The sequence below is a fragment of the Phycisphaerae bacterium genome (genome assembly GCA_018003015.1).
Classification (GTDB): domain Bacteria; phylum Planctomycetota; class Phycisphaerae; order UBA1845; family PWPN01; genus JAGNEZ01.
Map to the genome: position 1 here is coordinate 1 of JAGNEZ010000022.1, position 57,671 is coordinate 57,671.

Sequence of the window (57,671 nt, forward strand, 5' to 3'; positions counted from 1 at the left end):
AGCCCGCAATGCGGCAGCCCGATGCTCGCACCGCAAGCGAACACTGCGTCGTTTACACAGGATTGGCATATACTTGGCCGAAATAAAGCCTTGCCGATGGCCGAATCCTTAGCGTTGTAGTACTAGCTAGATCGAACTCGGACATATGACCATCCTGTCTTGCCGGGATGCCCTTGAAGCCGGGTCCCAGGTCTAATATCGGTGCGGAATCGGCCGGGCTTAGGGCGGAGCCACGAGAATTGGCTTGGGGAGGCGGTTATAGGGACGAACGGCGAGTGGTGGCGAGGGGATGGAAGACGCGCAGGTTGGCGGGGGCGGTTGCGGCTATCGGACCTGGCCTCGCCTTGACACCGTACCCTGCGAACTTAGAATCCACCGGCATGATCACCAGCCGTTCAGCATGGGCGTTATGTCTGGGGCTGTTGTCCTGTGCGGGTCTGACGGCTTGCCGATCGACCGGTCCGGACCACATGCCTCGCGAACCGGAGCGAGTCCAGATGCTCGCGCTGATGCTGCCCTCGGAGATCAGGATTCAGCCCTTCACGCGGATCAAGAGCTTCAACGAGGATGAGATTCCGGATGGCATTCTGGCGGTTGTCCGCCCGATTGACCAGTTCAAGGACCCGGTCAAGGCCGTCGGGCTGTTCTACTTCGAGTTGTGGAGCTACCGCGACGGCTCCAACGACCGGAAGGGTGAGCGACTGGAGTTCTGGGAGAAGACGCTGGGCAGTGCCGAGGACGTCAGGCAGTACTGGACGCGAGCCCAGATGTATGAGTTCCAGCTCGCCTGGACGCAAGGTGCGGGTGTGATCAAGCCGGATCAGAAGTACCTGTTCACGATCACTTATCGCACGCCGTGGGACACGACCATGCAGGACGAGCATATTCTCCAGTTCCACCAGGGTGGGGATGCCGCTGTGGAGCGGGTAGTCAAGCCTGGGAAGGAAGCCAAGTAGCCGTCCACAGCCCGGGCCTTGCGTGTCAAGGAGAGAAGATTATGAAGCCCGCCAGCCTTGGTGCTCTGTTTATTTCCGCGGTGAGCCTGTTGCTGCTGGGATGCGCCGAGAAGCTGACCTATCCGCGATGGGAGACGATCCATGACGGGATGAGCCCGGAGGCGGTCGAAGCGACGCTTGGGGTGCCTTGGCACAAGACGGATAAGATGTGGCTCTACTCCGATGACGAGAGGGGCATCTACGCTCACATCTACTTTGACGGCGACAAGGTCATCAGCAAGAAGTGGACGAGCCCTGAGGAAGGCATCAAGGGTAAGAGCCCGAACGTGAACAAGCCCGGCGAGGCCGAGGAAGTCAAGGTTCAGGAGTTGGATATTCAGAAGTAGCCCGGGGGTCTGCCCCGACCGACTGCAATGTTAAGATCCCATCGTCTCTTGACCGTTGACATTGACGGCACCCTGGTTGACTCGCACGGTGAGATTCCGGACCGGAATCGAGCCGCGCTTCACGCCGCTCATGAGGCTGGACTGCGGGTGTGCCTGTGTACCGGTCGTTCGCTGGCCGAGACCCGATCGGTGCTTGACCGGCTGGACCTAGACCTGGATGCAGCCGTCCTGGTGTTTGGGGCGATCGTCTGGGATCTCCGCGAGCATCGGACGCTGTTGCGGTCGCATCTGCCGACGGACACGTCGGCGCGGCTGGTCCGGTTTTTCACCCGGCGGCGTGATCCCATTCTCATGCTGTTTGACGTATCGGAGGGTGGGGTGGACTACCGGCTGGTTCGCGGGGAGGGCAATGTTGAGGCCTATGAGGGCTGGATCCGCCGGAGCCCGGCGGTGACCGAGCGAATCGAGGCCTGGACGCCGGAGATCGGGCAGCCCATTCGCATTGGGGTGATCCAGGAGCCGTCCTGCATTGAGGAGACCATGCAGGCTCTCGGCCGGGAGTTTTCTGCCGAGGAGGTCAAGTACAACGCGATCTACGCTCCGAACTACGGTTTGCACGTGGTGGAGTGTTTCGCGCCGCAGGTCAGCAAATGGCACGGTATCGGCCACCTGCTGCGTTTGTGGGGGATTGCGCCGGCGGAAGTGGTGGCGGTGGGTGACGACATCAACGACGTGGAGATGATCGCCGGGGCCGGGCTAGGTGTAGCCATGGGCAACGCGATCGATGCGGTGCGTGCGGTGGCCAAGTGGCAGGTCCCCACCAACGACGAGTGCGGTATGGCCGTTCTGGTTGATGCGCTCCTCAGCGGCAAGGTGCCCGGCGAGAAGACATGACCAGATTGATATAGATCCTTTAGCCTCTTTAGCACTCCTAACAACGAGAGTGTTTCACCGGTGGCCGAGCCCGCCCCGAGGAAGCGAGCAGGGGATGGCCGCCGGGCACCACTCCCACGATGCGGACCGCCGAGCCGATCGGCGGGAGCGCGGATGCCATGTGGGGCTTTGCCCTTCGCGTCCCCCCGGGAAGCGTTTCTTCTCGACCAGCCTATCGACGATGGGCTTGGCGCACAGGCCGGGCACGGCCGCATTGCCGAAGTGCTCGATTCGTCGAACCAGATCTGCGGGCAGGCACGAGAGCAGGTGGGTCCGCTCCTGCTCGAACATCTCGGGCCAGCGGGGATCGTGCGGGATGATGGCCACATCTTCCTTGGCCGCGCGGGCGATCTTCTCTTCGAGTGTCTCCATCTGTTTCTCTGAAGCCCCCATCGACTGCCGGGCATTGACACCCCTCTATCACTCTCATGGCACCTTTCGCGTCTCGCGGTGCCTACGGTGATTCGGCTCGCAGCTCTGGGGCCGCTGCCGAGCCGGCGGAGCGGTGGCGTTGCCGCCGGACCGTGAGCCGGGTAGATTGGTGGCGGCCGGTCCGGGTTCCAGCTGATGACGGAGGTTGCATGTCCAAGAGCATTCGGTACGCATCGATTCTGATCCCAGCGTTGGCCGCGACCGTTGGGCTCGCGAGGCCGGCGGGGGCCGTGGAGGACCGGATCACTGTGGCGTTACAGGCCTTCGATCTCCGGCACGTACGGCTGCTCGACGGGCCGGTCAAGGCGAGCCTGGAGGCGAACCGCAAGTACCTCCGGGAGCTTGATTCCGACCGGCTGTTGTATGTTTTCCGGGTGAACGCCAAGCTAGACGCACCTGGCAAGCCGCTGGGCGGCTGGGAGAAGCCGGACTGCGAGCTCCGCGGGCATTTCGTTGGCCACTATCTGACCGCCTGCGCCCTCATGTATGCGGCGGCCGGGGATGAGGTGCTCAAAGCCAAGGCCGGCGCCATGGTTGCGGAGCTGGCCAAGTGTCAGCAGGCGCTGGGCGGGGAATACCTGTCGGCCTTTCCGGAGGGCTTTTGGGACCGGCTTGAATTGCCGGATCAGAAGCACCCGTGGGCGCCGTACTACACCATCCACAAGATCATGGCCGGCCTCTATGACATGCACGCGCTTTGCGGCAACGAGCAGGCTCTCGAGGTCCTCAAGGGGATGGCCGCCTACTTCAGAAAGCGTATTGACAAGCTGAGCGACGTGCAGTTCGACCGCATTCTGACCGTTGAGTTTGGGGGCATGTCGGAGGTTCTGCACGACCTCTACTCGGTGACCGGCGATGAGCAGCACCTGGCCCTGGCTCATCGCTTTGATCAGGCCTCGTTTCTCGGCCCGCTGGCCCTGGAGCACGACAACCTCAGCCGGATCCACGCCAACACCCAGATTCCCAAGATTTGCGCGGCCGCCCGGCGGCACGAGCTGACCGGCGACGGCCGTTACCGCACGATCGTCGAGTACTTCTGGGATCGGATTGTGAACACCCGCTCCTACGCCACGGGCGGCAGCACCGAAGGTGAGTTTTGGCCTGAGCCGAACAAGCTAGCGAAGCCGCTCACTCAGTCCAACATCGAGACCTGCACGACGTACAACATGCTCAAGGTCAGCCGCTACCTGATCGGCTGGACCGGGGAGGCCAAGTACGCCGACTACTACCAGAAGGCCTGGCTCAACGGCATTCTGGGCACGCAGGACCCGGCGGACGGCATGCTCATCTACTTCACGCCTCTTGCCACCGGTGGTCGAAAAGTATGGGGTACGCCCGACGACTCCTTCTGGTGCTGCTATGGCACGGGCATCGAGTCGTTCGCCAAGCTGGCCGACAGCATCTACTTCCACGACGAGGACGGTCTGTACGTCCATCTGTTTGTGCCATCCGAAGTGAACTGGGAGGAAACGGGGGTGCGGGTGCGGCAGGAGACTCTCTTCCCGGAGAAGCCCGAGACGACGCTGCTTGTTCAGGTGCAATCGCCGATCACCGGCAAGCTTCATGTGCTGGTGCCCTTCTGGGCGACGCAGGGTGTTGAGGTCAAGATCAACGGCCAGCGGGTCGAGGTCGAGGCCAAGCCGGTGACCTACCTGACTCTCGACCAGACCTGGAACGACGGCGACAAGGTCGAGATTCGCATGCCGATGTCGCTGACCGCCTGTCCCATGCCGGACGATCCGGAACTGGTCGGGTTGCTTTACGGGCCGCTGGTGCTGGCTGGCCTGACCGAGGACCCGGACGCGTACTTTCTGGGCGATGCCAAGCACCCGGCCGCCTGGATCGAGCCGATCGAGCCGCGGGCGGGCACGTCGTTGACTTTCCGCACCACTGGCCAGCCGGAGGACATCACCTTCATTCCGCTGAACCAGGTGATCAAGCAGGCGTATGGCGTGTACTTCCCGACGGTCACCAAGGGCAGCCCGCGGCACAGGGTGCTGACGGCCAAGGCCGAGGCCCGGCGGAAGCGAGAGCGGGGCATGGTGGACCGGGTGTATCCCGATGACGACGTCACGGAGCCGACCCACAACCTCAAGGTGGGCAACTCCAAGGCCGGGCCGCACCAGGGCCGTCGTTTCCGCCATGCGGAAGGAGGCGAAGGCTGGTCTTGGGATCTCAAGGTCCTGCCGGATGCCCCGATGGTGCTGGTGTGCGTCTACTGGGGCGACGATGTTGGACCGCGGACCTTCGACATTCTCGTGGGCGACAGGGTCATTGCCACGCAATCGCTGAACAAGGACAAGCCCGGCGAGTTTTTCGACGCGGAATATGCCGTCCCTGAGGATCTGACCAGGGGCAAGGAGGAGATCACGGTGCGCTTCCGCCCGCACGAGAAGAACATCGCTGGTGGTGTGTTTGAATGCATGACGAGGAAGCGGTAAGTGGAGGGGTGCGGGTGAGAAAGCAAAGGACAGCCAAGCCTGTGATCGACTGATGGAGCATGCTCACCTGGCTTTGGACCATCCTGACGGTAGGCTGTGAAGCGGCGGCGGTCGTGGCGATCCTGTCGATTCTTCGCCGGCCGCGTGAGCCGCGTGCGATGCTGGCCTGGATTCTCGCCCTGCTGCTCCTTCCGGGTCTCGGGCTGGTGCTTTTCCTCGCGCTTGGTGAACCCCGGCGTGACTGGCACCGTCTGCGTCGGCGCCGCAGTCGCCGGCGTATCCGAGCCGTGTCGACCGACCCGACGAATCCTCCACAGGCCAAGTACTTCTTCACCCCCGCGGAGGCTCCGGAGGGACTACAACCGCTGGTCAAGCTGACCGACCGATTGGCCGCCTCGTTCCCGATCGGCGGCAACGTGGTGACGCTCTTTCACGATGCGGACGAGACCTATGACCAGCTCGAGGCTGCGATCCGGGGTGCCCGCTCTCACGTTCATCTGGAGTATTACATTTTCCAACCCGACCAGACGGGCCGGCGGTTTGCGGCGTTGCTCATTGAGAAGGCCCGCGAGGGGGTGCACTGCCGGCTGCTGCTTGATTTTGTCGGCTGCTGGCGGCTGTCGGGGCGGTTCATCCGGCCGCTCAAGGACGCCGGCGTCCAGGTTGCCTTCTGCCTGCCGGTGGTTCCCTGGCGAAGCCGATGGCGGGCCAACTTCCGCAATCACCGCAAGATCGTGGTCATCGACGGTCAGATTGGTTTCACTGGCAGCCAGAACATTGGTGACGAGTATCGCGGGCGCAAGCGCCGCAAGTATGGGCCCTGGCGTGACACGCACCTTCGCATTGTGGGCCCGGGGGTTCGCGATCTTCAGGAGGTTTTCGCCCGCGACTGGCACTACACGACCAAGAAGAGCCTCCTTGACGATCGTCACTTTCCTCGGAACGAGGCGGCCGGATCCCACGTTGTCCAGGTTGTCCCTTCCGGGCCGGACCAGCGTGAGGATGTCATGCACCAGCTGCTGTTTGCCGCGGTCAGTGCCGCCCGCGAGTCGATTTCCATCATCACCCCCTACTTCGTTCCTGACCGGGCGATGATTCTCGCCCTGCGGTCGGCGGCCTTCCGCGGCGTCCAGGTTCGGCTGCTGGTTCCGGCCTGCTCGGACCACCGTATCGTCCTATGGGCGGGGAGGAGTTTCTACAACGACCTGATTGGCTCCGGCGTACAGATCTACGAGCATGATCACACCATGCTTCACTCGAAGGTCATGGTGATTGACCGAAGCTGGGCGATGGTGGGATCGGCGAATGTCGATGAGCGCAGTTTTCGCGTGAACTTTGAGTTGACCACGATCCTGTACAGTACCGATCTGGCCGATGACTTGTACCGTGATTTCGAGACGCTTCGCGCCCAATCGCGGCACATCAAGCGCAGGAGCGTGTCGAGCCGTTCAACGGGTGAGAGTCTTCTCCTCGGTCTTGCCCGTCTCGCTTCTCCGCTGCTCTGAGCCGGTGGAGGGCAGTGGCCAGGACAGGCCGTACAGGAGCTGCACCGCCTTGCTCAATTCGCCGGGATTGCCCGCAGTCTGTTCGGCGTCTCGCCTCCCCCGCACCCGGTTTTGGCTGTCATCATGTCCCGGTCTATATCCGGAGGTTGACGGCGAGCCCACGGCCCTCACGACGGCCGCCAGTCTGGCCAGATCCGCGACGGACAGTGTCTCGCGAGGCGGTTCGTTGTCCGCCGATTGCGGATCGGTCAAGGCCTGCATGACCTTGCTGAGCAGAAGCATCTGCCCGCCGTCGGTGATCTGGCGACGATACTCGGCGGGCAGGCAGCCCAGCATGGCGGCCGTCAGCTGTGATGCCACCACTGGTCGCAGGCAGCGTTCGAGTTGGCGGGCGTATCGTTTCAAGGCGGCCGCGGACACGCCGTACCGTTCGGTCAGCTTCAGTCGTCTGGCCATAGCCTCCTCGGTCGCACAGCCTTTTGGCCGTGACAGAATCAGCCGATCCAGCCGGCAGCGGACCCTGATCGGCACTTTCCGATGCACGGCCGATCGGGCGAGGGCTGGTGTCACGGAGATCGTCTTCATGGTCGGCTGAGCCTCCACTTTACAGAACACGTCCGATGTCCCGGTGTGGGTGGAGATGCGATTGGCCAGTGGTCTCACGACGGCGAGGGGCGACTGGGCGTCCTTTCAGGCCGTTGCCGCCGGGACTATAGCTCCCTGATTCTGTTGGAACGGCGCGCATGGCCGGCCGATTCTCCTGGGTTTCTGGGGTCTTCTCCGGGCATTTCTCGCGTTGCGTTTTCTCCCCGCGGCCAAGATACTGTGCAGAGCCAAAGGGATGGAGTCCGGAGATGCCGTCTGCCGCGACAGGAGAGACTCTGATGAAGCGCATGGTGACGTTGTGGATTGTGAGCGTTGTGCTGGCCGCGGCCTGGGCGGCGTTGAGCAGTGCTGGCATGGCCGAGCCGCCGGCCAGCGCGAAGGCGTTCGACTTTGAAGAGGCGTCTCGTGATGTGCCCAAGCCGCGGGAGCTGTACCCGTTGGTCAAGCAGGACATGGTCGCGATGGACCTGCAGATCCTCTCGGACGAGGTTATGCCCAGCGACAGTGATCCGTCGAGGAGGCTCCGCAAGATCACGGGCCGCTTCAACAGCATCGAGATGGAGGACAAGAAGTGGAGTCACCCATTCACGCTCTTCACGCCCGCGGACAACACGGTGAATGAGGCGCCCGAGCGCAAGGGGAGGGTTGTGATCGTCACGTCGCCGGGTTGGGTCTCGTATCCCGGGCACGTCGAAATGTACGGCGAGCCGATCGTCACTCGAACCGGCTATCCGACCATGGTTGTCTTGAGTCCGGGCGTTTACGCCGACGGTCGCGACATCGAGGCGGACATCGCCGTGCTATCACGGATGCGGCAGAAGACGGGCAAGAACTACTACAACATGAACTGCCAGCTGGGATTGGTTTACATCCAGGCGATGAACGTTCTCGAGAAGGTGCTGAATCTCGACACGGTGAAGGCGGTCATTGGCGGTCACTCCAAGCGGGGGCGCAGTGCGACGGTCACTGCGGCCATGGACGGGCGGGTCGCCGGGGTGGTGATCATGGGCAACGAGGGCGTCTACCGCACCGACCGGCTCGAGCCGCACCTGAGTTTCCATCACGCCTTTTTCCAGGAACAGGTCAACGTACCGGTGCTTTACATCGGGGCGACGAACGAAGGCGGCTACAAGATGTTCAACGTCAACATCATGCAGGAGCGGCTGCAGCGGCCGATGACCATCGAGCTGATTCCGAACTACCATCACTACAACTTCGAGGAGAAGCAGTACATTGACTTCATGATGTGGGTCAGCCATGTGTTCGACGGCCGGGCGATCACCCGGATCACCGAGTACGAGCATGAGCGTCGCAGCGGGGTCAATGTCTACCGGGCCAAGATCGAGAGTCAGGCGAAGATTCGGCTGGTGCGTGTCTGGTATGTCTATGCGACGAACGCCACATGGAGAGACCTGATGTGGTATGACTGGCTGATGGAGAACCGGGGCGAGTACTATGAAGCCCGGGTGCCCGGGGCCATGCCCGATGCCTTCATGATCGAGGTAGCAGACACGGCACAGGGCATTCCGGGCTACGTGACGAGCCTGCCGCGGAAGCTGACGGATGCGCCGGTCGTCGAGCGCGATCCGAACAAAGCCGGGTGGATGGGTCCGCCGGACAGGCAAGAGGGGAACGGGAGATGATGAGGGGCGATACGGAGCGGCGTGGCGGCACGCGCGGCTCGTCGACCGCGAGGTCAGCCTTGTCGTATCTGCCGCGTAGACAGCAGCAGCCCGTCTCGGTTGTCGCGGCGACGGCAGCGCGATAGGCTGAGCACGGTCTTGTAGGCATCCCTCCACGGTCATGAGAAGGAGGCAAAGCAATGCACAATCCCTTGCCGCGTTTTGACGCCGAGGCGTCGGCCGTCAGTCGTCGCCGTTTTCTTGCCACCGCGTCGTACGGAGCCCTGGCCGCGCTGGGCGTTGAGCGGATTGGTCTCGGGCCGGCGGGGACGGCGATTGCCGCACTGACCTCGGCGCCGGCTTCCGCAGCGGCGTCCTCGTCCCGGGGGCGGTTCAAGTACATCGGCTGGCAGGTAGGCGTCACCTATCAGGCGAAGGCACCCGGCGGGCTGACCCGCGACGAGATGATGCGTCTGGTGGACGACATGGTCCGTTATCGCATGAACCTGCTGAGCCTGCAGATGATCAGTTACACCTACTTCGACCCCCATCACGACGGCTACTGCTGGCCGGTGAAGAACCCCAAGCTGAGGCACCTATGGGATTCCACCGCGATCAACAGCCGGCCGGAAACGGAGTATGTTCGCGAGGTGATCGAGGCGGCGGCCCAGCGGGGCATTGAGGTGCAGATGATCATGAACTGGGGCATCTGGAATCCCGACAAGCTCCGCCGGGGCTATCCGGACGCCGCCCACTACGAGAAGCGTCCCCAAGCCGGCCAGCCGCCGTCCAAACCGAGCTGGACTTTCTGCCCGGACGCGCCGGGCTCGTGGCAGGCGGGTCTTGACGAGATCGCCGACCTGCTGGGCTACTACTCCCATCCCAACTTGACCAGCTACGTCTTCGAACACTTGGCGTCCTGTGACTGCTTCTGCCCCCACACGCAGAGGCAGTATCAGGCCGACACGGGTAAGCTCCTGTTGGAGGCAACGGAGGACGATCGCTATGCCTGGGCCAAGCGGCACATTGGCGGGCTGTTGAAGAAGTACGTGGAGCACATTCGCCATATCCGGCCCAAGATGGGCGTGTGGCTGCACACCTCGTGTGCGAAGGACTGGGGGCACGATCCGAAGATGCTGCCGGGCTGCGGCTTTGACTACCTGCTGCCGCACACGTTTCATTTTCCCATTGCCAAGGAGAGGTTCTATGAGAAACTGCGTTCCCTGGAGCCGAACCGCTGCGTGCTGCACTTCTCCGCCCGGGACGTTCGCCCCACCAACTATCGACTATGGATTCAGACACCGGAGAGCATTGCCGAGCGGACCGGCTGGGTGCTTGATTATCCGGGGAAGAACATTGCGGGGGTGCTTTTCTACAATCCGAACGCGATGTCGCCGCGGAACATCCAAGCGGTCTATGAACAGACCAAGCGGTTCGACGGGTGAGTTGCAGGTCGTCCTGATGGTCTTGGCCGTGGCGTGGCTGGTACCGGCCGGCCCGGGCATGGCCGCTACGGCAACACAACCGGCCTCGGCTCCGTTCAACTTTGAGGAAGCCAGCCGCAACGTGCCCAAGCCGCGGGAGCTCTATCCGCTGGTCATGCGGGACATGGTTGCGATGGACCTGAGCATTGTCTCCGACGAAATCGTCGCGAGCGACACCGAACCCAAGAAGAGACTGCGCAAGATCACCGGCCGTTTCCACAGCCTCGAACTGGAGAACCAGAAGTGGTTTCACTCATTCGTCATTTTCACGCCAGCCGATGACTCACTTTCTGAAGGGAATCAGCGGCGTGCCAAGGCGGTCATTGTTGCGGGGCCCTGCGCGGTTGCCCACCCGGCGCACGTCAGTCTGTACGGCGAACCGATCGCCGCGCGGACCGGTTATCCGACCATGATCATGGCGGGGCTGGGTGTCTACGCCGAGGGCGGTGAAAGGGAAGTAGACATTGCGGTGCTGGAGAGGATGCGGAAGAAGACGGGCAAGGACTACTACAACATGAACTGCCAGCTGGCCCTGGTCTACATGCGGGCGATGGACGTGCTCGAGAAGACGCTGGGGTTTGACGCGGTGAAGACCGTCATCGGCGGCCACTCCAAGTGGGGACGCAGCGCCACGGTCGCGGCGGCCATGGATTCGCGGGTTGCCGGGGTGGTGATCATGGGCAACGAGAGTGTCTACCGCACCGATCAGATTCAGTGGCACCTGAGCTTTCATCACGCCTTCTTCCAGGAGCAGGTTGACGTACCGGTGCTTTACATCGGGGCGACGAACGAAGGCGGCTACAAGATGTTCAACGTCAACCTCATGCAAGAGCGGCTGAAGCGGCCGATGACCATCGAGCTGATCCCCAACTACCATCACTCGAACTTCGACGAGAAGCAGTACCTTGACTTCATGATGTGGGTTAGCCACGTGTTCGACGGCCGGCCGATCACGCGGATCACTGAGCCCCGGCACGAGCGCCGCGATCGAGTCAATGTTTATCAGGCGAAGATCGAGAGCGAGGCGAAGATCCGGCTGGTCCGTGCCTGGTACGTTTACGCGACCAACGCGACCTGGAGTGACCTGATGTGGTACGATTGGCTCATGGAGAAGCGCGGCGACCACTACGAAGCCAGGGTCCCGGGGGCCATGCCTGACGCTTTCCTGATCGAGGTAGCCGACACGGCCCGAGGCATTCCGGGCTACGTCACCAGTCTTCCGCAGAAGCTAACGGACGCTCCGGTCATTGAACGGGACCCGAACAAAGCCGGGTGGATGGGTCCGCCGGACAGGCAGAAGGAGAGCCGGTGATGGTGGCCCCAGCGGGTCACAGATTCAGGGAGGCGCACTTGGCGAGTTCGACGGGGTTGCTGTGCAGGGGGCTCTCGGTATGGCCCTCGAATGCGGCATCGATGGCGGCGATGATGGCCTCGGCGCTGAGCAGTTCGGGGAGGACAACGTAGTCGGCTCCCAGCTCGTAAAGTCTGGTTGCCTGCTCGATGGAAGTCGCGGTCACGATAATCTTGGCCTGGGGGTTGACTCGGCGCAGCATCTTCAGCAGGTGGGCGTTGTCGATTCCGCGGAGGAAATCGTCGGAGATGGGAACCACCAGGGCTTTGGCGTTTTCCACCCCGCCGTGTTCCAGCGTATCCAGGTGGCTGATATCGCCATAGGTGAAGGGCACGCCCAGGGCATTGAGCTGATCGCGGAGGCGGGGATTGAAGTCGATCACGGCCACGGGCAGATCGCGATTGCGCAGTTTGTGGACGAGGAATGCGCCGGTGCGAAAGCAACCCACCAGCATGACGGCGTTGTCGCCCTCCGGGCTCGTCGGCACCGAATCGGAGGGTGTGCGGCGAGCCCACCCGCGCTTGCTCATCCACCGCATGGTGTGGAGGGCGATGGGATGGCTGAACTGCAGCAGATAGGTGGACAGTGTTGAGGTGACCAGCAGGAGGATGATCACCAGCGACACCGAATCTGAAGCGATGTGCCGGTACTGTGTAGCCCCGAGCAGCACCACGACCAGGCCGAATTCGCCGGTCTGGGACAGATGGATGGCGCTCAAGATTCCGACGCGGTCGTCGTAACCCACGATGCGGACTGCGGGCCAGACGGTCAGTACCCGGCTGGCGATGACCATGAGGACGATTGCCGCCGCCAAGGCGGCTTGCCCGCCGGCGGGGATCTCCAGGAGCATACCCAGGGACACGAAGAAGAGGGTAACGAAGAAATCGCGCAACGAACGGACCTTGGCCACCACGTCGATCGTGTAGGGGTACTGAGCGATGCTGACTCCCGCGATGAGGGCTCCCATCGCCTCGGAGAAACCAAGCAGGATGGCGGCATAACAGACCATGAAACACCAGCTAATCGCGCTGAGGAGCAGGACTTCCGGCGTCTTGGCCACCCATTTGAACAGCAGGGGCAGGACGAAGCGGCTGATCGCGATTGCCCCTACCAGCAACACCAGCCCTTTGAGCATGGCCAGTCCCATGACCGCGATGGGCAGGGAACCGGCTTTGCCCAGGCTGGGCTGAATGGCCAGCACGGCGATGGCCAGCACGTCTTGAAGGAGCAGCACGCCCAGCGTCACCCGACCCGGCAGCGTGCCCAGTTCGCTGCGATCGCTGAGCAGCTTGACGGTAATCATCGTGCTGGAGAACGCTCCGGCGATCCCGAGATAGGCGCTCTGCATCGAACCGACGCCCATGAGCCGGCACACGGCGAAGACCAGCACATACGAGCCGACCACCTGTACGGCGGTGATGGCCGCGGCCTTTCGGCCGGTAGCCAGGAGTTGTCGGAGGTCGATTTCCAGGCCGACGATGAACAGGAGGAATGCCAATCCCAATCGGGCGAGCGTCTCGATGGGGGCCGTATCGGCGACCCATCCGAGGCCGAGCTTGGGGCCGATGGCGACGCCTGCGGCGATGTAAGCCAGCAGCAACGGCTGTCGAGCCACGCGGGCGAGGTAGGCCAGCATGGTGGCGGCGACGATGGCCAGGCCGATGGCAATGGCGAGATCTCCGTGACTGGTGGGCGCTGCCCCGGACGAGGAGTCCAACAGGAGGGGGCAGACATGATGCAAGGCGTACCCTGGCATGGGGGGCATGATACCCGTGGGTATTCGGCAGCGTCCAGTTCGCGGACACGATCTGAGGAGGAGACGGAGGCGAGATGGCAGCGGAGTGGCGGGTTTACGGATGGCGGCCGTGGTAGCCGGCATCCGCGTTCTGGAGGATGGCGTCGCGGCGACCAGCCATGTCCATCAGATCCTCGTCCCTGAGGGAGAATGGATGGCGGCCGTTGTCGAAGGTCAGAACGCTGCCGTCGGTATAGAGGACGTTGACGCGTCTAGCCTGATGGTTGGTTCGCCGCCAGGCGGGATCCACGGTCACCACCGAGTTCATGTCCAGGGCCAGGGCCATGGCCCGGCCACCTTTGGTGTTCAGGCCCAGGTTTTCGACTCTGCCGCGCCGGTCGGTCTCGTCGAGTTGGCGATACAGAAACGAGCAATAACCGGGCGCCGGTCGGCGGCCTCGGACCTTAGCCAGTTCCTCCTGCGGGTCGCTGCTGTCGTCGGCCGGACAGTACATGAGTTCGGGGTAAGCCAGGGCGCGATTCATGAGCAGGCCCAGGGCCATGTAGGAGGTTGCGGGATTCTGCGGTCCGGTCCAGATCTGATTCGTGGCCAGGGCCCCATCGTTGGCCTCCAGTGCCATCCCCAGGGCTTTCACATCCGGCCCATGGGGAATGGTCCCCTTGTGTTCCTGGGCATAGGCTTCAATGGCTGCGCCGATCTGGTGCAGGCTGCTCTTGCAGGTCACCATGCGGGTCTGCTCTCGCGCCCGAGTCAGCGAGGGGACCAGGATCGCGATCAGGAGAGCGACGATTCCGACGACCACGAGGAGTTCGATGAGGGTGAAGCCGCACGGTGGGCGAGGAGCGGAGCCGCGTTTGCGAACCGTGGCGAACAGCGAATGGCGCCTGTTTCTCATTTGGTCCCCACCGGCTGGGCGGCCGTGTTATCCAGCATTCGCTGCAGTGCCACCCGAGCGTCGTGTCGTGTCTTGTCGTCCACGGTGATACGGTTGACCACGCGGCCCGCGGCGAGTTCGTCGAGCACCCACAACAGGTGGGGCAGATCGATGCGGTACATGGTCGAACAGAGACATTGGATTCCCGCCAAAGATCGAATGTGCTTGTGCCCGGCGAACCGGCTGGCCATCCGATTCACCAGGTGGATTTCCGTGCCCACTGCCCAGCGCGAGTTTTCCGGGGCCTCGGTCAGCACCTTGATGATGTACTCCGTACTGCCGGCCAGATCCGCCTTCTGAACCACCTCCCATCGGCACTCGGGATGAACCACGATCCTGCAGGCCGGATCGGACCGGCGGATGTCGTCGCACTGTTTCTCGGTGAACAGCTGGTGCACGCTGCAGTATCCCTGCCAGAGGATGAAGCGGGCCGCTCGGATCTGTTCATCGGCGAGCCCACCTTGTTCTTCATCCGGGTTGTACAAGATCATCGTGGACAGGGGGTGGTTCATTGAATACGCCGTGTTCCGACCGAGGTGCTGGTCGGGCAGGAAGAGGGCTTTTTCGCCTTGTTCCAGGGCCCATTGGAGCACCTGGCGAGCGTTGGAACTGGTGCAGCATGCGCCTCCATGCCGGCCGCAGAAGGCCTTGATGCTCGCCGCGCTATTCACGTAGGTGATGGGGATGATCCGGTCGGACGTGGCCGCGGTGAGGCGCTCCCATGCGTCCTCGACCTGTTCAAGCCGAGCCATGTCGGCCATGCTGCAGCCGGCGGACAGGTCGGGCAGGATGACGGCCACATCTGGCTCGGTGAGGATATCGGCGGATTCCGCCATGAAATGCACGCCGCAGAACACCACGTAACGGGCGTTTTTCTGTTGGCCGGCCAGCTGGCTGAGTTTGAGGCTGTCGCCGGTGAAATCGGCGAACCGGATGACCTCATCCTGCTGGTAATGGTGACCCAGGATGACGAGTCGATCGCCGAAGGCTTGCTTGTGGGCGAGGACTTGTCCGGTCATCTCCGCGGTCGACAGGCGGTCGTAGTGGGGCGACAGTGGGGGCTGATGCAGGAACATGATCACCCTCGGTGGCGCGGAGACGCGCCCTCGCTCTGTCCGGGCGCGGAAGACCGCTCCTCCTGCGCCGGGCAATTGACCATTGGGGCCCTCACAGCGGAACCAGGGTCATGCTACCGCTGCGATGGGCAGGCGGCAAGACCATCGCGGCTCCGCCCCTTCGGAATTGACTGGCACGGTCCCGCCTGGCTCGTTGACTGCACGATGCGCAGCGCAGGCAGACCGTCCGGGCCTGCAGCCGCGTTTGGCACTGCTTCCGCCCTGCCGCCGGCGTCGGCCGGTTTGAGCACTGCCCCGGCCGCCCGTGATTCCGCGATGTGCTCTCTGAACGCCTTCCATCGCCGAGCACCGAGATTCTTGTAGTCCCCTTTCTCCGCCAGCACGAAGTCGCTGTCCACGGCCATGACCTCGGTGTAGCGAATCGAGTAGTGCTTGTTGGCGGCCATAGCTGCGGCGTCACCCGGTGCCACGCGTGCCAGCCAGCCATTGGAGAGTGTCCGGTCCTGAGCCAGGACCGTCTCACCGGCCTCTGTCCAGGCGGCCGCATCCATCCGGTCGACGTCCTCCACCCGCCGGGCGTACTCGCTCGACAGGGGGAACCCCGCCCGGGCATTCACCCGCCAGTGGAAGGTGCGTTGCAGTGTCCGGATGTACAGATCCGTCGGCGTGTCGAACTTGAGGCAAGAGGCGCAGAAGTAGTTGTCCATCGCATCCATCTTGCGGTAGTCGATCAGGTTACCCAGTTTGCAGATCGTGTAGCTCTTGGTGCCCGGAAAAGGAAAGAAGATGGCCCAGCGCATGCGGCCGGGGCGGATTCGAGCCATCAAGTCAATGGTTTCTTCCATCATCTCGCGCGTCTCATAGGGCAACCCGAACATCAAGAAGGCGGAGGTGTGCAGCCCGTACTGGTGACACAGATCGAAGGCGTCGGCAATCGCCTGATTGGACATATGCCGTTCGAGGATCTTCCTGCGGAGTGTCTCGCTGCCGCTTTCCACTCCGAACTTGACGATCATGCACGGCGACTCGGAGAGTGCCTTGGCGAGCGGTTCGGTCAGAGTCTGGACGTGGGCGTTGAGAACCAGGGGAACACCCACGCCCGCGTCGGTATAGGCTTTCACGAATTCCATGCAGTAGGACTTGTTCAGGGTGAACAGATCATCATCGAGGATGAAGGTCTCGATGGAGGGGTGCCGCGTCCGCAGTTCCTTGAGTTCACCGATGACACGGGGGACGGGGTAATGCCGCAGATAGCTTCGCCGCGGATGCCCGCCATCGTCCAGGTAGCGATCCGTGACCTCGTGATTGAAGCAGTAGGTGCAGCGATACGGGCAACCGCGGGAAGTCAGCACGCTCTGCCAGCCGTTCTTGCGGCCGAGCATGTGGGGCAGGTCGAAGATCTCGTAGTCCTCCGAGGGCAGGTTGTTCAAGTCGGGGTAAGGGCCGAGGGGATTGTGCTGATATGTGCCATCCGGGAGACGGATGCAGAAGTTGGGCACGTTGCGCAGGTCGGAGCCGGGTGCGGCCAGTCGGTCGAGCAGCTCGGGCAGGGCTTCGTCGCACTCGCCCAGGCCGATGTAGTCCCAGAGGCCGTCTCTCTTGACCTCCTCGGTGCACATGATGGCGTGCACGCCGCCGATGGCGATGGGGAGCGCGGGCAGGGTCTGTCGGACTGCCCGGGCCAGGCGGAGGGCGTACTTGTACTGCTGGGTCATGACGCTGAAGGCCAGGATGTCGGGTTGCCACTCTCGTACCTGCCGGACGATCTGCTCGTCGCCGGGAACGTCGTAGAGGGCCTCGTTGATATTGATCAGGCCGGTGATGTGGCCACGGGCCCTCAGGCATCCCGACAGCACCGCCACCCCGTGATTGAAACCCTCTTCAGCATTGAGGTTAGGGTAAATGAACAGAACCCGCATCGGTCCTCCTCGCGAACACGTCCAAGGCGTCGATAGGGTAAGGACTTGGGCGGGCGAAGTCAAGGTCAACAGCACCTTCAGGGTACTCTAAACGAATTCTTTGCGTCTTTTTACCTCCTAAAACCTCCGACCTTACGCTCCCTCGGGTTTTGGCGTTTGTCGAGCCACGTCTGGGGTCTTGTTGCGGGGCGTGGATGGCCGGGCTTTTCGGCGGGTTTGCACCTCGTCGGCGGACGCGTATAGTCTTGCGACCGGGTGGACCGCCCGATCGACGTGATGGAGCCTCGCTCGTGACGATGACTCGCCTACCTGTCGCGATGACCTCCGCCATGGTGGTTGCGGCCGTATCGTTGGCCTTGATGGTCATCTGCTGGAATCTCGGCTGGCCGGACCCTATCCGGCTGGTGTCGGTGGTGCACTGTTCAGCGGTGCTGTGTCTGACCTGGAGTGCGGCCGGGCTGATGCTCCGGGCGCGGGGTGGTGAGGTGGGTCCCCGCCCGCTGGTCCGGGATCTTCAGGCGGTTCTCCAGATGGCCTCGATTGTGACCGGCCTGTTTGCGGTGGTGGTGATGGTGTACGCCGCGACGACGGAGGTTCTGATTCGCACGCCGTATTTGAGCGGGTATGAATCTCCGTGGCAGGTGATGGTCTGGCCGACCGGCTTTCTCGATCTGGCCTTTCTGGCCGGGGCGGTCATTCTGGCCTGGGCTCGGACGCGTGAGCCGCAACTTGTGACCCTGTGTTTTTGGGTTCTGGTTCTCGCGGGGCTATGGTTGTCGCTGCAGGTCAATCCGCTGGCGTATGTGTCGACGGAACGAGGATGGTCTTACCTCGAGACCACGCGTTGGGCAGTACCGTTCATCATCTTCAGTGCGGCGGTGATGGTGGCATTCGCATTGGGCGAGGGCTATCGCCATCATCATCGAAGGGTACGGGCCTGGCCGCACGCCCTGCAGAACCTGACTGCTGAGCGTGCTCCCTGGCCGGGTTTCCACTACAGTTTCGGGATCGTATCGGTTGTGCTGATGCTTGGAGCGTGCATCCACATTCTGTCGCCGTGGGCGGCGATGAGCGCTTTTGCGGCCGGCGGGGCGGCCCTGGCGCTTGCCGGGCGGCGTTGGGATGAGAATCTTGCGGACGTGGGATTTGGACTCATGACTTTGGGTATTGTCTCGTTGTGCCTCGTTTGGCTTCCGGTTCCGCGTCGTCCCTCGGCGGGCCATTTCGCGTCCATTTTCGCTGTGGCCGTCGTCGGGCTAGCGATCTCGACGGCGTTCTGGCACTGGCTGGCCAGGGTGTGGGACCAGCAGCTCGATCACGGGCGGGCGTGGACAACGGCCGGGCGACTCATTCCCAGTGCCCGCCGGGTAGGTTTTCTGGCCGGTGCGATTGGGGTCACGGTATCTGCGGAGCTGGCCTTCTGGCCGAAGTTGCCGGCGGTGACCGGTTTGGATCATCCCAGCATCTGGGGCTGGGTTTGGGGGCTGGGTGCTCAAGTCCTGCTGGCCCTGGGTTTGTGGGCTTCGGCCTGGATCACCCACAAGACGACGCTTGGCTGGCTGCTCCTGTTCAGTGTTGCGGCCATGGGAGCCTTCGTGCTGGTGCGTGCCGGCGACTCGCTGATCGCTCGGGCGTGGGTTCTCTACTGGCCGTTGATCGTTCCACTGGTGGGTGTAGTGGCCCTGGTTTTGTCGCGGTGGGCTGCGGATACCAAGCGATGGCGATTCATGGTTGAGCCGTTTCTGCTCACTGGATTGATCATCGCCCCGCTGGCCGGTCTGGCGGGCATCTGGCTGGTCGAGCGGCGGGCGCTGGCAAGCTGGCTGCCGGCCGCCGTGTTTGCGGCGCTAACCGGCGCGTACCTGGTGGCGGTGGTGCTCTCACGACTGAAGGGCTGTGTGTTACCTGCCCTGCTTTGTGCTGCTCTCGCCGTGCTATCTGCGGTATTCCGAGGGTGACTGATCCGCGATCCAAGGTGGTCAATTGGACACGGTGTTCAGGCTTCATATCCTGGGTTTTGGGGGGGCCGGGTCCGATGAGACTGGATGAAGGGGACGGCCGCATCCACGCGTTCGACGAAAGGGAGCATCACACCGTTCAGATGGCCTGGGATCAGAGCGGCCCGCTTCTTGGGATGTCCCCCTGGCGCCCCCTGATGGGTTTGACTTTGCGGGCCATTGGTGGTCTGATCGGCGATCATGAACCAGACCAAGCGACTCCAGCGTATCGGCGTACTGACCGGGGGCGGCGACTGTCCGGGACTGAACGCGGTGATCCGAGCGGTGGCCAAGACGGCGATCTACCAGCACGGCCTCGAAGTCTGGGGTATTGAGGACGGCTTCCTGGGGCTGATCCGCAATCGGATGAGGCCGCTGGAAGCCAAGGATGTGTCCAACATTTTGACCCAGGGGGGCACGATTCTGGGCACAAGCAACAAGGCCAATCCAGCCCATTTTGCGACCGGCACGGCCCCCGACGGTTCGCCGGTTTTCGAGGACGTGACCTCGCGAGTCACGGAGCATATTCGCGAGCGGGGGCTTGACGCGATCATTTGCATCGGTGGTGACGGGACGATGACCGGGGCGGCGGACCTAGCCAAGCGCGGCATCCGCTGCGTGGGCGTCCCCAAGACGATCGACAACGATCTGATGGGTACGGAGATCACGTTCGGTTTTCAGACCGCGGTCAACACCGCCACCGAGGCTTTGGATCGGGTGCACACCACCGCCTCCAGCCACCACCGCGTCATGCTGGTCGAGATCATGGGCCGCAACGCCGGCTGGCTGACGCTGCACAGCGGGCTGGCCAGCGGAGCCGACGTGGTTCTGATCCCCGAGATTCCCTACAAACTTGAGGTGGTCTGCGAAGCGTGTGTGCAGCGATCGAAGCGGGGCAAGGCTTTCACCATCATCGCGGTCTCCGAAGGGGCCAAGCCCGAGGGCGGCCAGCAGGTGATCGATCGGGTCATCAAGGACAGTCCCGACCCCATCAGGCTGGGCGGGATCAGCCAGGTTCTGTGCAGTCAGATTGGCGAGCGAACCGGCCTGGAATGCCGGGCGACGATCCTCGGGCATGTTCAGCGTGGCGGGACCCCGGTTCCGCAGGATCGGGTTCTGGGCACGCTCTTTGGGCACAAGGCTCTGGATCTCGCCCTGGCCGGCCGGTTCAACGAGCTGGTGGTGGTGCAGAAAGCGGAGATCGGCAGCGTGTCGATCGAGTCCGCCGCGGGCAAGCAGAGGCTGGTGCCCGTGGACCATCCGTTGATTGCTGCGGCCCGCGGTGTGGGCACGACGTTTGGTGACCAGCAGTGAAGCGGGCCCGATCCTGTGCGGCGTGGGCGTGCCGCCCATAGTCTTCAGGTTCGCAGGCTTCACCCCCGGAGAGCGCAGCCCATGGTCGACCTGACCGATGCCCAGATTGCCGACTTCTTCCGCCGCAGCTACTCGGCTGTGGACGGACTGTGGTTCATGAAGCTCGAAGAGGCTGGAGGATTCGAGCAAGCCCTCGACATCGATGTGCGCGTCTGGCAGATCATGCCCAAGATCCAGGCCCGCAAGATGAAGGAACTCACCGGCCTGGATCGGGGCGTGGGCGCTCTGCACGACTGCCTCACGACCAAGTTTCGCATCGAGGGTTTCGGGTTTACCTCGAACCGGGAGGCGGACGGTTCGGGCTTTACCATTCGCATTGCCCGCTGCCCTTGGTACGACCTGCTGGTCAAGTCGAAACGCGAGCACCTAGCCGGGACTATCGGGACGCGGATCTGCAACGCGGAGTTCAGCACGTGGGCCAGTGAGTTCGGCGAAGGCATCCGCTTCTCGCTCGGCGACCAACTCTGCGGCGCCTGCCAGCAGTGCGTGATGCGGTTCCAGCTCAGCCCCTGGTAAGATGCTCTGCGAGTTTCTCGGCGGCGAAGCATCGACGTGGAAGAAGGCTAATCCAAGGAGACGTGCGGTGAGATCGTTCTGTCCAGGCGTATGCTGCCGGACCCGGATGGCGGCGACTCTGATTCTGCTGACGTGCGTGACGCTGCAGGTGGCACCGGCCGCGGAGCCCGCGGTCACCCCGAAGCCAGGCCTCAAGGAAGTGATTGTCGTGTTCAAGACTCACTTCGACATCGGCTACACCGACCTGGCCCGGAACGTGCTTGGCGCTTATCGAACGAGCATGATGGACAAGGCGCTGGCCGTGTGCGACGCGAGCCGATCGATGCCGCCCGAGCAGCAGTTTGTCTGGACGATTCCGGGATGGCCCCTGTCCGAAATGATCGGAAGTGGGCAGACGGTTCCGCGACGCGAACGGGTGCTAGAGATGATGCGGGCCGGACGATTTGTCTGGCATGCTCTGCCGTTCACGACGCACACCGAGTCGCTCGACCTGGAAGACCTGGTACGGGGCCTGGGATTCTCGTCGCGGATGTCGCGATTGCTGAGCCAACCGCTTCCGCGTGACGCCAAGATGACGGATGTTCCTTCGCATGCCTGGGCGCTGTCGACGGTTTTGTCCCGCGCCGGGGTTGAGTTTCTGCATCTGGGATGTAACAGCGGCAGCACGCCGCCGGCCACCCCAGCGCTTTTCTGGTGGGAAGGGCCGGACGGCTCGCGACTGCTGACCATGCTGGTTCACGGCTATGGCACCGGTCTGCATCCACCCAAAGGCTGGCCGCACGCCACCTGGCTGGCGCTCATCCACACCGGCGACAACGTCGGCCCGCCCTCCCCGGAGAGTGTTCGCAGACTGCTCGAGCAAGCGAGCCGCGAGCTTCCCGGTGTCCACGTCCGCATGGGCCGATTGTCCGACTTCTCTGATGCCATCCGCAAGGAGCATCCGGACCTGCCGGTGGTCCGGGCGGACATGCCGGACAGTTGGATCCACGGAGTCATGGCCATGCCGATCGAGACGGGTATTGCCCGTCGGGTCCGCCCGGCCATTGGGGCGCTCGAGGCGATCCACGCGTTGGGCCGGGCCTGGGGGCTGGATGGCCCGGAGGTCAATGACCGGGTAGCGAAGTCCTACGAGGGCAGCCTGCTTTACGGTGAGCATACCTGGGGCATCGACATCAAGAAGTTCGGTCAACGGCTGTACGGGGAGGCATGGACGACCGCGAGAGCCAAGGGTAGCTATGCCAAGGCGGAGGAGTCTTTCGTCGAGAAGGGGGACCGCATTCGCTCGGCTGAGGGTCTGGTGCTGCCGGCGCTCGACGAGCATGTGAGTCGTCTGGCCCGGGCGGTGGCGGCCGAGGGGACACGAGTCGTGGTTTTCAACCCGCTTCCCTGGCGGCGGCACGGTGTCGTGACGGTGAAGTGGCCGGGCACTCGTCCCCAGGGTCTGGGTGAAGCGAGTGGTGCAGGCCAGGTAGTGGTTGAGTCTGAAGGCGACATAATCCGCTTTGTCGCCCGCGACCTGCCGCCGCTGGGTTACCGCACCTACACGGCCTCCGAGGCGCCGGCAGGAACGGACAGCGACCTGCAGGCCGATATGGCCGATGCCATGCTGGAGAACGCCTTCCTGCGGCTGCGGGTCGACGCCGAGCGCGGCTGCATCTCGTCGCTGGTGGACAAGGCCACCCATCGCGAGTTGGCGGCCGGCGATGACGGCGGGCTCGGGCGGTATCTGTATGAGCGATTTGACTCGGAGGATCTGAAGCGATACCTGGATGCTTACACCGTATCCGACGAGGGCTGGGTCATCGCCGACTTCGGCAAGCCCAACCTACCGCCGGCCGCCCAGGTGCCGCACGTGAGCGCCTGGGCCGAGGGTTTCGATCTTGCGATCACACGGGGGCCGGTGTCTGCTGTTGCGGTGATGACTCCCAAGGGATCGCCGGCGTTCCCGCACGCGGTCAGTCTCAGAATCGTGTTATACCGTGACCTTCCCTGGGTGGACCTGGAGTGGTCGATCCGCGACAAATCGCCGGACCCGTGGCCGGAGGCGGGGTGGCTGTGCCTGCCCTTCGCGATCGACCCACCCTCTTTCCGTCTGGGCCGGCTGGGAGCGATCATTGATCCTGCCGCGGATATCCAGCCGCTGGCGAACCGCGACGTGTTCTGCCTGAGCACCGGTCTGACGTTGACGGGTGCGAACGGGGCGGGCGTAGGTCTTTGTCCGCTCGACTCCCCGCTGGTCAGTCTGGGGCAGCCGGGGCTGTGGCGTTTTTCGAAGGCGTTCGCGTCTCTTGGCCCGAGGGTGTACGTGAACCTGTTCAACAATCAGTGGTCGACGAATTTTCAGCAGTGGATCGGCGGTTCGTGGACCTCGCGTATCCGGGTGTGGTCCGTGGCCGGGAGTCGTGGCGAGGACTGTCTGATTGGTCCGGCCTGGGAGGGGCGTTCCCCCTGCCGAGCGGGCGTATTCGATGGTCCCGCCGGCAGCCTGCCGCCCGCCCAAGCCGGTGTGGCACTGTCTCGTCGCGGCATCCTCGTGACCGCCTTGGGCGACAACCCGGACGGCAGCGGCACGGTTCTCCGCCTTTGGGAACAGGCCGGCGACGGAGGGCTATGCCGCGTGACGCTGCCAAAGGGCATGAAGGTGGGCGTGGTGCGGCCGTGCGATCTCCGTGGGGGTTCGATCGGCGAACCGATTGCCGTCCACCGTGGGCAGTTCGAAGTGGAGGTACCTGCGTTTGCGCCCGTCAGCCTGCTGCTGGAGAGCGGCTCCTGACTGAACCTCGTTACCAGCGGTCTGTGGGACAACGGCCCGCGATCTGGTGTGGAAACGCGGGGGCGGTTCGTTGTCACGGAAGGAGTGGATCCAACACCCTTGCAACACCCCACGGAAACGAAGGCTACGGACCCTGGCGACGATTGAGGCAGGCGATATTGCCTTCCGCGTCGGTGGCGAAGGAGTACGGGCGTTCGTAGACAGTGTCTCCGACCTTCCAGGATTCGAGGCAGACCTCACAGGAGTAGGAGTAGAAGACCGCGGAGCTACAGCCGAACGTGAGGCGGCCCTCGCACGGCAGGAGGCGGCCGCAGCGTGGGCACGGAAGCGGTCCGGGACGGTGAGGCTCTCTCGTCATGTCCGGCCGAGGATCGGGGACCATGGGTCACAGGCTCGCCGGGACCACGAAGGGAGGCCGGTACTCGCGGGTGAGCATGGCATTGGCGGCTGAATCGCCAACGAAGGCTTCCTTCTCGGCATCGACGACGAGCTTCTTGCCCAGGCGATACTTGGCCCCGTCGATGGGCACCGCGTTTAGCTTGAGATGCTCCTGCATCCGTTCGTAGGTCTCGACCGCGTCTTTGTTATCGCCGAACGCCTTGCCTTGAGCGCTGAATGGCTCTTCCGAGCCGACGCGGTAGGAGATGTTGGCCATATGCACGAGGGCGGCCGACAGGTGGCCTTCAAGGACATCGGCGGTCAGATCGGTGTGCTTGCGACTGCGGATGGCCTTGATGAAGTTGGCGTGGTGGTCTCCGGCACCTTTGAAGTCGACGATCTTCTTGCCATCCAGGTCGAAGGCCGCTCCCTTGGTGTAGCTGGTCAAGACGACGTACCCTTCCGTGCCGTGGAAGACGACCCCGACGCCGGCTCCGCGATAGTCTGGGGTCTTCAGGCCGCGAACCTCGAAGATGATCTGGGAATCGCCGTAGTCGATGAAGCTGAGATGGGTGTTCGGCGTCTGGCCGTCGTCCTCGTAGCCAAACCGGCCGCCCAAGCCGGTCGCGGTTTGGGGTAGTGTGTCCTTGTTGAGGCCCCATCGAGCGATATCCATCTGGTGGATGCCCTGGTTGCCGAGATCGCCGTTCCCGTAGTCCCAGAACCAGTGCCAATCGTAGTGGAACTTCTTGCGGCGCACCGGCACCTTCGGCGCCGGGCCCAGCCAGAGGTCGTAGTCGACGCCGGCCGGAACGGGCTGTTCGCCGTCGGCTTTGCCGATGCTGTTGCGGCTTTTGTAGCACAATCCGCGAGCGACGGTCACCTTGCCGATCTTGCCCTCGTGAACGTACCGGATGGCATCTATCGTACCTTTCATGGATCGGCACTGGGTGCCGATCTGGCAGATGCGGCCGTACTTGCGGGCTGCCTGGACCATCCGTCGCCCCTCGGTGATGTTGTGGCAGGCAGGCTTTTCGATATAGACGTCCTTGCCGGCCTGCATGGCCATGACGGACAACAGGGCATGCCAGTGGTTAGGCGTGGCCGAGGAGATGGCATCGATGCTGGGATCGTCGAGCACGCGACGGAAGTCCTGCTCGCACTTGGGTGCTGGCCTGCCCTTGTCCGTGACCATCTTGACCGCGCCGGCGTGGAGGTTCTTGTCCACGTCACACAAGGCCGCGATCTCGACGCCTTTCAAACCGAGGAGGGCGCCGATGTGGCCCCTGCCCTGGCTGTTGAAACCGATCACCGCCACCCGGATCCGGTCGTTCGGGCCGATCTTCCTGGGCTCCTTGACCTCCTCGGCGAAAGCCCTGAGGTCTGAACCGGCGGTTACGGCGGCCGCGGCGGCGAACATCGAGTCTTCCAGAAAACGTCGGCGTGAAATGCGAGACAAGGGGGGTTCCTCCTACAAGCAGATCGGTCTCGGAGTACCGCAGGCGCCTGTCGTCCGCGATGTTAATGGTCCATGATACCGACCGGCGATCGGGTCCACAACCGGCTGAGGCGAGCTCCTGGGTGGCGATCTTTTCCAGCCGGGCCGGAACCTGATCGGGGCGTGACCTTGGCGAGGACTTGGTTGTTGATCATCACCAAAGAGGTCAGGCCGCCGGCTCCCAGGCACAGTGCGAAGTTCGGCCCGAAGAGCCCCTTTGGTCGTGGTTTGGCCGAAGTCGATGCTGAGTTCCTTCTGGATCCTGGCGACCACCTTGTCCCCCCTGGACATGGAGGGGCCAGTTGACGGGCCAGACGACAGGGAAGATCGGAACCCTCGTCAGGCCGTTGGCGTCGGCATTGACATCCGTGGCCCGAGCGTGGAAAGTCATGGCCCGAGCGGGGAGAGTACAGGTCTGACCAGGGAGCACGCCGCCATGGACAGCGGATGGATCGTTGAAGAGCCACCGTTTCATCCCGAGCATCTCAAGGCCTATGAAGGTTTGTTCACCCTGGGTAGCGGCTACATGCACATTCGCGGCTCGCTGGAGGAGCACCTCTCCGGCGCGCCTCAGAATGTGACGTACACACGGATGCCCGCCAACGTCACCAGCGAGAAGTTCCTGCAGACCAAGTGCAAATGGGGGACTTATGTTCCCGGCGTTTTCGGACGGCATCCTGTTCTCAACAACGAGATGGTCAACCTGCCATTCTTCTTAGGCATTGTCCCAATCGTCGACGGCGATCGGTTGGATCTCAGGACTTGCAGCATTGAAAACTACAACCGGCAATTGAACCTTCGCACAGCCACGTTGACGCGGACGTTCACCTGGCGGACCGGAGCGGGCAAGCGGATCGACATGGAGTTTGCGCGGTTCATTGACGCGGCTCACCCGCACCTGTGCATTCAGCGGATGCGGTTGACGCCGGATGCCGACCTCGAGCTGTCCGTGCGGGCGGGCATTGACGCCGACGTCCGCACCAACGGATACGACCACTTCACCGGAGTCCAACTGTCGTTCGCGGGAAAGGTCGGCATCGACTGCGTGGTTCGGACGGACTCGGGCGACACGATGCGTGGGCTGACGCGGCTGGTCGCCGAGACGGACTGGCGGTACGAATCGACAGCCCGGACGGCGGAACTCGTCACGGACGTCTCGCTGCCGGCCGGGCGTACGTTTGTCTTGGAGAAGCGGACGGCGGTGACCACCAGCCGCGACTTGGAGGCGGTCGAAGCGGAGCACCTGCTGACCGACGCAGGTGTCCGCGGCTACGACGAACTGCACGCGGAGCACATGGCCGTCTGGGAGCATCGCTGGCGAGCCTGTGACGTGGAGATTGACGGGGACGACGCTGCGCAACGGGCGATGCGTGTTTCCTTGTTCCACCTGCTCCGGGCCCACGTAGCCGGTGACAGCCGGGTGGCGATCGATGCCAAGGGTTATTCCGGAGAAGCTTACTGGGGGCGGTATTTCTGGGACACGGAGATGTTCCTGCTGCCCTTCTTCCTGTACACCGACCCGGCGCGGGCCCGTACGCTGGTGGATTTCCGCGTTCAGAGCCTGGAAGGTGCGCGGCGCAACGCGGCGAAATACGGCTATCCTGGGGCCCGGTACGGATGGGAATCGGACGCCGAAGGTGACGAATGCTGCCCCAACTGGCAGTACGCCGATCATGAGGTTCACGTGACTGCGGATGTGGCATACGGCCTGACTCACTACGCCCGCGCCACTGGCGACGAAGACTACCTCCGTGGACCAGCAGCGGAGGTACTGGTGGAGACGGCCCGGTACTGGCTGGCCCGGCTCGACCAGCGCGATGGGGACGAATACCTGAGCCTGCTGGGGGTGATGGGCCCGGACGAGTACACGCCGATCTCGAGCAACAACGCCTTCACCAACGCGATGGTCGGCGTGGCCCTGTTTCTCGCTTCCTGTTACGGGAGGTTTGGGGGAGCCACGGTCGAGGAATGCGAGGCGTTCGCGGCGGCTGCGGACGCCCTGCCCGAGCCGCGGTCCGAGGACGGCACGCTGGTGCTCCAGTGCGAGGAGTTCGAGGCCCTGGCCGAGCCCCGATTCGAGGAGTTGTGGAAGGACCGGAGCAGGAGCTTTGCCGCCCAGGTTTCGCAGGAGCGGCTGTACCGCAGCAGGTGCCTCAAGCAGGCCGACGTGCTCATGCTGATGATGCTCTTTCCGGACAACTACACGGCGCAGGAAGTTCGAACCGCCTGGGACTACTATCTGCCCTATACGACGCACGACTCATCGCTGTCGGCCGGCGTCCATGCCATCGTGGCGACCCGGCTGGGGCTGAAGGACGAGGCGTGGCGGTTCTGGCAGACGGGCCGGGGGATTGACCTGGATGTCGAGCGCGGCGGCGCGGCCGAAGGCATCCACATCGCCAACGCCGGGGCGATGTGGCAGATGGCCGTGTTCGGCTTCGCCGGAATGCAGACGGCCATGGGCACGCAGGTCGCGATTTCCCCGTTGACGTTGACCCCGCGGCTGCCGGATCAGTGGTCGCGGCTGGCGTTCCCGGTGGTATGGAAAGGCGTGCCGGTGCACGTGGAGATCACGCGGAAGGCGGTCGGGGTGCTGAACCTTGGAACGGGGCCACTGGTCGTCCGGGTGGGCGACCGGGACCGGAAGGTGGAGGCGGGCGAGCAGATCATCTGGGAGACGCCAACGTGATTCGCGGGGTGATTTTCGATCTCGATGGGGTACTTTTAACCACTGACGAACTCCACTACCAGGCGTGGAAGCAGATGGCAGACCAGGAGGGAATCTACTTCGACCGCACGATCAACCACCGGCTGCGCGGCGTCAGCCGCATGGAGAGCCTGGAGATCCTCCTCGAGCGAGCCAGCCGAGCGTATACTCCGGAGGAGAAGTCGGCCCTGGCCAGCTGTAAGAACCACCTGTACCGCGAGTTGCTCCAGACGCTGACCACGGCAGACGTTCTGCCGGGCGTTCAGGCTCTCCTGGCCGAGTTGCGCCGCCGGGGCATCCGGGTCGCGGTGGCTTCCTCCAGCAAGAACGCACCTCTGATCCTTTCGCGCGTCGGCCTGGAGGGTGCGTTCGACGCGGTGGCCAACGGGAACGACATCATTCACTCCAAGCCTCACCCGGAGGTCTTCCTGCTGGCTGCCCAGCGGCTGGGGCTGTTGCCGGGGGAGTGTCTGGTCGTCGAGGATGCGGCTGCAGGCATCGAGGCCGGGCGGCGCGCAGGCATGGCCGTGTTCGGCATCGGCACGCCCGAGACGCTGCCCAACGTGGAGCGGCTGGCGGCCAGTCTGGCGGACACCACGGCCGAGGGGCTGCTGGGCGCAGGATGACGAAGGGAGCATGCCGGTCGCCGGGCGCAACCCCCGGCGTCAGGGCGGCAGGCGGTCGCCGTGCGGGTGGCATCACGAGCGGAACGGCGAGGGCGATCGGCACAGTAAGGAGGGATCAACGCGGACCGCGAAAAGCGCCGATCCGCCTGAGGTAAGCCACGGAGTCGGCCACGTCTTTCAGGTGGGCGGCCTCGTCCCGTTCCACGCCCTTGATGCCCTCAAGCTCCATGGTGAACGGGCCGGCGAAGCCCCGGGCGGTCATCATCTGGAAGACCTCGGAGAAGTCGACCACGCCAAGCCCCAGCGCCGGGAAGGTCCAGTCCTGGTACTTGCCGGACGTGTCCTTGAGGTGTACGGAGGCGACGTCATCGATGACCTTGGCGAGTTCCTCGATGGCGGTTCGACCCTCGTTATAGAAGTAGATGTTGCCGGTATCGAAGTTGATGCGCACGTGCGGGTGATCGACTGCTTCCATCGTCTGGCAGGCGGCGTCCCCGTTGGTGATCAAGTCCGGGTGGGTCTCGAGCGCGATGGTGACGCCGTACTTCGCGGCCACATCACCGATGGCCCGGAGGTGCTTATAGATGACCGAGCGGTCGGTATCACCTGCCTTGGCACTGAGGAAGCACACTTTGGCCCCGAAGAACGCGCAGGCCTCGAGCTGGGGGCGCATGACCTCGACGGCGTCCGGGGCAGCCACGTTGCACAGAGCTTGAAGTGAAGAAGCGGCCAAGCCGCTGTCGGCCAGTCTCTTCTTGAGCGTGTCCCGGTCACCGGGGGCGGGTACGGGCATCTCCAGGTGACGGATCCCCAGCTCAGGGAGATGCGTCCAGGCCCGCTCCTGGTACTGGCCATAATTCGCGAGACGACACGCGATGAGGTTCGGCATATCAGAAGTCCCTGTCTGTCATGATCGCAGCATACGCTGCGTCCCAAGTACGCATAGTCTAACCGCTACGTTGGCAACATCTAGTATGGCGGCGTCCAGCGGAAACGGAACGGTCCGGGATTCAAGTCCGAACCGGGACCGGTCTGGGCTGAAGCTGCCCGCGACTCCGGCTGCAGTTGCGGCCGTACCCGCCCGGATGCCCCAGGCCCAGCCCTTTGGTCCTGGCCACGAGCCAGCCAGAGCGGAAGAAGTAGCCCAACGAATGACGACCGCGAACGAGCCGGGCCTGACTCGCGGCGGCCAGGAATGACGCCGGACCGTCAAAGGGGGCCAGGTACTGGTAACACGAATTAACGCTGTCTTGGTGGTGGCAGTCGACGCCAACGAGGCCGGGGAATCCAAACCTTCGGGCGAGTTGCTCGGCCTTCTGGTTGGGATAGGGGAGCAGGTTCTGAGCGTTGCTGATTTCGACCAGGTCCAGCAGATCGATGATGTCGTAGACAGCATCCCGCAGGCTGCAACCGAAGAGGATGTTGAACGGATGTGGGACAACAACGAGGCCGTGCTGGTCCTTGATGGCCTTGGCCGTCTGACGGGGCGACCTGCCCGGCTCCACAGCTTCGTGCAGGAACAGGCCGATGAGGTGTCCTTCGCTGGTGGAGATCTCCTGGCCAATGATGACCTTGAGGTCTGGATCGGCTTCCTCGGCCAAGGCTCGAGCCCCTTCCACGGTATCGTGGTCGGTTACCACCAGGCAGTCGATGCGGTACCGCCGCGCGGCCTCGATCAGGTGATCGACGGAGTTCTCGCTGTCGTCGGAGTAGTCCGTATGGACGTGGAACACTGTCTTAAGCGGTTTCAACCTCAACCCCTCCTGGCCGGTGCCATGCTGTTCAGGCATCAGTGGCCTGCGGCGACGGCTGTCCGGCACACAAACGAGTGAATTCTATGATCAAGGCCTTCCAGAAAACAAGCGCCCTCGCCCCGGACGGTGAAGGTCCAGGGCAGGGCCCGATAATGTCCAGGAACAGAGGGAACAAACGACGGGACCGGATAAGGGGGAGAGAGGCGTTGGGTAGCGGACGTGACAAGGCCGATCCTGTTTCGAGGGTTCCGGCTCCAGCGGGTTGCCTTGACCGGCTGGAGGTGAGAGGTCCAGGGATGCGGCCGAGTCGAATGCTGGCCGAGGGATGAGAGGCGGAGCCGTGGGTTGTCGGTCGTCAGTCGCCAATCGGGCGACGAGACTGACCCAACATGGACAGAGGATTACCGCCGGGTATTTCGGCTTTCAGCCTCACACGAGCCTGATCTGCACGATCTCGGCGGGTGCGTTGAGGCGGACGGGGAACCAGTTGCCGACGCCGGCACTGACGAAGAGTGCGGCCTGGTGGCGTCGATACTCACCCCAGATGTAGCGGAACAGGAGGCTTCCACCGCCAATGGGGTATTTGAAGCCGGGGGGCGTGAGCATGAGTTGCCCGCCGTGGGTGTGGCCAGCCAGGATCAGATCGGCCCCGTGATCGGCCAGTGCTTCGAAGGCATGCGGGTGGTGGGCGAGGGCGATCGTGAAAGTCTCGGGATCGCCTCCCTTCAGCGTCGCAACCGCCCGGGAGTTCAAGCCGGGATCGGAGAGGATGGGCTGCTCGTAGCGCGACCAGAACAGGCCGGCGACCCGTACGGTTTCGCCGCCGACCTTGATGCGAGTGTGCTCGTCGGACAGGAATCCCGGTTCGGTCTTACGCATGGCTTCGAGGAACTCCTTCCGCGAATCGAGCAAGTCATGGTTGCCGGCCACGATGAACCGTCCGTAGCGGTGCTTCAGGGCGGCAATGGCTTCCATGGTGGCGGGAAGGTATTCGATGTTATGGTCGAGGATATCGCCGGTGATGGCGACCATATCGCTGTTGAGGCGGTTGGCTGCCTCAACGACCGCGCTCAGGTGTTTCGGCCTGAAGATACGGCCCACGTGAATGTCGCTGATCTGGGTAATGGTGAAGCCGCGGAGGCGTTTGGGCAGACGAGGCAGTTGGATTGTCTGGTGACGGATCATGAAGCGGCCCTGTCCGCGCATTCCGGCCACGGAGGCACCTGCGGTGACGAGCAATGGGGTGGTGAAGGCGGCCTGCATCAGCAGGGCCCGGCGGCTCAGCGCCGCCTTCGACCGTTGCGCCGTGATCACCCGCGCGGGATGGTCGTCATGGGTTGTCGGCTTGGCCGGTTTGGCGTGTCCCGGCCAACGAAGGACGCCCAGAATCAGCCAAACGGCCACCGCCAGCGAGCCGAGCGCCATCAGGAGGATATGCCAGATCATGATCCACATGATGACGGGAACGGGCAGGGCATCCCACGCATGCCGGCCGCGGAAGGTGACGCCGAGCATGGGTGAGAGGGTGAGGAGTACGTAGAGAGCCCAGGTCCACCGTGTCCAGGTTTGGCGGCCGTCCGCGAGCCAACTATCGATCCACGACCACCAGAAGAGGCTGGGCAGAACCGCCAGGACGAGAACCAAGCCGAAGACCCCGTGGGCCGGGAAGGGGAACAGCCCCAGGCGAAGGCCGAGCAGGACCAGCGATACCAGGGCGATCCCGCCCAGGGCGGCCTTCTGCAGTGTCCGATGGCAAGCCGGCTTTGTCGGTTCCACGGGCGGATTATAGGAAGGGCAAGCCGATGAAGAAACTGAACCAGCGGGTGTCGTCCTCGTCGCTCTTGGCGACCGGGAACGCGACGTCGAACTCCATCGGGACGGTGCCGAAGATCTCCAGGGTCAGCCGGATGCCCGCACCGACCGAAGCCCGCCAGGAAGACACGCCGAAGTGCTCCTCGACCGTTCCCATATCCGAGAAGAACACGCCGCGCACGACCTTGGAGTAAAGGGGGAAGGAGTATTCCGCGCCGGTCAAGGTCATGAAATCGCCGCCGACCCGGTTGTTGCGGAGCCCGTCGCGGGGGCTGATGCCGCGGAAGTCGAAACCGCGGAACGATCCGATGCCGCCGGCGTAGAACCGCTCGAACACCGGTGCGTCGCCGACGATCTGTCCGGCTCGGGTGTAGGCGCTGACCACGCTCTTGCGGTCCTGATCGTCGACCGCGACGGTCCAGTACTGGGTGTATCCCGCCGTGGCCTTACCGAAGAAGTAGTCGCCGCCAAGGGCCCCCGCCTGCTCGTAACCGACGTTAAAGCGGTGCCCGGCTGAAGGATCGAAGCGGCTGTTGGTCGTGTCATGGAGCAGGGACAGCTTGGCGCTGGTGAGCATGCTGTCGCCTTCGACGTCCTGGATATCCTTGGCGGCGAAGGACTCGACGCTGCTGATGTTGATGTATTCGCTGCGCAGGGCGATTTCGCCGACCCAGTCCTTGAGCAGGCCCTGCTCGAAGGTCTTATCGAAGCTCACCATGCCGCCGATCCGCAGTTCGTCGTATCCATCGCGGCCGCGTTCGAACAGATAGACGCTGGTCCCGAAGCCGATCCGCTTGTCGAAGAGGTAGGGTTCGCGGAAGTCGATGCGGAAGCGGGTCAACTCGGTGCCCGGCTCGAGCTGAATACGGAAGGTCTGCCCGGCTCCGCGATACGCACGGCCCTTGATGAACTCCTCGAAGCTGCGCGGCGTGTCGAACAGATCGAAGTTGGTGTTTTCGAGGACGATGTTGCCCACGACGCCGCTGTCGCTACTGGCTCCGATGCCGGCGAGGAACTGGTTGGTTTTGGGGTTCTCTTTGACCGTCACGACGGCGTCGCGTACGCCTTCCTTCTTGTCCTGGGGCTCGATCGGCTCGATTGTGGCATCGCTGAACAGGCCGGTTTCCTTGAGCTTTCGCTGGGCCTTCTCCGTCTTGGTGGTGTCGTACAGCTCATCGGGATAGAAGCGAAGCTCGCGCCGGACGCATTTCTCCTGGGTGTGGGAGTTGCCGTTGACTTCGATCCAGCCGATGTGGAACTGCTCGCCCTCCTGCAGGTTCATGGTCAGGATCACCTGGCCGGGCTCGTCGGCGAAGACCCAGCTCGGCGCGACCACGCAGTAGATGTAGCCCTGGGCGCCATAGTGAGTTTGGATCTTCTTGACGTCCGCCTTGACCAGGCTGTCGACCAGGAATTCACCGACCTTGATCCGCATCAGGTCCATGATTTCCTCGGCCGTGAGGACTTCGTTGCCCCGGATCCGAATCTCCTTGATGGCGTAGTGGGCGCCTTCGCTGACCCGGAAGACCACCTCGAGTCTCTCGCGAGCCACGTCGGTGTACTGCTCGACGTAGCTGACCTCGGCGTCGAGGAAACCCCGGTCGCGGTAGTACTGCTGGACCTTGGCGGCGTCGCGGGTTGCCCGTTCCGCATCGAAGTCGCCGGTAACGAAAATCGGAAGGTACGCCTTGGTCTCGATTTCGTGCTTGAGTTCGCGGGCTCCGTAGGCCGTATTGCCCTCAAACCGGACCGCGCGGACCCGCACCCGCTGATTCTCGACAATGGTGTAGACGACCCGTCGCTCGGTCTTGAGCCGTTCCTCGTCGAATGTGACTTCGACGTAGGAGTAGCCCTTCTCCTTGTATAGCCGCTCGATGGCGTCCCGGCCCTGGCGGACATCGTACAAATCGAGCGGGTCGCCGGCGTTGAAGCTCAAGGCGGCGATCAGGTCCTTGGTCTTGAACTTCTTCGCCCCGACGAACTCGACTGAGGCAACCTCCGGCTTCTCGGTGACCTTGATCACCAGCTTGACCTGATCGTTAACCAGTTGGGTATCGGCCTGCACATCGAGGAAGCGTCCGGTCTTGAGGAGCCGGCTGACGTCACGCTGGGTCTGGTCCTGCGAATAGGCCTGCCCGACCTTGACGCGGATCTGGTTGCGGACGTAGGCCTCGTCGAGATTGATCAGGCCGACGATGGTGAGTTCGCCGATGAGCTTGCCGTCCAACGGTGACGACGACGCCGCGGGGGCGGGAGCCGCTGTCGGCGGGGCCTGCTGGGCCGAGACGCCCGCCCAAGCGACAAGGACAAACGACGCCGTCAACAGCCATTTCAGAAGTGTGATCCGCACCATGTCGGAGCATGATACGCCCCTTCGCCACCCTGTCAAAACCGACTGTTGAAATCTGAGCTCGGGGCTGTGAGTTGTTTGAGGCACCTGCGTGCCGTGGTGGAGATGCCGGCCAATCGATCCTTGCTTTCCGAGCCGGTTTGCGGCAATGTGAGGTCCATGTGTGGAATCGCCGGGATCATCGACTTTCGCGGACGGGCGGTGGACCGTCAGGTTCTGGACCACATGGAGACGGCCCTTTCGCACCGAGGACCGGATGACCACGGCCAATGGATCCACGAGTCCCCTGGATTCTCTGTCGGTCTGGCCCACACGCGTTTGGCGGTGATCGATCCGACCCCGGAAGGCCATCAGCCGATGGTGTCGCCGGACGGCCGCTGGGCGATCTGCTACAACGGAGAGCTGTACAACTTTCGAGAACTGCGCGAGCAGCTTTCCGGTCTTTTCCATACCACGTGCGATACCGAGGTTGCCCTGCGAGCCTGCATCACCTGGGGACCCGACGCTCTCCAGCGGTTTGATGCGATGTGGGCCATGGCGGTTGTCGACGTGGGCGAACGCCGGGGACATCTGTCGCGCGATCCATTCGGGATCAAGCCGCTGTACTATACCGTTCATGACGGGCAGCTGGTCTTCGCCAGCGAGTTGCGGGCCTTGCGCTGCCATCCCGGGCTGCCCGGCGAGATCGATCGGGAGGCCCTGATCGAGTACCTCAATCTGGGCTTCGTGCCCCATCCACGGACGCTGTACCGGGGCATCCACAGGCTTTCGCCCGGCCACCGGCTGTCTTTCACCGCCACCGGGGTCGGCAAGCCGGAGCGGTTCTACGCCTTGCCCATTCCCCCGAAGCGTCCGCTGCCCTATTCGGAGGCTTGTGAACGGATCCGGGTGACGATCGAGAACGCCGTCGATCAACAGTGCGTATCGGATGTGCCTCTGGGCGCTTTTCTCTCCGGCGGACTGGACTCGGCGGTGGTGGTGGCGGCGATGACTCGGGTTGGGCACCGGCCGGTGCGGACCTTCAGTATCGGCTACCCCGACCATCCGCGTTATGACGAAACCGAGCATGCCCGGCTGGTGGCCGCCCATTTCGGGGCCGAGCACCACGAGTTCCCGGTGACATTCGGCGACGTTCTGGCGGCCGTCGAACCGATGCTCGACCACCTCGGGGAGCCATTCGCGGACAGCTCGCTTCTTCCGACCTCTCTGGTGAGTCGCTACGCCCGCGAGCACGTGACTGTTGCCCTGAGCGGTGACGGCGGAGACGAGCTTTTCGGCGGGTATTGGCGATACCTCGGACACCACTACCTGGATCGGTACCGCCGCTGGCCGTCGCTGGTTCGCAAGGGTTTCATCGAACCTCTGCTGCGGCTGGCTCCGTCGGCGAGGACCACGCGCCGGCTGGACCGGCTGCGACAGGTTCGCAAGCTCGTCCGAGGGGACCGTGAGGATCCCATGGCCCGGCACATCGCCTGGGCACGATTCACCACCGATGCGGTGGCCGCGAGGCTATTCGGGCGCGACCGAGCCCGAGCCGGTTTCGACGACCTGGTCAAGCGGTACCGGGAAGAGGCCGCCGCTCTGCGTCCGGAGCCTATGCTTCTGCCGGGCCTGGAGGAAATCCTCCTGGCCGATCTGGCTGTAGGCCTGCCGGGGGACATGCTTCACAAGGTCGACACCGCGAGCATGTTCCACAGCCTTGAGGTTCGCGTGCCGCTCCTGGCGGCGGACGTGGTCCAGTATGCCACCTCTCTGCCCGTCGAGTATCGGATCCGAGGCACGACCACGAAGCAGATCCTGCGGGACGCCTTCAAGGACCTCCTGCCGGCCTCGGTCCTGATCCGCCGGAAGATGGGCTTTGAGGTGCCGGTGGGCGAGTTTCTGCGTAACGAACTCCGGACCCTGTTCAAGGACACCGTGACGCCTGCTGCCCTAGGGCGATACGGCCTTGACGCCCCCACCGCCGCCCGGTTGTACGAAGACCACGCCAGCCGGCGCGCGGATCACACGGAGTTGCTATGGGCGCTGCTGGTGCTGTGCTGGCGTCGGGGTTGACCGGAGGCGGATGTCAGTGGCGCTTCGCGAGAGGGCCCTACCGCCGGGGACCCCTGAGAACACCAGCGGCCGCGCCCGGGGGTCGGCTCCCGATTTGTGACAAAGCCGTTACATGAATGGGGGAACCCAAACTCGGCTTCGGCGTCATAATCTAGGGGACCGTGTGCAGCGAGCAGGTCCTGAGTTCCCGATGAATGACCGACCATGGATCGGCTTCACCGAGGGATGGCGGGCGGGCGCTCTGACATGGTCTGATGCACTCTTCCTTTACGAGGGTTGAACTCATGCGTCTGGATGTCCAAGGTCGATGGTGCCGTGGCCGGATGACGGCGGTGACAGGGTTGTTGTTCACGTCGATGAGCCTGACGGCCTGCCCTGTGGGGGCAGCTCCCGCAACGCAGCCCGTTCCACCGGATGACCGCCCGGCGGGGGCGACTCCCGAGAGGCCGATCCGGGAGCAGAGCATCTACATCCCCTACACGAAGCTGCGTGAGACCTTCGAGCGAGAGGGTCGAGGCGTCTTCCTGCCCTACGGCGAGTTCGAGAAGCTGTGGCGAGCGGCCCGGGAGAAGGATGGCCCATCGCCGGACGCGCGACCGCCGGTTCAGTTCCTGATCAACGAGGTCGACCACGAGGCTACGGTCGCCAGGGACGTGGTGCGGGTCAAAGCCCAGGTCAAGATCGAGCTCCTGGCCGAGGGATGGCACCATGTCCCGCTGGGTCTGGCGGACGCAGCGGCCACCCAGGCGACGATCGGCGAGCTGCCCGCCCGGATGCTGTTTGATTCCCAGAAGGGCTATGAGCTGCTTCTCGAGAAGCGGGGCAAGGCGGCGGAGTCGGTCACTCTCACTCTTGAATACGCCAAGGCTTACGAGAAGACTGCCGGCCGCAACCGCGTATCGTTCCAGCCTCCGCAGGCCCCGGTGAGCCGTTGGCGGATCAGGATTCCGGAGAGTGGTGTGAAGGTCAACCTCTCGCCGCTCATTGCGGCCACGCAGATTCCCGAGAGTGGCCCGGCCGGTTCCGCGGCTGAAGAGACGGTGGTCATGGCTTTCGTGGGGGCTGCCCCGACGGTGCAGATCGACTGGACTCCCAAGGCCGAGGGAGCCACCGGTCTGGCGAGCCTGGCCACCGTTCAGGCCGAGCAGCAAGTGCGGATCGAGGATGGCGTGGTCCGCACGCGCACCCAGTTGGCGTACGAGATCAGCCGGGCGGCCCTGTCGGAGTTGGTTGTGGAGGTGCCGGCCGATCAGCGGGTCATCAACGTTCTGGACGCCAATGTGCGGCAGTGGTCGGTCGTGGGACCAACCTCGACCGCCCCTTCACCCGCCGGTCCGGCAGCGACTTCCGCTCCGGCGGCGGAGGGGACCCGTCAGCAGATCGCGATTCAGCTCTTTGAGCCCGCTCGGGCCACGCAGAACATCGTGATCGAACTCGAGAAGTTCGTCAGCGAGAGCACGCAACGCAGACTGCGGGTACCGGTGGTGGCGGCCATCGGTGTCGGGCGACAACAGGGCGTGGTGGTGGTGGCCGCGGCCGAAGGCCTGCGTACCGAGGTGGTTGCTCACACCGGCCTGCTGCAGATGGATGCCGTCGAACTGCCCAAATCGCTGGCGAACTGGAAATGGCTGCTGTCGTATCGCTACGCCTCGCTGCCGTTTGACTTGACGCTCCAGGTTGAGAAGGTCCAGCCTCGTATCGTGCTGGATTCTCTGGTCGAGGCCACGCTGGAACCCGAGCAACTGACCCTCGACGTCCTGGCGGTTTACACTGTTGAGCGGGCCGGGGTTTTCCGGCTCGAGTTTGACGTTCCGGCGGGATTCGAGGTCCGCAAGGTGGCGGGGCGAGCGATTGCCGACGCTCAGCCGGCGCAGGTGGATACCCACTACGCGGACGGCTCTGAGAAGACCCACCTGGTGGTCAATCTGGCGAGCAAGGCGCTGGGCCGTGTGGCTCTGGTGGTCAGGCTGCAACGTCGTCTCACGGAACCGGACCTGCTCAGCCCGACGGGCCGCAGCGTCAGCCTGCCAATGATCATTCCTCGAGCGTCCAAGAACACGGTCGAGCGGGCCGCCGGGCGGCTGGTCATCTACGCGGCGGAGAGCCTCCGGGTGAACCCAGGGCAGACGAAAGGTCTCCGCAGCGTCTCATTCAACGAGGCATTCGAGGGCCTGGCCTCGTCGAAGGAGCAGCCCTCACCGGCGATCCGGCCCGTGTTGGCGTTCGCTTACGCCCAGGAAGACGTGGACCTCACCCTGGCCGCCGAGCGGCGTAAGCCGCAGGTCACCGCTCGGCAGCTTTTGCTCGCCCAGATCGAGGCCGGAGTGATCAAATACTCGGCCACCTTCACCTATGAGATCCTGTACAGCGGCGTCTCGAGTGTGCGGATCGACCTGCCTGCGGATCTGGCGGCGGACATTCGCAACAGTACGCCGGGCATTCGGGAGAAGGTGATTGATCCGCCGCCCAAGGATCTGGCGGCGAGCGATGTGGCCTGGAGCTTCGCGGGCGAAACGGAGCTGACCGGCACCGTTCAGGTACGTCTGAACTGGGAGAAGCGAATTGAGGAGCTGCCGGTGGGCAAGGCCATCGAAATGTCCCTGCCGCATCTCAAGCCTCGGCTGGTGGATCGGGCATGGGGACAAATCGTCTGGACGAAGGTCGAGACCTTGGACGTGCACGAATCCGGCGAGCCGAAGGGGGTCCGACCGATCGACCCGCAGCATGATCTGATGCCCGGCGCTTCGGTGGCCGGCGCGGCACGGGCCTTCGAGTTCCACGACAACTGGGATCTGCGGGTCGCGGTGACCCGCTACAAGCTGGAGGAGGTGAAGCGAACCAGTATCGAGCGCGCGGTGCTGCAGATGGTCGCCACGCGGGACAACTCGCTCTCGGTTCGGGCTCTGTACAGGCTACGGAGTGCCGGGCAAAGGCTGGCGGTGAAGCTGCCCGACAGCGTCGAGTTCGACAACGAACCGTTGCGCATCAATGGACGGCCGGCGGCCTTAGAGCGTGGAGAGCAGGGCGAGTACTTTGTGCCGCTGGTGGGGCTCAACGCCGACACGCCGACGCTGCTGGAACTGCGTTACTCGGTCCCGCGGGGTGGTCGGCGTTTCGTGCCACCGGTGTTCCCGTCGGATCCGGCGATCCAGAAGGTGTATGTGTGTGCCTACCTGCCGGAGGAACTCACCTACCTCGGTTCGCGCGGGCCGTGGACCGACGAGATTGACTGGGTCCTGGCCTCATCGTTGCGTCTCAAGCCTTCCCCTCGCCGAAGCGACCAGAGCCTTCTGGGATGGGTTGGCGAGGACCTCAATGTGCCCTCCGGACCGGGCGATACGTTCCAGACTGATGGCCGCCTGTACGTGTTCTCGACCCTGCGTCCGACCGCGACCGGTGACGCCGCGTTGCGGATCACGGCCATGAGCGAGAACTGGCTCAGCGCGATGGTGTTCGCTGTCATTGTCGCGGTCGGCCTGGCTCTGGGGCGATCTTCCGCGGCAAGGCGATGTTTGGTCGGGGGGGTGTTCCTCGTTCTGCTCATCCTCTCGGGGATCTTCCTTCCCACGTTCCTGAGGCAGATCCTCGGCACCACGCTGATCGCCGCGGTGGCGATCGTTCTCATTGGGTGGGGACTCCATTATCTGGTCTGGATCCGGCCGCACGATCCCGTAGTCATGGCTCGCAAGCAGGCTCGCCAGGAAGCACAACTCGCCCGGGTGCGGACGGCCGCCGCCCCATCGCCCCATCCGGCAGTAGCGGCCGCGCCGCCCGCTCCGGAGACTCCGAAGGACGAACCGAAAGGAGGAGAGCCCCATGCGTAGGCAAGCCGTTCTCCTGATGGTAGCGGCGACGGGGGTAGAGTGGCTGATGGGAGCGGTCCTACAGGCCGCCGAGCCGGCCGCAGCCCCCCCTCCGGTCATCCGCGAACTGTATGTGCCCTTCGATGATCTGAACGTGCTCCTGGAAAACCAGCCACATCGTGTGCTCCTGTCGCGTCAGGAATACGAGGAATTGCTGATCAAGGCGAAGCTCAAGCCCGAGCTGGCCCCGCCGGTGCGGGCTGCGGTTCTCTCGGCCGAATACCAGGTCACGGTCGAGCAGGAACGAGCCAGGATCGTTGGGCACCTGGCCGTCGAACTGATCGATGACCACCTTCAGATGGTGGGGCTGGACCTGGCGGGAGTTGGCCTCAGGAGCGTTCGCCTGGACGGCAAGGATGCCGCGGTCGGGCGGTCGAATGACGGCCGGGTGGTCCTGTTTGTCGAGCAGAAAGGCGTGCACGACGTCGAGTTGAATCTCGTCGCCCCGCTGACCACGACGGCGGCACAGCAGGTTCTCGATTTCCGCATTCCGACGCCGGGAGCCACTCGAGTCCATCTGACCGTGCCGGGCGATGTCGAGATCAAGAGCGGGATGAAGGTCATCAGCCGGACGGTAGACGCGGCCGCAAGTCAAACGCTTTTCGAGTTGTTGCCCGCTCATGAGAAAACCACCATTGTCATGACGCTCAACAGCCGGTTGCTCCGAAAGGAGCGCGTGGTGGTGGCCAGGAGTGTCGTGGTGGATGAGGTCACGCAGCACTATGAGCGGCTGCACGCGACCTTCTCGCTGGCCGTGCTCCACAAAGCGGTGGACAGCTTCCGGCTGGCGGTGCCCGCCGGTTTCGAGGTCACCCAGGTGCAGTCTCCCCTGCTGGCTCGGTGGAGTGTCGTCTCGGGTGAGCAGGACAGCCGTGTTCTTGACATTCGGCTGCGCGAGCAGACGAGCCAGACGGTTGTTCTGAGTGTGGCCGCGATTCGCGCCCTGCCGCCGGCCGAGGCCTGGGCTTTCCCGTCGTTCAAGGTGCTGGACGTCGCCGGCGAGGTGGCGGTGATCGGCCTGTTGCTTGAAGATGGAATGAAGGCTCACGGCATCCAGTCGGACGGGCTGATTTCCATTGACACCGGCGTACTGAATCAGGCGTTACCGGGCTCGGTCTTCCAGGCCGAGCCGGGGGCGCCTCAGATCCGCCCGATCGTGGCCTATTATGCCCCGCAATCGAGCTTCCGACTGGGGGCCGCATTGCGCAAGCCGCCGACGCGGCTTCTGGCGACGACCAACCTGCTGCTCACGCTGGCGGAGAAGAACCAGCAGATGCGCGGCGGCTATACCCTGCTGTCGGAGACGGAGAAGCTGTTTTCCGTGGACTTCACGGTACCGGATGGCTGGCTGGTCACGGACGTCACCGGGCCAGACGGCAAGAGCCTGAACACCGAGCGGTTCCCCGGGCGGATCCACGTTCAGTTGCCCCAGGGCGTCCCGCCGCGGCAGCCTTGCCAGGTGTACTTCCAGGCCAGCAGTTCGCCCGCCGGATGGCTCACCGGCTGGGCTTCCACGACGGTGTCGTTCCCGGTATTCCGGATCGTCGGGGCGACGCGGGAGACGGGGGCCGTCGCGGTAGCCGTCCAGGACGACCTGGCGGTTCGTCCGGACAGCCTGGACCAATTGACCCCGCTGGACGAGAAGGAAAAGGAGGCATTTGGCCTAGCCGGGGCGGCGACCAGCCTGGCGTATCGGTTTGACGGGCCGTCGTACCAGGCGAGGATTGTCACGGAGCGCGTCGTTCCGCGGTTGACCGCGCAGACCTACTCGTTCTTCGTCATCGGCCCCGACGTGCTCACGGCTCACTATGAGATCGTCTACGACGTGGAGCAGGCCAGGGTGCAGCGGCTCGGGCTGATTCTCCCGGCGACCGCGCCGGAGACGCTGTCGATCCAGGGACTCGACGGGGTGGTGTTGAAGGAGTACACCGGTCGGACTCTGGAGAATGTCCGTCAATGGTCCATTCTGCTGGAGGAAGCGCGGCGGGGGACGATCCGGGTGGCCATCGACTTCCAGCAGCCGATCACCGCCCGCGAAGTCATGGATCTGGACATGCCGGTTGTCAAGGCAGAGGGCGTGGCTCATCAGGCGGGATACGTCTCGGTCGAGGGCAACGCCGAACTGGACGTCAAAGTCAGGTCCAAGCTGCGCAAGGTGGACATCGGTGAGCTGGTCAACGCCCGGTACCAGCCGGGCAAGCGTCTGCTCGGCGTCTACAGTTTCGTCGGCGACGCGCCGGAGCTGGCGGTGAAGATCGCCCGCCATCCGGGCCATAGCCTGCCTTCGATTCTGATCGAGCGAGCGGAACTCATCACTGTGCTGGCCGCCGAGGGGCTCAGCCAGAACGCCGCCCGGATGCTGCTGCGGGCCAAGGATCCGTACATCGAGGTTCGGCTGCCGGCCGCGGCCACGCTGTGGTCGGCCGAGCTTGACGGCGTGCCGGCCAAGCCGCAGCGCGAGGATCAGCGGCTCCTGCTCCATCTGCCTGCCGGGAGCGAAACCCAGCTGCACGACCTGCGGTTCGTGTACGAGATACCGGTTCAGGGCGTCTGGTTTCACGACGACGTGGAGGTGCAGGCCCCTGCGTTGCTGCTGCGTCGATCGGCCCAGGCGGCCGGAACACCGGTACCGGTGGCAGCGCTGACCTGGCACGTATACGTACCTTCCGGGTATCGAGTGACCGATGCGGGCGGCACAGTGGTGACACATCAGATCGAGCCCGTGGAGCCGGCGATCAGCGTCGTCGGCCGGGCTTTGTACACACTGGCCGGAGGGATCAACCCGTTCTACTCCTCCCTGAGCCTCGCCCGAGCGCGAGAATCGGGCAGTATGAGGGCAGGGCCCGTAGCTAGATCAGAATCGGATTTCGATGCGAATGCTGACGGCATCGTCGACCAACTGGACGACGATGATCAGGCTCGGCAGGTTGCCAGAGACTCAAGGATGCGTGGGCCTGCCGCCGCGGGGAGGCCTGCTCGGGGCCGGGAACCGCAGGAGGAAGGCGAGAAGCCGGCGGAGGCCGCGGCCAAGGGGGACAAACCGGAAGGCGGTCTCTCGCTCGGGACCACGATCGCACCCCCGACGGCTCCTGCAAGAGGCGAACCGACATCGAAAGGCCTGTGGGTCCTGGAGGGCGTGCGCAGTCTCAAGATCGACCTCGAAGAGAGCGGAGAGCGGTTCACGTTCCGGAATCTGGGTGCAGATCCTCGCCTCTCTCTGGCGCTCCTGGACGAACATCGATCGTCGGCCTTGGCCTGGGCCCTGGCCTGTGCCGTCGGACTGTGGGGACTGCGGCTGGCCCAGCGACCGGTTCGCAGTCGCCTCAAGTACATTCTGGCGGTGATCCTGGCCGCTTCCCTGATCTCGCTGGTCAGCGGATCATTGCTGCTGACGGAGACGCTCAACCCATCCGTCTTGGTGGCCGCAGCCCTGGTCCCCTGCTACCTGCTGATTGGGCTGGTCCGCTGGCTCACTCATCATGTCGATCTGACGCCGGCACCCAAGGCACCGGTCGCGGCGGCATCCTCTTCCGCAGCCTCTGCCGCCTTGTTCCTCGCCGTACTGGCCTTGTGGCCGCACCCGCATGCCCGGGCCCAGGAGCCGCCCAAGAGCGGTCTGCCGATGGTGGTCGAGATCACCGAGCCGCACAAGCCAGTGGACGTGCCGCCCGACGTCATCCTGCTTCCATACGATCCGGCCTCTGGAAAAGGCATGAAGGATGTGCAACACCTGCTGGTCCCCTATGAGAAGTACCTGGAGCTATGGAAGCGGGCTCATCCCGACCAGCGGATGATGACGACCGTCCCACCGGCTGCTTACGGCCTGAGCCACGTGGCTTTGCGGGCCACGCTTCAGGGAGATGACAGCCTGTTTATCGACGGCCAGGTGGAGATCGATGTGTACGCCGAGGGGGCGATCCACGTCCCCCTGCCGCTGGAGAACGGCGTGCTGGTCAAGGCTGATCTCGACGGCCATCCGGCCAAGCTGGGGGTGGTGAGCGTCGCCCCGCCGCCGGGCAGTCAACCGGCCGCACTGCTGGCTTCGGAACAGCCGCAAGCGGCGCAAAAGGACACCGCGGCGGCGGCCAGCGTGCGTCTTGCCGGCGGCCTGCTGGTAGTCAGCATCTCCGGCAAGGGCCGGCACCATCTGACCGTCGCTGCTCAGATGCAGCTGCACCGATCCGGAGGCTGGCGGAGTGCGGAGGGTCGCCTGCTCGCGGCGACGGCCGGAACGCTGACCCTGGTGGTCCCTGAGGCCAGCACCGAGGTTCGTTTCGCCGGCGTCGCCGACCGGCTCAGCTACCTGACCGATCAACCGCACCAGTCCATCGAGGCCGCTCTGGCCGCCGATGGCCGGCTCTCGATCCGGTGGCGCCCGAAAGTCAACGAGGGCGTCGTGGACCAGAGCCTGACCGCGCAGTCCACCGCCCTGCTCGACGTCCAAGAGGACGGGTTGCGCCTGGTCTGGCGGGTCGGACTCGAGTTCCGTCGAGGCGAGCGCAGTTCGTTTCTTGTGTCCCTGCCTTCGGACTATCTTGTAACCCAGGTGGCAGGCGGAAACGTGCGCGGCTGGGAAGTCAACTCATCCGACGGAAGTCGGCATTTAGAGGTAACGCTCCTCAAGCCGGCGAAAGATCGCGAACGGTTTGACGTCCACCTCTGGCGCCGCGGCCAAGTCGGCGGGCGGGAACTGTCCGCGTTCGAGGTTCCGGCGGTCACGGTACCGGATGCCGCCCTGCATCATGGCAGCCTGGTCATTCGCCGCAGTCCGCTGCTCGACCTTCGGACGGAGAGCATCCACGGAGCCAGTCGGACGGACCTGCCTCCCGCGTCGGGATCGGCCGACGACCTCGCCCTGGTGGCGGAGAGCCCGCTGGGCATCCGGCCCTTCGCCGCGTATCGGTTCGTGGCCCTGCCATTCTCCATCCGGCTCAACGCCGCACCGGTACCTGGCCGGATCACGGCCAGGACGCAGGCTATTCTGCGGGTCGGCGAGCGCGAGCGAAGCCTGGAAGCCCGGGTGATCCTTGATGTTCAGGATCGGGCTCTTCATCACTTGGCGATTCTCGTTCCCGCGGACCTGGATCTGAACCAGATCTCGGCGCCCGGCGTGTTCGAGTGGGCGGTTACGACCCAGCAGGAACACAAGCTCCTCAGCATCGACCTGACCGAGGGCCAGACCGGATCGGTGTCCGTGGTAATCGCTGGCCGGTTGGGAGAAGCTGGTCCGGCCACGCAAGTACCTCTACCACGACTGGAAGTCTGCGGCGTGCAGCAACAGGAGGGCGACCTGGTGGTGCAGACCGATCCCGCGTTCAAGGTCGACACGGTCGATCTGCAGCAGTGCGAGCCGGTCCTGCTGAATCGGGTGACGGACTGGCTGCAGCCGCAGCAGCGGGAGCTGGCCCGGGTGGCCCTGCACTATCGATCACCGGCCTACCGCGGCCAGGTCCGGCTCGTTCCGCTCATTCCGAACGTGCACTGCTACACGGTGAGCAACGCCCGGATCACCGACCGGGCGATCGAAGAGACCGTGCTGCTCGATTTCACGATCCGGCAGGCAGGCATTCGAGAGGTGTCGTTCCTGCTGCCGGAGAACATGAAAGACGCTCGTGTGCATGTTCCCCAGCTTCGACAGAAGACCATCGAGGCGGTGTCGGAGGATGCCCTCAACGGCTCGCGCGCTTCATCGCGCCCTGCAGCGAGTCAACCTCAGGGTGCGTCCCAGGAGCATCGCGGCCTGATTCGCGTGGGTTTGCAGCTCCAGGACAGGGTCATGGGCCAGTTGCGGGTGCTGGTTGAGAACGACCGCTTGCTGACCGCTCAGACCCACCGGGTACCGATTCCCCTGGTTGAGACCGGCCAGACCGATCAGCGGTACGTGCTGCTGGAGAGTGCCGGCCGTGACGAGGTCGTGGTTGAGGTTCAGCGGGGGCTGACGCCGCTGGATCGTCAACAGAAGGAGCGGCAGACGCTGGCGGGTATTCTCGGCACGCAGATCCCCGATGCCTATGTCGTTGACGCGGGGGCCAAGGACCCCGCCTTGGCCTTCAAGACGAAGGACCGGGCGTTGGTCGAGACGGCCGGGGCTCGCATTGGCCTGGCCCAGGGCTGGATGAGCGTGGATGCCAGCGGGACCTATCGGGCGGTGCAGGCGTACCGCGTCGACAACAGCACCGAGCAGTTTCTGGAGATCCAGTTGCCCGCGGGAGCGGAACTCTGGACCGCGAGTGTGGCCGGCGAGCCGGCCAAGCCGACCCGATTGCCGGACCCCGCCAGGAGCGACCATCTGCTCATCCCGCTGTTCAAGACGGCCGCCGGCGATCTCGACTACGAGGTGGTGCTCAAATACGGTGGACGGTTGTCATCGCTGGGGGGCGCAGGGGCGGTCGCCCTCCCGCTCATTCGCGCGGTCAACATCAGCGCCGAGGTGAGCCAAGTGCGGCTGTTTCTTCCGGAGCAGTACAAGTGGTTCGATTTCGGCGGCACGATGACACAGGTTGAGGACGACGCCGAGTTGGCCGCGGGCTTCGTCTCGTACCAGACCAAGCGAGCCGAGCGACTCAATCAGGCGATGCGCGGGACGAGCGGCTTTGCCCAAGTGCGGGCCGTGGAGAATCTTAAGATTGTGCAGTCCGAGCTGGAGGGATACCAACGAAGCATGTCGTCGCTGGGCGACAATGTCCAGCTGCAGGCAGAGTGGGCATCGAATTCCCTGGCCATCGCCGGGGCGAACAAGCAGAGCGCGGAGGTTGTCCAGAAGCTCGGCCGTCTCGACGCGGCCGACAACCGCGGCACCCTGAACCGATACTACTTCGATCAAGGCAGGATCCGATCCCATGATGTCGTTCAGGCAGGTACGGGCAACTTCGTTCTCGATTTCGAGCCGTCGGCTTCGCGACCGGCGGCGACCGATCAGGAGTTCAACGGGGCCTGGTTTGCCTCCAAGGGTCTGGCCAATCAGGCAGCGGACGTCGATGCCGGCAAGCGGTTGGGATTCCTGCAGGGGCTTGGCAGGGAGAAAGGGCAGGCCGGGGATCTGCAGGCTCAGGCCAAGGCGCCGGCCGTTGTTCAGGGGCCACCACCACCCCAGGTGGTTGCTCAACCGTCAGCCGACGGCAAGGTTGCCAAGCCAACCGAAGACCTGCCCACCCAGGCGCGGCGTATCAAGGTGGGGCGAGAAGCGGGAAACACCGGCCAGCAGGCCCTGGGCCAGTATCAGGCCGCCCTGCAGGAGCAGACCGCCCGCCGGCGACACGGCGGGGGCGAGGACCGTCAGCATCTGGCCGAGGGAAGAGGCTTCGGAGGTTTCGGCGGAGGGTTCGGAGGTATGGGAGGTATCGGGGTCATGCCCCCAAGGCCCGCGACCACGCAGCCGAGCCTTCCGTCCGGCCTGACCAGTCTGGATGTGGATCTTCCCCAGGTCGGCAGGCTCTACCGGTTCACTTCACCTCGCGGCGAGGCCACGATTACGGTTCGGACCTTATCACGGTCGTCGATCGCGACGCTCAAGCGGCTTGGTCTGGCACTGCTGGTCGTGGTCGTCGTAGGGTTGACCCTGAAACTCGCGACCCGCTTGGCGAACTCGCGGGTGTCGCGTTCCGCGCTCCGCCGGGTCGCGATCGTTGTAGGAGCGATCAGCGTGGTGAGTGGCGTTTTTCCCCTCGCAGGCCTTGGCTTGCTGATCCTGGGAATCGCGAGCTGGCTGGGCCGACGGAAGGAGCGTACCCCCGGGGCTCCCTTACCGACGTGAGTTGCCCGGACCGATGAATGGCGATAGCCGGGACTCGCCCCCCTGCTCCGGGCGAGCCGGCGGAGGGCTCAATCCTGCGCCCATCGCATCACCGCGTCACCACTTGAACGTCTGGGTGGAGGAGTTGTACTGCACGTTGCACTTGGCGTAGATCGACTGGGCCAGGGCGGATGGCAGGCTCGGATAGTAGTACCCCGTCAGGAACGACAGCATCAGCTTACGACCCGTGCGGTTGAACTCGGCGTGCCCGTCGCAGTAGGCAATATTGGCGCCATCGGCGCCGTGGTTGTTGTAGGCATCCGGCCAGTTGTTGATCCCGTCAGGCTTGTTGGCCGGCGGATCATCATCCGCGTCCCCGAACAGCAGCATGCCGTAGGGCCGCTTGACGTTCTTGAGCGACTTGATCGGCTCGCGCGTCTCCCATTTCGAGGTCGTCGGGTTGTAGAAGGGTTCGGGTTTCGGCTTGAAGCCGTTGAAGTTGTAGGCGGTCCACATCCAGGTCCGCATCTCATAGCTGTGTCCGCCGGTACTGTCGTCGGCGCTGTCGGCGTTGTCCAGGAGGTCATCCGGCCGCCGAACCACGTTTGTGGTGCTCGGGCAGACCACCACGCGGAAATCGCGCAGGTACCTGGGGTAGAGGAGCCGCATGCCGTCTCCACCTCCGTTACCCTCTCTATAGATATAGATGCCGTCCCGATCCCGCTCGGCGTACATGAGCGCCGCCAGCATGATCTGATGCTCGTTGCCGGCGCACGCCATTCGGCGGGCTTGCTCTCGTGACCGATTGAGCGATGGAATGAGAATCGAGATCAGCAAAGCGATGATCGCGACCACGACCAGGACTTCGATCAGCGTAAAACCTCGCCGGGTTTGCATGAGAAAACCTTTCCGCGACAGCCACAGGCCCGCACCGCCTACCCACGCGAACACATCACTACGCACGACCCCTTATCCGCGTCTTATAGATCCGCATCCGGAACTGTACCTCCATCATAAAGCAAGACTGCAGCCTCCGTCAAGCCTGAAGTTCCGGGATGAACGCTGGTGTCTTACGCTCCTCCGAACCACTGATTGAAGCCACGGCGGACGGGTGCTACTTCAAAAACGTGCCCCCTTGGCTTGTCACGGTCACCCGGACGCGAGCGTTTCCGGTCGCTGGAGGCGCGCAACTGAACTCGATGGGGTTTTCACCTGATTGCAGCACGGGCACGTCACCCGTCGGCCGCACCTTGCCCAGCGGTTCGCCCCTCCGCCCGTACAGCGTGCAGTCGTCTGACGAGTTGAACTCGAGATAGCCGCCGGTGTCGATGGTGACCGGGAAGGTGAGCCGCTGGCCCGCGACGGAAAGGGTCGGATTGGCCACCTGGGCCTCGACAAGGGGAATGGCCTTGATCGGGCTCAGGTGGCATGTGACCTCCTTGCCCCGCGGGACGTTGTTCATCCACACCCCGAGCGTTTCCACTTGGGCGTGGTTGACCACCTCGCGGTATAGCCCGTAGATGCTCCCGCCGTACGGCCACGGGTAATCGCCCACGCGATCGCCTTCTGGCTCGACGAGCTCGAAATAGCGCCAGCCGGTGAAATCCACCTTGACATAGTGGTCACCGATCGCGGTTGAGACGTGATCAGGGCTGCGGAGCTGGAAGTTCAGGACTTCGCCCTGGCCATCGCCGTGGACCCAGAGGCCGAGGGCCTGCTGGCGGGAGAGATCCAGGGGCGGTGTGAACTTACGGACCATGGCTACCCAGGAAGGTTGGCCGTCAGTCGGCTGTCGGTTGGAGACCTCGAAGCGCCCGCTGACGTCGCCGACTTTGACCGGGTCGGCGGATGTGGTCAGGTCAGCCGCCATGCCTGGGGCCGCCGAGCGATGGGCAAACGCTCCGGGTTCGCGGAAGTCGACCACGACGGGATTGCCGGGTGCGTCGTAGGCGCCGGCCGCATGGAGGGCTTCGATCCGCAGCCGCAGTGTTTGAGGGCCGAACTTGTTGACCACTTGCCATCGTGCGCTGCCGTCCTGGAGGCCGGTGACCTTGTGGCGGGCGTGTTGCACCGGAAGGAAGGCGTGTCCGCCGTCCACCGGGACAAGCCGGTACTCGTCGCCGGGGACGCGCAGGGCGCTCTTGACACTTTCTGGGAAGTGGCCGCGGTGTCGCAGATCCTCGTATTGCCGCATGATCGCGGCCAATCGCTGGAATGCCGGCACCTGCCGGATGGTTTGCGTGTCGATTCCTTGCAGGGAGAGACCCGTATCGGTGCCAAGGCATTTGCAGCACAGGTATTCGATATCGTCGGGGAATGTGGCTTCGATTTGCGGACCGCTCCACGTCTTGACCGCCCACCAACCGAGGTGACCGGGGAGGAACATCCGCCGGCTCTCCTGATTGGCGTGGCAGTGCAGGTCCACAAATTTCTTGTAGGCTCGCTGAGGATGGTCCCAGGCGACGTATCGTGAGCGGACGTACCAGAGGTGGTGGTGGAAGGTGCTCATTTCCATGAGAGCCGGTTTCTTGAGCCGTTTGCAGATCTCGAAGGTGAACCGGGAGCCATAGTGCCAGCCGTTCTCCGGCCCGCCGATGATGCCCTCGCCATCCAGGGCATCGAGGTAGATCATGTCGAATCCGCACTCGCTAAACATATCCGCAGTTCGAGCGGCGACTTCTGCGAACAGGCTCGAGTCGCCATCGGGCACGAACAGGCCGAAGCACTCCTTGAGATGCTGGACCTTGGCGCCCTTGGCGTGCGGTGTGACGCGTGTACCCCACGCCCCGCGCTGGCATTGCGTGAAGGCGAAGGGCGACTGCTTATTGATGGCCGCGTAGGTGACGAGCTCATCGTCGATCTGCAGGGTAACGCTGTTCCAAGTGAAGAAGGACGTCAGCGTGGACATCTTGTCCGTCGATTCCAGCACGGGCACAGACAAGGCCTCGGCGGTCAGATCTTCGGCCAGGGTGAAAATCGCGTCCTTGGCCAGCCGCGGATCGGGAGTCGGGGAGACCCACTCCGCGTGCTTGTCGAGGAAGAACGCATAGGTGTGCAGTCCGGCGGCGATGCCGGCCGCATGGAGTCTGTCGATCACTACCTTGAAGCTTGCCCGGCCTTTTGGATAGGTCACGGGGTTCGGGCGCAGGTCGCCGAAGCGAAACGATCCGCCGCCGTGGAAGTCGATCTGGTTCATGCCGGTGGCCCGGGCAACGCGGATCCAGTCTTCAACGTTTTTCTCGGAGCAATCGCCGAAGTTGAAGAGGTAGGACCCCTGGTTGATCGGAGCGTCCATCGCCCACGGTCCGCCGAGCGTGGAGTGGGGCAGCTCCGGGGCGTCGCGGACCACCTCCTGCATCACCGCCCGCAGTTCGCTCGCCGGGCATCCGATGATCGCGAGGCTGGCACCGGTCAGCCCGAATCGAGGATAACACATGCCTTTCAGCCGCGCGTTTGGGCCGGGCAGTTCGTGGACGTTGGTCTTGAGATTGCGTGCCAGGGCACAGGCCGCGAAAGGCTCGCCCGCCTTGCCGGCGAGTGTCAGCTGGACGTCGCAGAAGGTCAGTTCGTCGAGTTGCTCATCGCTGACCGAGACGACTTCGATGAGGAAGTACCGCCCCTTGGGGACGACGCGCAGCACGGCGGTAACGCCCGAGTCCCCGAACGCGACCTTCAGGTTATCGCCTTCGGCGGCGACCGACGTGGCTGCATAGTCTTTTCCGGCCTTCTTGAGTCGGGCGAAAGGCGCGCGCGGGGCCTGCGCGGCATAGTCCCTGTCCGCCGCCCGCTCGGCGAAGCGGGCAGTCGCGCCGTCGGCACCGAGAACCCATGTCACCAGCGGGTTCTCCCGCCGCACCTCCTTGGACGCACCCTCCGGCCCCCCTGACGCCGACGATGTCAGGATGCCGGCGACGAGAATCAGACCTGAAACCACCACGGTGCGATGAGCGACGCGACATGGGAAAGCCGGCATAGGTTCGCCTCCACCGGATGTGCTTGGATCTCAGTACAGCCTACCTGAATCGAAAGCCGTTGTCACACCGAAAGCTGCGATCGCCTTGACGAACCGGCGACCGAGACGATAGAATTCATCCGCCATCTCAAGCATCGTTACGGGCTGTGTTCACCGCAAGCTCTGTTTTTGTGGTTGGCGCGGCTCGGTGTGGTCAACACGTCGGCTATCAGTCTGGAGGATGAAGCAATGTTCAAGGGCACATGCACCCGTCTGGCGGTCATGATCTTCGCCAGCTCCCTGGCAGTCTGCGCCGCAGCGACCGCTGCACAAATGGAGTGGGTCCACTGGCAGGTGATCGACCTCGGTTCCGCATTCAACAATACCAGCGGCTACGGCGACAATCCGCTTTCTGTCGCGTTCGACGGCGTCAACGCCTATGTCGGCGGCTACAAGAACACGGCCGGCAGTCCGGGCACGGTCGGGGTGGTCAAGGTGGAGGATGTCACCGGCGCGGCAACGCTGACACCGCTGGCGGCCACGCAATTCGCGTCGCCGACCTCCCGCGGTATCGACGCGCTGGCGTATCACGCGGGCACTGATTCGTTGTTCATCGCCCACGACAGCGGCACCGCGGCCACCGGCTTCATCACCCGCCGCCAGGCCTCCGACGGGAGTGTGGGCGGCTCAGGCTGGACGGTAAACGGTCCACAGAATGCTCGGCCATTCGCCATGGCCGTCGACCCCCGGGGCGACAACGGTTCAGCCGGCGTGGCCTTCCTCACCCAGGGCTCAGGTCGCAGGCGTCTGCTGTCGTTGACCGACGGGGCAACGCTCTTCGACGGCAGCAACGGAGGGATCATCAATACCTCGCCTGATTCCGGTTCGACCTGGCGGGCACTGTCTTTCGACAGCAAGGGGAACGTAGTCGACGCCAACCAAAACGCCTACGGGTACGGCTTGCGGGTCACCGACAACCAATGGTCCACCCTGGCCGGCGCGACCAACGTCATCACGCGAGCCGATCTCAAGACCGGTGCGGTCAACAACATCGGCCAGGGCATCGTGATCATGGAAGGCGTGGGCTCCGATCTGCTCGCTTTCTCTGGCCGCAACGTCACCAGCCTGACCGACTCCCTGGGCGGCGTCGCTGAGGTTGCAGACACCCATGTCCACATCCGCAATCTCGACGGCTCGGTCACCGGCCTGACCCAGATGGTGCTGACCGGGGCCGAGCCGATCGGCGGTGTTGCCCAAACCGCCTGGGGTGTACAAGACGCCAACGCCGACACCAAGAACCTGGCCTTCGGACGGGACAACCGCGGGCGGCCTACACTCCTGGTGGTAGACTTTGTGACCCGACGGCTGGATGTGTACGTGCCGGAACCGGCAAGCCTGGCTATGCTGGGACTGAGCGGCCTGCTGCTCGCCAGGCGACGACGGTGACAAGGGATGTCATTCGTTCAGCGGGGCTGAGCGGAATAGGTGAATGTGAGAGCGGCATCCGCCCGGAGGATTGGCCGATGTCGAGGTGTGTCAGCAACACGGGCCCGGAAGCCTTCCGCGGATCCACCGCCTTGAGGCCAAGGCGACTCGCTTGTCCTGCGCACCGGGCCTTCACCCTCATCGAGGTCCTGGTGGTGGTGGCAATCGTCGCCCTGCTGGTGGCCGTGCTGATCCCGTCGCTGACCAGGGCCCGCGAGCAGAGCAAGAATACCGTTTGCATGAGTAACCTCAGGCAGTTTGCGTACGGGTTCCAGTTCTACAGCCAGGACTACCGGTTGAACCCGCCGCCCAACCGCGTCAAACCCTCCAGGACCGGCCCATACTACGGCACCCCCCCGGACTACCGGGACAGCGACTGGTGGTACTACCGACACATGGTGCCCAAGTATCTCGCCCCGGAGAAACTGACCGCTACGAGTTCAGCCTTCTTCGGCGTGTTCGCCTGCCCGGGCGACACCAAGCAGGCCGGCCGTTCCTACTCGATGAACATCTTCGCCGGCAACTTCCCGATGGACCCGCCGGACAACACCGCCACGCCCTACTCGAATGGCAGGCCGTTCAATCCCTACAGCGTGAAGATGAGCTATCGCTACATGGTCCTGGTCGAGTCTTTCGCCGACCACGAGGACAGCAAGAACCGGGGCGTCTTCGGCACAGACTACGTCGTCGGGCTCAGTGGGCCGACTTACTCAAAGTACAAGGACGACATCGATTTCGGAAAGCACCGCGGCCGGGCCAACTTCTTGTTAGGCGATCTTCACGTGGAGAGCTTGGGCAAGGACCGCATCTCGCAGAGCAACGCGACCGACCCGGGCAAACGAGCATCCAGTCTGCGGATCTGGTGGTCTCCCGAGGACGATCAGTGGAATGTCGCATTACCCGAATGACTCCCATAAGGAGAAATGCCATGACCAGGGGAAAGAGTGACAAAGTTGATGGCATGTGTTCGCCCTTCGGGCGGAAGCTCATGCTGGTTGCCGCGACCCTCGTCGCCGCCGTGACGATCGTCCGGGCGGACTACTTCCTGATCAGCAGCGTCGATCTGGGTGCCGACTTCGGCCCCGCCGGCAACAACCCGATGTGCATCACGTTCGACGGAGTCTATGCCTACCTCGGGGGGTATAACGGAAGCGGGCTCAGTCGCGAGATCGGCATTCTCAAGGTGAATCTGGCCAATCCAACCGACAAGGCCGAGCTCGCCGCCGCGAAGCAGACCGTCGACACCTTCCGCTACTACGGTGCATTGGTGGTGCGAAACGGCGTGCTCTATGCTCTGCTGGATCGCCCCTCCGGCAACGATGTCGCCACCACGAACGTCCGAGCCATTGACGTGACCACCGGAGCGTTGGTTGAGACCTTTGACGGCGACAACCTCGCCTCTCCCGGCAACGGCATGGTGGTGAAACCGGCTGGCATGACCGCTCCCGCCATCGGCGGTATGGCCTACGATCCGGGATACGGCGGCACCGACATGGGCTTGGCCATCTTCGGCTTCGGCTCCGGACGCCGGGTCCTTCTGGACATCGATTCCGGGGCGACCCTCCACACCCAGGCGTCCGGCTTCATTGTGTGGGGCGGCTCGAGTTTCAAGGACTCCACTTCATGGAAAGACTGCTGGTTCGACACCAACGGGGATGTCTACCAGCGGCGATCGAACCAGGTCCAGCGGGCCATCCGGACGGGAGGCAACTCGGCCGGCAGCATCGAGCAACTCACGGACGCACTCAAGCTCGAGGACGGCACCCCGGTCATCGAGCCTGGTGACGGCAAGCCCGTGGCGACGCGCTTAGCGCCTGAGGTGGTTGGTCAGAACCTCGCTTTGCTCAACAGCGGCGGGGGAGCGGGCGCCGAGGATCTCGTTGTCTTCAACGATCGACCGGATCCCCGCTATGTGCCCCCGCCCCTCAGCTTTGCCAGCACGATCAAGCTGATCAAGAAGAATGGCGATCTCCCGCCGACTCCGGTCCAGTTCCTCAAGGCCGACGGCACACCTCTCGACCCCGCCGCCGACACCCCTGACGGCAACGGCGTGTATGACTTCCATTACGAGGCGGCACAGGATCTGCTGCTCATCTCGGATTTCAGCAACCGCCGCCTGCTGGTCTTCCAGGGCGTCCCGCCCGCGCCGGGAGCATGCTGTCTGCCGAGCGGTGAGTGCGTCGAAGTCAACTCCTTTGAGTGCCAGGCCCAGGACGGCAGTTTCATGGGTGCCGATACCACCTGCGCAGAGGCCAACTGCCCGCAACCGTGCCCCAAGCCCTTCGCCGACGGCGACCGAGACCAGGATGTGGACCAGGTGGACTTCGGGCTGTTCCAGCTCTGCTACACCGGTGCCGAGGGCGGCGTTCCGGAGGGCTGCGCGTGCTTCGACAAGAACACGGACGGAGCCGTGGACGCGGTGGATCTCCAGACATTCGTCACCTGCTGGAGCGGACCGGCCGTGGCGGCCAACCCGGACTGCGCGGCGAACTGATATCGAGACGATCGAGTGGGGACACGAGACGAACGTCTGCCTGGAGGAGCGGCCGGGCCGGGTTGCCGCGCGGCTCAGGGGCTCACCGCCCTGAATAGGCCTCCGCCAGCTCGACCATGCGCCTCAACCGCTCCGGCCTGACGTGCGGTGCCACTGAACAGGCCGACGAAAGAATGTAGCCGGAGCCGGGTGAGCCGATCGCCAGCCTTTTCCGGACAGCAGCCTCGAAGGTCGCGTCGTCGGCTCGGAGCATCTCGTTCACCGCGTCCAGGTTACCCTTGAAGAAGAACCGGCTGCCAAACTCCGCCTTGGCCCTGGCGAGATCCACCGTACCCAATGGCGGCGGGTCAAGCGTGTCGAGTCCGTCCACGCCCGTCTCGGCCATGAGATCCAGGCGGTCTCCGATCGCCCCACAGGTGTGAGTGTAGATCGGCAGGCCGTGCTCGTGGACGGCGGCGGCCACCTGCCGCTCGTAGGGTGCGACGAACTCCCCGTACATCGCCCGACTGATGAAGCCCGCTCCCGCAAAGGCCGAGCTGATGAGGATGGCATCCGGCCCGCAAGGAGCGTACACCCGAACCTGGGCGATGACATGACGACTGACTTGCGCCAGCAATTGGTGGCACATGGCCGGCGAGTCGAGCAGGGCGATGAGCGCGTTCTCATACCCAAACAGCTCCAGAAGATGGGTGAATGGTGAGAAGACCTCCATGTGAATCGAGACCTCGGGGCAGGTGATCCGGGCGCGTCGCAACCCGGCCGTCAGCCATGGCGGATAGGCTTCCGGCTCACCGAGATCCGCATCGGGCACGACATCCCACAGCGCGGGAGCATGCCAAGTGTTCCAGACATATCCGGGAGTACGAAACGTGGCCGGATCGCCGGGATCGATCATCTGAGGATC

The 57,671-nt window shown here is 64.0% G+C and carries 34 protein-coding genes (1 of these 34 running past the window's edge); 20 read left to right on the forward strand and 14 right to left on the reverse strand.

Annotation, left to right across the window (positions count from 1 at the left end):
• Positions 1–497: 497 nt before the first annotated feature.
• From KA354_11580 to KA354_11590, 3 genes are read left to right on the forward strand one after another with little or no spacing between them, the layout of a single operon-like run.
• Positions 498–956: a hypothetical protein gene (locus KA354_11580; protein MBP7935278.1), complete on the forward strand. Its 459-nt coding sequence runs from the start codon at positions 498–500 to the stop codon at positions 954–956.
• 41 nt (positions 957–997) lie between these two features.
• A complete protein-coding gene (locus KA354_11585; protein ID MBP7935279.1) occupies positions 998–1,342 on the forward strand; it encodes a hypothetical protein in 345 nt (114 codons plus the stop codon).
• A 48-nt stretch (positions 1,343–1,390) separates the two neighbouring features.
• Positions 1,391–2,236 carry an HAD-IIB family hydrolase gene (locus KA354_11590; GenBank protein MBP7935280.1) on the forward strand — a complete coding sequence of 282 codons (846 nt, stop codon included), beginning with the start codon at positions 1,391–1,393 and terminating at the stop codon, positions 2,234–2,236.
• Between the two features lie 54 nt (positions 2,237–2,290).
• Here KA354_11590 and KA354_11595 read toward each other — a convergent pair whose 3' ends face one another.
• Positions 2,291–2,647, reverse strand: a complete 357-nt coding sequence (locus tag KA354_11595) for a GrpB family protein (GenBank protein ID MBP7935281.1) — start codon at positions 2,645–2,647, stop codon at positions 2,291–2,293.
• Positions 2,648–2,856: 209 nt separating this feature from the next.
• On the opposite strand from KA354_11595, the gene KA354_11600 reads away from it, so the two are divergent.
• Together KA354_11600 and cls are read left to right on the forward strand one after the other, a co-directional pair.
• Entirely contained in the window at positions 2,857–5,148 is a 2,292-nt protein-coding gene (locus KA354_11600) for a glycoside hydrolase family 127 protein (protein ID MBP7935282.1), read from the forward strand.
• A 59-nt stretch (positions 5,149–5,207) separates the two neighbouring features.
• Positions 5,208–6,653 (forward strand): cardiolipin synthase, encoded by a 1,446-nt coding sequence (gene cls, locus KA354_11605; protein MBP7935283.1) that lies wholly within the window; start codon positions 5,208–5,210, stop codon positions 6,651–6,653.
• On the opposite strand, the gene KA354_11610 is transcribed toward cls, so the two are convergent.
• Positions 6,597–7,238 carry a hypothetical protein gene (locus tag KA354_11610; GenBank protein MBP7935284.1) on the reverse strand — a complete coding sequence of 214 codons (642 nt, stop codon included), beginning with the start codon at positions 7,236–7,238 and terminating at the stop codon, positions 6,597–6,599. The genes cls and KA354_11610 overlap by 57 nt on opposite strands.
• Before the next feature lie 299 nt (positions 7,239–7,537).
• Between KA354_11610 and KA354_11615 the strand changes: the two genes are divergently transcribed.
• The 3 genes from KA354_11615 to KA354_11625 all read left to right on the forward strand — a co-directional run bounded on the left by KA354_11615 (position 7,538) and on the right by KA354_11625 (position 11,677).
• Positions 7,538–8,902 carry a hypothetical protein gene (locus tag KA354_11615; GenBank protein MBP7935285.1) on the forward strand — a complete coding sequence of 455 codons (1,365 nt, stop codon included), beginning with the start codon at positions 7,538–7,540 and terminating at the stop codon, positions 8,900–8,902.
• 179 nt (positions 8,903–9,081) lie between these two features.
• Positions 9,082–10,326 (forward strand): hypothetical protein, encoded by a 1,245-nt coding sequence (locus tag KA354_11620; GenBank protein ID MBP7935286.1) that lies wholly within the window; start codon positions 9,082–9,084, stop codon positions 10,324–10,326.
• Positions 10,298–11,677, forward strand: coding sequence for a hypothetical protein (locus tag KA354_11625; protein MBP7935287.1), 1,380 nt, complete (start codon positions 10,298–10,300; stop codon positions 11,675–11,677). Before KA354_11620 ends, KA354_11625 begins: the two co-directional genes overlap by 29 nt.
• Positions 11,678–11,693: 16 nt before the next feature.
• On the opposite strand, the gene KA354_11630 is transcribed toward KA354_11625, so the two are convergent.
• From KA354_11630 to KA354_11645, 4 genes are all read right to left on the reverse strand, one after another.
• Positions 11,694–13,472: a cation:proton antiporter gene (locus KA354_11630; GenBank protein MBP7935288.1), complete on the reverse strand. Its 1,779-nt coding sequence runs from the start codon at positions 13,470–13,472 to the stop codon at positions 11,694–11,696.
• A gap of 94 nt (positions 13,473–13,566) precedes the next feature.
• The gene (locus tag KA354_11635; protein MBP7935289.1) at positions 13,567–14,367 is read right to left on the reverse strand and encodes a type II secretion system protein; all 801 of its coding nucleotides are present in this window, start codon (positions 14,365–14,367) and stop codon (positions 13,567–13,569) included.
• Positions 14,364–15,482 carry a quinolinate synthase NadA gene (nadA, locus tag KA354_11640; protein ID MBP7935290.1) on the reverse strand — a complete coding sequence of 373 codons (1,119 nt, stop codon included), beginning with the start codon at positions 15,480–15,482 and terminating at the stop codon, positions 14,364–14,366. Before nadA ends, KA354_11635 begins: the two co-directional genes overlap by 4 nt.
• A gap of 113 nt (positions 15,483–15,595) precedes the next feature.
• Positions 15,596–17,401 (reverse strand): B12-binding domain-containing radical SAM protein, encoded by a 1,806-nt coding sequence (locus KA354_11645; GenBank protein MBP7935291.1) that lies wholly within the window; start codon positions 17,399–17,401, stop codon positions 15,596–15,598.
• A gap of 296 nt (positions 17,402–17,697) precedes the next feature.
• Here KA354_11645 and KA354_11650 point away from each other — a divergent pair, with 296 nt between their 5' ends.
• From KA354_11650 to KA354_11665, 4 genes are all read left to right on the forward strand, one after another.
• Positions 17,698–19,359, forward strand: coding sequence for a hypothetical protein (locus KA354_11650; GenBank protein MBP7935292.1), 1,662 nt, complete (start codon positions 17,698–17,700; stop codon positions 19,357–19,359).
• 240 nt (positions 19,360–19,599) lie between these two features.
• Entirely contained in the window at positions 19,600–20,712 is a 1,113-nt protein-coding gene (locus tag KA354_11655; protein MBP7935293.1) for a 6-phosphofructokinase, read from the forward strand.
• A gap of 81 nt (positions 20,713–20,793) precedes the next feature.
• On the forward strand, positions 20,794–21,288 hold the full coding sequence (locus KA354_11660; protein ID MBP7935294.1) for a hypothetical protein: 495 nt from the start codon (positions 20,794–20,796) through the stop codon (positions 21,286–21,288).
• A gap of 67 nt (positions 21,289–21,355) precedes the next feature.
• Positions 21,356–24,061: a hypothetical protein gene (locus KA354_11665; protein MBP7935295.1), complete on the forward strand. Its 2,706-nt coding sequence runs from the start codon at positions 21,356–21,358 to the stop codon at positions 24,059–24,061.
• 385 nt (positions 24,062–24,446) lie between these two features.
• Here KA354_11665 and KA354_11670 read toward each other — a convergent pair whose 3' ends face one another.
• Positions 24,447–25,898 (reverse strand): Gfo/Idh/MocA family oxidoreductase, encoded by a 1,452-nt coding sequence (locus KA354_11670; protein MBP7935296.1) that lies wholly within the window; start codon positions 25,896–25,898, stop codon positions 24,447–24,449.
• Positions 25,899–26,373: 475 nt separating this feature from the next.
• On the opposite strand from KA354_11670, the gene KA354_11675 reads away from it, so the two are divergent.
• Together KA354_11675 and pgmB are read left to right on the forward strand one after the other, a co-directional pair.
• On the forward strand, positions 26,374–28,626 hold the full coding sequence (locus KA354_11675) for a glycoside hydrolase family 65 protein (GenBank protein ID MBP7935297.1): 2,253 nt from the start codon (positions 26,374–26,376) through the stop codon (positions 28,624–28,626).
• Positions 28,623–29,270 (forward strand): beta-phosphoglucomutase, encoded by a 648-nt coding sequence (gene pgmB, locus KA354_11680; GenBank protein ID MBP7935298.1) that lies wholly within the window; start codon positions 28,623–28,625, stop codon positions 29,268–29,270. The genes KA354_11675 and pgmB overlap by 4 nt, the downstream gene beginning before the upstream one ends.
• A 115-nt stretch (positions 29,271–29,385) precedes the next feature.
• On the opposite strand, the gene KA354_11685 is transcribed toward pgmB, so the two are convergent.
• The 4 genes from KA354_11685 to bamA form a co-directional block, all read right to left on the reverse strand.
• The gene (locus KA354_11685; GenBank protein MBP7935299.1) at positions 29,386–30,159 is read right to left on the reverse strand and encodes a sugar phosphate isomerase/epimerase; all 774 of its coding nucleotides are present in this window, start codon (positions 30,157–30,159) and stop codon (positions 29,386–29,388) included.
• A 121-nt stretch (positions 30,160–30,280) separates the two neighbouring features.
• Positions 30,281–31,021, reverse strand: coding sequence for a PHP domain-containing protein (locus KA354_11690; protein MBP7935300.1), 741 nt, complete (start codon positions 31,019–31,021; stop codon positions 30,281–30,283).
• 432 nt (positions 31,022–31,453) lie between these two features.
• Positions 31,454–32,800, reverse strand: coding sequence for a metallophosphoesterase (locus KA354_11695; GenBank protein ID MBP7935301.1), 1,347 nt, complete (start codon positions 32,798–32,800; stop codon positions 31,454–31,456).
• A 7-nt stretch (positions 32,801–32,807) separates the two neighbouring features.
• Complete coding sequence (gene bamA, locus KA354_11700) at positions 32,808–35,189, reverse strand: outer membrane protein assembly factor BamA (protein MBP7935302.1); 2,382 nt, start codon at positions 35,187–35,189, stop codon at positions 32,808–32,810.
• 156 nt (positions 35,190–35,345) lie between these two features.
• On the opposite strand from bamA, the gene asnB reads away from it, so the two are divergent.
• The 3 genes from asnB (at position 35,346) to KA354_11715 (ending at position 48,857) form a co-directional block, all read left to right on the forward strand.
• Complete coding sequence (asnB, locus tag KA354_11705; protein ID MBP7935303.1) at positions 35,346–37,241, forward strand: asparagine synthase (glutamine-hydrolyzing); 1,896 nt, start codon at positions 35,346–35,348, stop codon at positions 37,239–37,241.
• 323 nt (positions 37,242–37,564) lie between these two features.
• Complete coding sequence (locus KA354_11710; protein MBP7935304.1) at positions 37,565–41,065, forward strand: hypothetical protein; 3,501 nt, start codon at positions 37,565–37,567, stop codon at positions 41,063–41,065.
• Positions 41,058–48,857, forward strand: coding sequence for a hypothetical protein (locus tag KA354_11715; GenBank protein ID MBP7935305.1), 7,800 nt, complete (start codon positions 41,058–41,060; stop codon positions 48,855–48,857). The genes KA354_11710 and KA354_11715 overlap by 8 nt, the downstream gene beginning before the upstream one ends.
• Before the next feature lie 96 nt (positions 48,858–48,953).
• On the opposite strand, the gene KA354_11720 is transcribed toward KA354_11715, so the two are convergent.
• Together KA354_11720 and KA354_11725 are read right to left on the reverse strand one after the other, a co-directional pair.
• The gene (locus KA354_11720; GenBank protein MBP7935306.1) at positions 48,954–49,733 is read right to left on the reverse strand and encodes a prepilin-type N-terminal cleavage/methylation domain-containing protein; all 780 of its coding nucleotides are present in this window, start codon (positions 49,731–49,733) and stop codon (positions 48,954–48,956) included.
• Positions 49,734–49,950: 217 nt separating this feature from the next.
• On the reverse strand, positions 49,951–52,809 hold the full coding sequence (locus tag KA354_11725; protein MBP7935307.1) for a hypothetical protein: 2,859 nt from the start codon (positions 52,807–52,809) through the stop codon (positions 49,951–49,953).
• A 228-nt stretch (positions 52,810–53,037) separates the two neighbouring features.
• Between KA354_11725 and KA354_11730 the strand changes: the two genes are divergently transcribed.
• The 3 genes from KA354_11730 to KA354_11740 all read left to right on the forward strand — a co-directional run bounded on the left by KA354_11730 (position 53,038) and on the right by KA354_11740 (position 56,767).
• Positions 53,038–54,234: a PEP-CTERM sorting domain-containing protein gene (locus KA354_11730; protein MBP7935308.1), complete on the forward strand. Its 1,197-nt coding sequence runs from the start codon at positions 53,038–53,040 to the stop codon at positions 54,232–54,234.
• A 77-nt stretch (positions 54,235–54,311) separates the two neighbouring features.
• The gene (locus KA354_11735) at positions 54,312–55,181 is read left to right on the forward strand and encodes a prepilin-type N-terminal cleavage/methylation domain-containing protein (GenBank protein ID MBP7935309.1); all 870 of its coding nucleotides are present in this window, start codon (positions 54,312–54,314) and stop codon (positions 55,179–55,181) included.
• Between the two features lie 20 nt (positions 55,182–55,201).
• Positions 55,202–56,767, forward strand: coding sequence for a hypothetical protein (locus KA354_11740; GenBank protein ID MBP7935310.1), 1,566 nt, complete (start codon positions 55,202–55,204; stop codon positions 56,765–56,767).
• An 82-nt stretch (positions 56,768–56,849) separates the two neighbouring features.
• Here the strand turns inward: KA354_11740 and KA354_11745 are convergent, their stop codons facing one another.
• On the reverse strand, positions 56,850–57,671 hold the 3' portion of the coding sequence (locus KA354_11745) for a hypothetical protein (protein MBP7935311.1). It continues 360 nt past the right edge of the window; the window shows 822 of its 1,182 coding nt (coding positions 361–1,182); its start codon lies off the right edge, out of view; the stop codon is at positions 56,850–56,852.

Excerpts from the sequence above, each read along its gene's own strand:
- KA354_11580 (MBP7935278.1), top strand. The coding sequence starts at position 498 with ATGCTCGCGCTGATGCTGCCCTCGGAGATCAGGATTCAGCCCTTCACG.
- KA354_11585 (MBP7935279.1), top strand. The coding sequence starts at position 998 with ATGAAGCCCGCCAGCCTTGGTGCTCTGTTTATTTCCGCGGTGAGCCTG.
- KA354_11595 (MBP7935281.1), bottom strand. The coding sequence starts at position 2,647 with ATGGAGACACTCGAAGAGAAGATCGCCCGCGCGGCCAAGGAAGATGTG.
- KA354_11600 (MBP7935282.1), top strand. The coding sequence starts at position 2,857 with ATGTCCAAGAGCATTCGGTACGCATCGATTCTGATCCCAGCGTTGGCC.
- cls (MBP7935283.1), top strand. The coding sequence starts at position 5,208 with ATGCTCACCTGGCTTTGGACCATCCTGACGGTAGGCTGTGAAGCGGCG.
- KA354_11610 (MBP7935284.1), bottom strand. The coding sequence starts at position 7,238 with ATGAAGACGATCTCCGTGACACCAGCCCTCGCCCGATCGGCCGTGCAT.
- KA354_11615 (MBP7935285.1), top strand. The coding sequence starts at position 7,538 with ATGAAGCGCATGGTGACGTTGTGGATTGTGAGCGTTGTGCTGGCCGCG.
- KA354_11620 (MBP7935286.1), top strand. The coding sequence starts at position 9,082 with ATGCACAATCCCTTGCCGCGTTTTGACGCCGAGGCGTCGGCCGTCAGT.
- KA354_11625 (MBP7935287.1), top strand. The coding sequence starts at position 10,298 with ATGAACAGACCAAGCGGTTCGACGGGTGAGTTGCAGGTCGTCCTGATG.
- KA354_11630 (MBP7935288.1), bottom strand. The coding sequence starts at position 13,472 with ATGCCAGGGTACGCCTTGCATCATGTCTGCCCCCTCCTGTTGGACTCC.
- KA354_11635 (MBP7935289.1), bottom strand. The coding sequence starts at position 14,367 with ATGAGAAACAGGCGCCATTCGCTGTTCGCCACGGTTCGCAAACGCGGC.
- nadA (MBP7935290.1), bottom strand. The coding sequence starts at position 15,482 with ATGTTCCTGCATCAGCCCCCACTGTCGCCCCACTACGACCGCCTGTCG.
- KA354_11645 (MBP7935291.1), bottom strand. The coding sequence starts at position 17,401 with ATGCGGGTTCTGTTCATTTACCCTAACCTCAATGCTGAAGAGGGTTTC.
- KA354_11650 (MBP7935292.1), top strand. The coding sequence starts at position 17,698 with ATGACTCGCCTACCTGTCGCGATGACCTCCGCCATGGTGGTTGCGGCC.
- KA354_11655 (MBP7935293.1), top strand. The coding sequence starts at position 19,600 with ATGAACCAGACCAAGCGACTCCAGCGTATCGGCGTACTGACCGGGGGC.
- KA354_11660 (MBP7935294.1), top strand. The coding sequence starts at position 20,794 with ATGGTCGACCTGACCGATGCCCAGATTGCCGACTTCTTCCGCCGCAGC.
- KA354_11675 (MBP7935297.1), top strand. The coding sequence starts at position 26,374 with ATGGACAGCGGATGGATCGTTGAAGAGCCACCGTTTCATCCCGAGCAT.
- KA354_11685 (MBP7935299.1), bottom strand. The coding sequence starts at position 30,159 with ATGCCGAACCTCATCGCGTGTCGTCTCGCGAATTATGGCCAGTACCAG.
- bamA (MBP7935302.1), bottom strand. The coding sequence starts at position 35,189 with ATGGTGCGGATCACACTTCTGAAATGGCTGTTGACGGCGTCGTTTGTC.
- asnB (MBP7935303.1), top strand. The coding sequence starts at position 35,346 with ATGTGTGGAATCGCCGGGATCATCGACTTTCGCGGACGGGCGGTGGAC.
- KA354_11710 (MBP7935304.1), top strand. The coding sequence starts at position 37,565 with ATGACGGCGGTGACAGGGTTGTTGTTCACGTCGATGAGCCTGACGGCC.
- KA354_11715 (MBP7935305.1), top strand. The coding sequence starts at position 41,058 with ATGCGTAGGCAAGCCGTTCTCCTGATGGTAGCGGCGACGGGGGTAGAG.
- KA354_11720 (MBP7935306.1), bottom strand. The coding sequence starts at position 49,733 with ATGCAAACCCGGCGAGGTTTTACGCTGATCGAAGTCCTGGTCGTGGTC.
- KA354_11725 (MBP7935307.1), bottom strand. The coding sequence starts at position 52,809 with ATGCCGGCTTTCCCATGTCGCGTCGCTCATCGCACCGTGGTGGTTTCA.
- KA354_11730 (MBP7935308.1), top strand. The coding sequence starts at position 53,038 with ATGTTCAAGGGCACATGCACCCGTCTGGCGGTCATGATCTTCGCCAGC.
- KA354_11735 (MBP7935309.1), top strand. The coding sequence starts at position 54,312 with ATGTCGAGGTGTGTCAGCAACACGGGCCCGGAAGCCTTCCGCGGATCC.
- KA354_11740 (MBP7935310.1), top strand. The coding sequence starts at position 55,202 with ATGACCAGGGGAAAGAGTGACAAAGTTGATGGCATGTGTTCGCCCTTC.